The sequence below is a fragment of the Porphyromonas endodontalis ATCC 35406 genome, assembly GCF_000174815.1.
Classification (GTDB): Bacteria; Bacteroidota; Bacteroidia; order Bacteroidales; family Porphyromonadaceae; genus Porphyromonas; species Porphyromonas endodontalis.
Genome location: NZ_ACNN01000012.1, coordinates 115,344 through 160,807, shown reverse-complemented (window position 1 = coordinate 160,807; position 45,464 = coordinate 115,344). Strand labels below are relative to the sequence as shown.

At 47.6% G+C, this 45,464-nt stretch carries 33 protein-coding genes; 14 read left to right on the top strand and 19 right to left on the bottom strand.

The features are described 5' to 3' along the window. Positions 1 to 209: 209 nt before the first annotated feature. The 6 genes from POREN0001_RS08990 to POREN0001_RS03060 form a co-directional block, all read right to left on the bottom strand. Positions 210 to 2,198 (bottom strand): DUF4954 family protein, encoded by a 1,989-nt coding sequence (locus POREN0001_RS08990; RefSeq protein WP_004332837.1) that lies wholly within the window; start codon positions 2,196 to 2,198, stop codon positions 210 to 212. 26 nt (positions 2,199 to 2,224) lie between these two features. Beyond that, complete coding sequence (gene miaA, locus POREN0001_RS03080; protein ID WP_004332798.1) at positions 2,225 to 3,199, bottom strand: tRNA (adenosine(37)-N6)-dimethylallyltransferase MiaA; 975 nt, start codon at positions 3,197 to 3,199, stop codon at positions 2,225 to 2,227. Between the two features lie 45 nt (positions 3,200 to 3,244). Beyond that, a complete protein-coding gene (locus tag POREN0001_RS03075; RefSeq protein WP_004332881.1) occupies positions 3,245 to 4,741 on the bottom strand; it encodes an IMP dehydrogenase in 1,497 nt (498 codons plus the stop codon). A gap of 66 nt (positions 4,742 to 4,807) precedes the next feature. After that, positions 4,808 to 5,281 (bottom strand): DUF4293 domain-containing protein, encoded by a 474-nt coding sequence (locus tag POREN0001_RS03070; protein ID WP_004332932.1) that lies wholly within the window; start codon positions 5,279 to 5,281, stop codon positions 4,808 to 4,810. A gap of 44 nt (positions 5,282 to 5,325) precedes the next feature. Next, positions 5,326 to 5,661: a DNA-directed RNA polymerase subunit omega gene (locus tag POREN0001_RS03065; protein ID WP_004332853.1), complete on the bottom strand. Its 336-nt coding sequence runs from the start codon at positions 5,659 to 5,661 to the stop codon at positions 5,326 to 5,328. Between the two features lie 39 nt (positions 5,662 to 5,700). Next, a complete protein-coding gene (locus tag POREN0001_RS03060) occupies positions 5,701 to 6,531 on the bottom strand; it encodes an outer membrane protein assembly factor BamD (RefSeq protein ID WP_004332857.1) in 831 nt (276 codons plus the stop codon). Between the two features lie 516 nt (positions 6,532 to 7,047). Between POREN0001_RS03060 and POREN0001_RS03050 the strand changes: the two genes are divergently transcribed. The 10 genes from POREN0001_RS03050 to POREN0001_RS03005 all read left to right on the top strand — a co-directional run bounded on the left by POREN0001_RS03050 (position 7,048) and on the right by POREN0001_RS03005 (position 18,083). Continuing rightward, positions 7,048 to 7,485, top strand: coding sequence for a DUF4494 domain-containing protein (locus POREN0001_RS03050; protein ID WP_004332793.1), 438 nt, complete (start codon positions 7,048 to 7,050; stop codon positions 7,483 to 7,485). 25 nt (positions 7,486 to 7,510) lie between these two features. Then, complete coding sequence (locus POREN0001_RS03045; protein ID WP_040580378.1) at positions 7,511 to 8,191, top strand: YggS family pyridoxal phosphate-dependent enzyme; 681 nt, start codon at positions 7,511 to 7,513, stop codon at positions 8,189 to 8,191. A 56-nt stretch (positions 8,192 to 8,247) separates the two neighbouring features. Next, positions 8,248 to 9,225, top strand: a complete 978-nt coding sequence (locus POREN0001_RS03040) for a dihydroorotate dehydrogenase-like protein (protein WP_004332807.1) — start codon at positions 8,248 to 8,250, stop codon at positions 9,223 to 9,225. Between the two features lie 174 nt (positions 9,226 to 9,399). Further along, positions 9,400 to 10,368 carry a DUF5106 domain-containing protein gene (locus tag POREN0001_RS03035; RefSeq protein ID WP_004332901.1) on the top strand — a complete coding sequence of 323 codons (969 nt, stop codon included), beginning with the start codon at positions 9,400 to 9,402 and terminating at the stop codon, positions 10,366 to 10,368. Between the two features lie 228 nt (positions 10,369 to 10,596). Next, positions 10,597 to 11,793, top strand: coding sequence for an OmpA family protein (locus tag POREN0001_RS03030; RefSeq protein ID WP_004332858.1), 1,197 nt, complete (start codon positions 10,597 to 10,599; stop codon positions 11,791 to 11,793). A gap of 33 nt (positions 11,794 to 11,826) precedes the next feature. After that, a complete protein-coding gene (locus POREN0001_RS03025) occupies positions 11,827 to 13,029 on the top strand; it encodes an OmpA family protein (protein ID WP_040580330.1) in 1,203 nt (400 codons plus the stop codon). 472 nt (positions 13,030 to 13,501) lie between these two features. Beyond that, positions 13,502 to 14,566: a hypothetical protein gene (locus tag POREN0001_RS03020; RefSeq protein ID WP_004332749.1), complete on the top strand. Its 1,065-nt coding sequence runs from the start codon at positions 13,502 to 13,504 to the stop codon at positions 14,564 to 14,566. A gap of 15 nt (positions 14,567 to 14,581) precedes the next feature. After that, positions 14,582 to 15,529 (top strand): hypothetical protein, encoded by a 948-nt coding sequence (locus tag POREN0001_RS03015; protein ID WP_004332939.1) that lies wholly within the window; start codon positions 14,582 to 14,584, stop codon positions 15,527 to 15,529. 11 nt (positions 15,530 to 15,540) lie between these two features. Continuing rightward, a complete protein-coding gene (locus POREN0001_RS03010) occupies positions 15,541 to 16,755 on the top strand; it encodes a hypothetical protein (RefSeq protein WP_004332829.1) in 1,215 nt (404 codons plus the stop codon). A 47-nt stretch (positions 16,756 to 16,802) separates the two neighbouring features. Continuing rightward, entirely contained in the window at positions 16,803 to 18,083 is a 1,281-nt protein-coding gene (locus tag POREN0001_RS03005; protein WP_004332915.1) for a hypothetical protein, read from the top strand. 75 nt (positions 18,084 to 18,158) lie between these two features. Here the strand turns inward: POREN0001_RS03005 and POREN0001_RS03000 are convergent, their stop codons facing one another. The 5 genes from POREN0001_RS03000 to POREN0001_RS02980 all read right to left on the bottom strand — a co-directional run bounded on the left by POREN0001_RS03000 (position 18,159) and on the right by POREN0001_RS02980 (position 25,744). Further along, positions 18,159 to 18,359 (bottom strand): hypothetical protein, encoded by a 201-nt coding sequence (locus tag POREN0001_RS03000; protein ID WP_004332821.1) that lies wholly within the window; start codon positions 18,357 to 18,359, stop codon positions 18,159 to 18,161. Between the two features lie 39 nt (positions 18,360 to 18,398). Next, positions 18,399 to 20,924 (bottom strand): ferrous iron transport protein B, encoded by a 2,526-nt coding sequence (gene feoB, locus POREN0001_RS02995; protein ID WP_004332921.1) that lies wholly within the window; start codon positions 20,922 to 20,924, stop codon positions 18,399 to 18,401. Positions 20,925 to 21,136: 212 nt separating this feature from the next. Beyond that, complete coding sequence (locus POREN0001_RS02990) at positions 21,137 to 23,722, bottom strand: TonB-dependent receptor (protein ID WP_004332911.1); 2,586 nt, start codon at positions 23,720 to 23,722, stop codon at positions 21,137 to 21,139. Between the two features lie 265 nt (positions 23,723 to 23,987). Next, positions 23,988 to 25,268 (bottom strand): phosphopyruvate hydratase, encoded by a 1,281-nt coding sequence (eno, locus tag POREN0001_RS02985; protein WP_004332771.1) that lies wholly within the window; start codon positions 25,266 to 25,268, stop codon positions 23,988 to 23,990. A 272-nt stretch (positions 25,269 to 25,540) separates the two neighbouring features. Then, positions 25,541 to 25,744, bottom strand: a complete 204-nt coding sequence (locus POREN0001_RS02980) for a hypothetical protein (RefSeq protein ID WP_004332892.1) — start codon at positions 25,742 to 25,744, stop codon at positions 25,541 to 25,543. A gap of 313 nt (positions 25,745 to 26,057) precedes the next feature. Between POREN0001_RS02980 and POREN0001_RS02975 the strand changes: the two genes are divergently transcribed. The 4 genes from POREN0001_RS02975 (at position 26,058) to POREN0001_RS02960 (ending at position 34,381) form a co-directional block, all read left to right on the top strand. Continuing rightward, entirely contained in the window at positions 26,058 to 28,838 is a 2,781-nt protein-coding gene (locus tag POREN0001_RS02975; protein ID WP_052296672.1) for a carboxypeptidase-like regulatory domain-containing protein, read from the top strand. Between the two features lie 32 nt (positions 28,839 to 28,870). Next, a complete protein-coding gene (locus tag POREN0001_RS02970; protein WP_004332776.1) occupies positions 28,871 to 30,106 on the top strand; it encodes a DUF4876 domain-containing protein in 1,236 nt (411 codons plus the stop codon). 19 nt (positions 30,107 to 30,125) lie between these two features. Continuing rightward, positions 30,126 to 31,727, top strand: a complete 1,602-nt coding sequence (locus tag POREN0001_RS02965) for a DUF6850 family outer membrane beta-barrel protein (RefSeq protein WP_004332876.1) — start codon at positions 30,126 to 30,128, stop codon at positions 31,725 to 31,727. 89 nt (positions 31,728 to 31,816) lie between these two features. Next, complete coding sequence (locus tag POREN0001_RS02960) at positions 31,817 to 34,381, top strand: leucine-rich repeat protein (protein WP_004332790.1); 2,565 nt, start codon at positions 31,817 to 31,819, stop codon at positions 34,379 to 34,381. A 1,083-nt stretch (positions 34,382 to 35,464) separates the two neighbouring features. Here POREN0001_RS02960 and uvrA read toward each other — a convergent pair. From uvrA to POREN0001_RS02915, 8 genes are all read right to left on the bottom strand, one after another. Beyond that, a complete protein-coding gene (gene uvrA / locus POREN0001_RS02950) occupies positions 35,465 to 38,332 on the bottom strand; it encodes an excinuclease ABC subunit UvrA (protein ID WP_004332738.1) in 2,868 nt (955 codons plus the stop codon). A gap of 304 nt (positions 38,333 to 38,636) precedes the next feature. Further along, positions 38,637 to 39,341, bottom strand: a complete 705-nt coding sequence (locus POREN0001_RS02945; RefSeq protein WP_004332832.1) for a phosphatase PAP2 family protein — start codon at positions 39,339 to 39,341, stop codon at positions 38,637 to 38,639. Between the two features lie 16 nt (positions 39,342 to 39,357). Continuing rightward, entirely contained in the window at positions 39,358 to 40,149 is a 792-nt protein-coding gene (locus POREN0001_RS02940) for a tetratricopeptide repeat protein (RefSeq protein ID WP_040580324.1), read from the bottom strand. Next, the gene (locus POREN0001_RS02935) at positions 40,146 to 41,948 is read right to left on the bottom strand and encodes a BatD family protein (RefSeq protein ID WP_004332834.1); all 1,803 of its coding nucleotides are present in this window, start codon (positions 41,946 to 41,948) and stop codon (positions 40,146 to 40,148) included. Before POREN0001_RS02935 ends, POREN0001_RS02940 begins: the two co-directional genes overlap by 4 nt. Then, positions 41,942 to 42,643 (bottom strand): tetratricopeptide repeat protein, encoded by a 702-nt coding sequence (locus POREN0001_RS02930; protein ID WP_004332774.1) that lies wholly within the window; start codon positions 42,641 to 42,643, stop codon positions 41,942 to 41,944. Before POREN0001_RS02930 ends, POREN0001_RS02935 begins: the two co-directional genes overlap by 7 nt. Next, positions 42,640 to 43,656 (bottom strand): vWA domain-containing protein, encoded by a 1,017-nt coding sequence (locus POREN0001_RS02925; protein ID WP_004332882.1) that lies wholly within the window; start codon positions 43,654 to 43,656, stop codon positions 42,640 to 42,642. The genes POREN0001_RS02930 and POREN0001_RS02925 overlap by 4 nt, the downstream gene beginning before the upstream one ends. A gap of 20 nt (positions 43,657 to 43,676) precedes the next feature. After that, entirely contained in the window at positions 43,677 to 44,654 is a 978-nt protein-coding gene (locus tag POREN0001_RS02920; RefSeq protein WP_004332849.1) for a vWA domain-containing protein, read from the bottom strand. Next, positions 44,651 to 45,361: a hypothetical protein gene (locus POREN0001_RS02915; protein ID WP_004332917.1), complete on the bottom strand. Its 711-nt coding sequence runs from the start codon at positions 45,359 to 45,361 to the stop codon at positions 44,651 to 44,653. Before POREN0001_RS02915 ends, POREN0001_RS02920 begins: the two co-directional genes overlap by 4 nt. Positions 45,362 to 45,464: the final 103 nt, after the last annotated feature.

Sequence of the window (45,464 nt, the reverse complement as noted above, 5' to 3'; positions counted from 1 at the left end):
AATCGATTGGTAATTCCCTATCTACAAAACCTCAAAATATTACTGCCTAAATCTTTTTTGATTCCAGGGCTAAAGCAAAAATTTTTCCATCCTAAAACTCCGAGAAAATTGGCTGTGGGGGAATAAAAAAGAGGCTGACTTTGAATCCAAAATCAGCCTCTGATTGGTGTGAAAGATGGTGGTGAGCTCTCTAGGCGAATGCTCTCTTTTTATCCGAGAAGTCGCTCTTTTAGCTTTTCGGCTTGCTCTATATATTGGGAGAAGTCACGTTTGAGTTTCCCGACAAAGTCTTGCTTTATAAGGTCTTGTCGCACGGCTAAGAAATCTTCTTCTGCCGCTTTTTCTGCCTCGGGTAGAGGGAGAAGCCCAAAGCCAACGGAGCTACGCGAGGGAGATAGTTCCTTGCGACCATCCGAGAAGACACGCTTTTGCAGGAGCTGCTCTGCCGTGGGGATGGCTTGGATAAATGCGCGAAGGGAATCCTCCAGATCGTCTGATAGGAGCTGACGAAGTAGCCGTAAAGCCCATTCCTTCTCTTCCTCTTGGCTTAGGGCATGTTGCTCTAGAGATTGCTTTATTTGAGAGGGGGACATGCCTCCCTTAGTAACCTCTTTGCGCCATGCTAAGTAGCCCTTTTCGCTAATGGCAAATCCCATGAGGTCAAGTACCGGAGAGGGGGATTCTGAGGGTTTTATCGCTGATAACTCCTCAAGAAGTTGGGGTAAGGTCAGCGAAGCCTCCGAGTAAAGAAGTCGCCCGATATAGGCGGAGAGCAGGGATTGGTACAGCTGGATGCCGTAGGTAATATCCCCTTCTGCAATAGCGCATCCTCCCATTAGATGGTGGTAAGATTTGCCTTCCTGGGCGAGATCTTGGGCGAGAGAGAGTTGCTTCCACCCCTGCCATACGCGGTACATGATGGCGGGTTGCCAAAGGCGGAAGACCAGACGATCGTCGGGTAGAGTAGAGGTGCGATTATCCCGTAGGGGCCACTTCTCAAAATCTCTCCAAGTACCGATGTGCCCAATCGTTACGGCAGGTTGTATTTGCATTTCCCCGCCATCGCTTGTGAGCACAGCGAAGGGGAATTCGGCAGTGTCTGGGTGGCGGTAGAATCTCCCCACCAGTTTGCTGAAAGCTCCTACGCGAGCCGGCCAAAGCATATAGGAGTCGCTAGAGCATTTTACGCCTCTCTCCATGAGTCCATGATGTATAGGGCCTAGACGGTATTGATGGTTGCTTTGGTTGGTACCGCTACCTGCATTGAAAAAGGAAAATGCCCCTCCAATGAGTAGGGTCGAGCGATGCATGGAGACCGTATAGGGGCCGAGGAAAGCAGCCGATGCCTCTCCGTTGCTTAGGTTGCTATTGGCAAAGATGAGGGAGTCGTGAGCCGAAAATCCGCCATCGAGCCTACATCCCTCCCCTACATAGCAGTGATGTAGCGAGCAATTGCCTAGGTGGGTATCATCCTCTACGATAAAATGCTCAGAGACGATGCTCCCCTGCATTTTTACGTTACAGCCTATGTATCCCTCGGCGAGGTGCTGCACGCCGATAATTGTAGAGGAGTGCTCCGTTGAGATGTCCTCCAAAATCCCGGATTGGGCAATCAAATTATCTTTTCCAATCACGGCATATCCTCTCTCTTCTACCTCCGAAGTGGCAATATCTACAGCCTGTTCCCAGGCTTGCATCAGGGCTTTATCTGCCTTGCCAAAGACCATGCAATAGGCAACAGCTGCCGGTAGATGACGTACAATACGTAGGGCACGCCCCCCCGTCTCGTCGAGTACGGAGACTTTCGTCCCTATGCCACAAGAAGAGCCCTGCCGAGCCGTGAGCGAGAAAATATGGCTTATAATGCTGCCCTCGCCAATGCTGTAATTTGAGATTTTGTTGCCAATATGCCCGATGTAGACCTCGTTGCCTATACTACAATCTTCGATGATGGCATGATATATTCCGGTTGGTCGGGAAGCAAAGTTCGGTCGGGAAGGAGTTGCCCCTAGCGTAGTCCCGAGGTGGCATTCTCCCCTAAACTCCACAAATTGATAAGCCGTGGGGGTGAATTTTTCGGGTACAAAGATGAGATTCCAATCGGTGGCACTACAATGATTGGCCTCTAGTTGTGCAATTTCTTCTGAGGAAAGATGGCGTAGCGTGCACACTGAGGTATGATCCGAGTTGTGAGGCATGGATATGTCTTAGGATAGCGAAGATGTTAGTTGAGTTTGCCCTCTCGCTTTGAGGCGATGTACTCCAAAGCCTCTTGGCATAGGCGATCGGTGGATTGGGTTCCGTCTAAGTAGTGGAGGGTGTATCCCCGGCGTTCCATCCCTCGGAACCATGTCATTTGACGCTTTGCAAACTGACGAATGGCGATCTCTAGCCGAGCAATCATTTCTTCACGGCTTAGCTCCCCAAGGAGGTGTTGCGTGATAAAGCGGTATTCAAGTCCGTATTGGATAAGTCGCTCTGTAGGTACTCCCGAGGCAATCAATTGCTCTACCTCTTCGATAAGTCCCTCCTCAAGACGCTTCTTGAGACGCTCTCCAATGCGACGGACGCGCTCCTCTCGGGGCAGTTGTATACAGAGGATTAGAGGGGAGTTTTGAGCTTCGTTGCCCTGGGTTTTGACCGTGGCGTTCGATTTTTTCCATGGGTCTTGCTCCGGGTAGCGAGCGTAATAGGCGGCTATCTCAATGGCTCTAATGGTACGACGAACAGAGCCAATATCGGTGCGGGGAGTCCCCCCATATCTTCGTAGAATATCTTTGAGATCTTCGTGCGAGAGGTTGTAGAGTTCCTTGCGTAGTCGCTCGTTTTGTGGCGCATTGGAGAGAGAGTCGCCTCGGAGGGCAGTCTCTACATACAAACCCGTCCCCCCCACAAGAAGAGGAGTCTTACCACGATTGAGTATGTCTTGGTATGAAGTGCGAAAGGCCGCCAGCCAATGGAAGAGATCGTACACCTCTCCGGGGTTGGCAATGTCAATCAGATGATAGGGAATGGAAGAGCCATCCGGCAGGGTATATTCGCTCAGGTCTTTTCCCGTACCTATATCCATTCGCCGATATACTTGTCGGCTATCGGCACTGATAATCTCACCAGAGAGAGCTGCTGCTATTACTACCCCTAAAGAGGTTTTCCCCGACGCTGTGGGGCCAACCAAGGTGATAAGGTGATGGGGAACCATGGGCTGCAGCTCTCTCTTGTGATTGAGAAGAATGTCTCTAGCGGACTATTCTTTGAGGATAACATCGTGTGCTCCTCCCTCTACAATAGAGGTGGAAGAGACGAGCGTTATCTTGGCATTCCGACGAAGCTCTGCCAAATTGGGAGTACCGCAGCTACTCATGGTGGCTTTGATCTTCATCAAGGTTTGGTCGAGATTGCCCTTCATCGGGCCGGCATAGGGCACATAACTATCCACACCTTCTTCGAATTTCATCTCTTCTTTTACGTTACCGCCGGTATCGTAGCGTTGCCAGTTTTGAGCACGATTGGAACCTTCGCCCCAATACTCCTTGACTATGTTTGCACCGATCTTTAGTTTGCGAGTGGGGGACTCATCGAAGCGAGCAAAGTAGCGTCCCATCATCAAAAAGTCGGCTCCCATGGCCAATGCGAGTACCATGTGGTAGTCGTGAACGATACCTCCGTCACTACAGATGGGAATGTAAATGCCGGTCTCTTCGTAGTACTTGTCGCGCTCGCGTGCTACCTCTATCACGGCTGTAGCCTGACCGCGGCCAATCCCTTTTTGTTCGCGAGTGATGCAGATAGAGCCTCCTCCAATACCTACTTTTACAAAATCGGCACCTGCCTCTACTAAGTAGCGGAAGCCTTCTCCATCGACCACGTTACCTGCTCCCACTACCACGCTATCTCCATATTGTTGGCGGATCCACTTGAGGGTATCTGCCTGCCATACGGAGTAACCATCGGAGGAGTCAATACAAAGGGCATCGGCACCTGCCTCTATAAGAGCAGGAACACGCTCGCGGTAGTCGCGAGAGTTGATACCGGCTCCCACGAGGAGTGTCTTGTCTTCGGGGTGCGATAGCTCTAGAGGATTCTCTTTGTGACTATCGTAATCTTTGCGGAAAACGAAGTAGAGGAGATTTCCCTTCTCGTCTAGGATGGGTAGGGTGTTGAGTTTGAACTTCCAGATAAGATCGTTGCACTCGCTCAATGTCATGCCCTTAGCTCCCACGTGGAGGCGCTCAATCGGGGTCATAAATTCGCTTATCTTGCGATCGAGACTATCCGTACTCAAACGATAATCTCGCCCGGTAACGATACCCAATAGCTTACCGTGCGAAGAGCCATCATGCGTTATCCCAATCGTAGAGTGCCCTGTTTTGTGTGTGAGGGCTACTACATCTGCTAGCGTTTGGTCAGGGCTGAGGTTGGCATCACTCGTTACAAAACCGGCCTTGAACTTTTTGACACGCCGTACCATATCGGCCTCTTCCTCAATCGTCTGCGAACCGTAGATAAATGATAATCCCCCATTGCGAGCCAACTCGATAGCCAAGGTATCATTGGATACCGACTGCATAATCGCCGATACGAAGGGGATATTCAGACGGATGCGCGGTGCCTCTCCTCGCTTAAAGCGCGAGAGTGGGGTTTGCAGTACAATCTTATCCGGGGTGCTCTCGGGCGTGGTAAGCCCCGGCACCAAAAGGTATTCACCAAAAGTGTGTGATACGTCTTTGAGGAAAATAGCCATACAGTGGAGTGTCGTTTTTTATTGAGGTGTAGGGATAGGTGCGCTTATTGTGATTGGGGGGGAGACTTAGCGGATGCGGCTACTGATGCGTACGAGGATCTCGTCTTTTCGTACCCCTCGGAAGGCTAGGTAGAGCAAAACGAGGGCGATAAAGGGGAGACCCAAAGCAAACTTGATACTAAAGTCCGCATCGAGAACGGCCTTGAATTGCCATGCTCGTACTGCAAAATCAATGATATAACCTATGGCGAGAAGCATGCTGAACACACACAAACGCATCTGGATTTTCCTCTTCTTAAAGAGGAAGATTGTGGCGAATGATATCATTGTGATAAGGGCGCCGAGGACAAAAAGATCCCATGTAATAAGCCCTTTGCCAATGGAGCCATCAGTGGCGTTCTTTACCCACAGGCTGTACATTTCGAAGTTTTCTGCACCCATCACACTCTGCGTGGAGAATAGTGCAAGGGGCAGGAATAGGGTTAGGGTCATGGCCACCCCGGCGAGGAGCAACCAGAGAGTTTGTATTCTTTGCCACATAATATAGAGAAGGATCCCGAAACCGGGATAAGATTTAGTTTGAGTTATTCTTCTTTTCCTTTTTCACTTGCCAGACGGAAGTATAGCTCATCGTTGTCGTACTCGACAGTGGCTATTAAGGTAGGTTTGGGAAGGCGTTCGTAGCAGCGAGATACCTCTATCTGCTCTGCGTTTTCGTATACTTCTTCTAGGGTATCTGTGCCCTTATTGAACTCTTCTAGTTTGCTTTTTAGCTCCTCTTGCTGGTCATGCGCAATTTGATTGGCACGCTTAGCAATGACCATAACGGTCTCGTAGAGGTTCCCCGTTTTTTCTGCCATTTGGGCGGTAGAGCGGGTAATAGCTTCGTTGGGTACAGATAGTTTTTTCTTCGATTCCATTCTAGAGTCTCTATAGTTATATCGTTCTTTTTCTTTCGTTTAGGCTTCTTCTGAGAGTAGGGGCTGGATGCGTTTGTAGATGCGGTCCGCCTCTTTGGTGTACTTCCCTTGGGGAAATTCGTTTACGTATGCGAAGTACCGATCGATCACATTGCGGTAGCGCTCTTGTTGTTTGGAGACTACACTGTTGATAGCCTCTTGGTAGGTAGCACGCAGGATTAGGATGTAAAAGTCTTCGCGCCACTTGCTATAAGGGTAGTCTTTGAGGGCATTATTGGCGGTTACTACTGCACTTTGGTAGTTATTCCCAAGGTACATACCCATATCGTAGTAGAGTGTTGCACTCTTTAGTTCTTTGTAAGCCAACTTGTCTTGTAGGTCGAAAAGCATGCGCTCGGCATCCTTTCTGTAGTCGCTGGTGGGGTAAAGTTCGATGAATGTTTGCAGCTCTTGGATGGCTGTGTAGGTCACATTCTGATCCAATTGAGCTTCCGGGGAGGATATGTAGAAGGCCTCTCCTGCACGGAATCGGCTCTCTTCTGCCTTTGCTCCCTTGGGATAATTCGTATAGTAACGGCGAAAACTCTCTGCGGCGATGTCCCCATGCTCAAGAGCTAGCTCCGAGATCCCGAGCATATAGAGAGCCTGGGCTCCTTCGCTTGTACCCTCATAGGCGGGTACAACGTCCACTAGAAGCTCCGAAGCCTTGCTCCATTTTTTCTGATTAAAGTACTTCTTGGCATAGTCGTACTTAAGGGAGGTATCGTTGCTCTTTTGGATGCGAGCCATCTCTCCGCAGCTGCTGATAAGGAGGGAGAAGAGCATTAGAAAGCCCGTTACAAGGAGCTTTACGATTTTATCTTTTGTCATGCACTCTTATATTATAGGTGTACATTCTCTTATATGCTTTGTGGTGACATGAAGACCACTTTCGAAGACGTTCCCATCTCAAGGAGAGGGATATATCCATTGAGATTACTTGGTGTACAAATATCTCAATGTGCAAAGGTACAATTTATTGTGGTAGCCCGTATCGCTTTGTTGCTGCTTTTGTGCTTAGAGGATTCTAGCCATCTCTTCCTAGGGATTGTGGGGAAGTCTATAAAATTTGCTGCCCTATTTTCCGTCCGTTTTTACCCAATAATGGGGGAGCTTGCTGCCTGTGAAATAAAAAAATATAGACCTAAAAGGAGCCGAGAGTTAGGCAGGCTTTTTTTGAGGTTTCACAAGTGAAGAAAAGAACGGAACTCGGGAGATTTTACCCCCTTCCCCGAAACCGAGAGGAGAATTACCTGATTCTCTTATCTATCCAAAATATCTACCTTTGTAAGAAATAGTGTGGGGAGGCATAGAATATCCCCAACGGATGAATGAATTTTATAGTCTATGAATAATTGGTACGAGTGTTCAGTTCGTTATGAAAAGCTAGCAGATACGGGGCTTTCTAAGCGGTCTGCCGAGAGCTATCTGGTAGATGCCATGTCTGTAACAGAGGCAGAAGCACGCCTCGTTGAGGAAATAACCCCATTCTCCTCCACGGGAGAGATTGTAATTAGCACTATTAAACGTGCCAAAATAGCGGAGCTATTCTTGAACGATAATGACGAGGACGATAAATATTATCGTTGCAAAGTGCTTTTTATCGTGCTTGATGAGAAAAATGGGGTGGAGAAGAAAACGCCTGTAACAATGATTGTGAAAGCAAGTTCACTTGCTAATGCCGTGGCTGTAATAGAGCGAGAGATGTCGCGTACAACTCACGATTACTCCATCGCCGCTGTGGTAGAGACCAATATCATGGATGTGTTTACACTCCGAATTTAAGCACTCCCTTTTATCCCTCCCCTTAATGGCAACAATTCAAGAACGGCTCGATCAGATTCGTCCACAGATCCCTAGCAATGCAACTCTTGTAGTTGTATCTAAGTATCATGCAGTGGATGAGATAAAAGAGGCATACGATGCCGGAGTGCGAGACTTTGGTGAGAATCGCGTGCAGGAGTTGGTGAGCAAGGTGGATAAGTTGCCGGAGGATATTCGTTGGCATCTTATAGGCTCTTTGCAGCGGAATAAGGTTAAGTATATAGCCCCCTTCATTACTTCTATACAGAGTATAGAGTCCCTTGCTCTGTACGATGAGGTGGAACGGCGTGCAGCCCAGCACAATCGCACGATAGATTGTCTTGTAGAAGTCTACGTCGCTCAAGAGGAGACCAAGAGTGGGGTTCCTTATGATGAGGTTGAGGCTTTTTTTGCAGCCCTGTTAGATCGGCAGGCTGAGGGGAATGCACACATTCGCCTGCGAGGCTTGATGGGGATGGCTACCCATACCGATAGCGAAGCCGAGATCCGAGCCGAGTTTGCAAAGTTGCGGGGCTTGTTTTACCGCTTAAAAGAGGGGCTAATGAGTCAATACCCTTGCTTTGATACCCTCTCTATGGGAATGAGCGAAGATTGGTCTATAGCCCTCAGTGAGGGGAGCAATATGGTGCGTATTGGTACTGCTATTATGGGACCACGAGCTTATTAAGAGTCCCTTATTATGCTATAAATACAGAAGAAATAATTTTAGAAAGAGACGAAGATATGTTAGACTTAACTTCAAACTATGCGGGCATCGCTTTGCGTAACCCCATTGTGGTAGGTAGTTCGGGGCTTACCAATAGTGCCCAGAAGATAGAAAAATTAGTAGCTGCCGGTGCTGGTGCCGTTGTGCTCAAGTCCCTCTTTGAGGAGCAAATAGATGCGCTCTCAAAGTCTATGACGAGCGAATCGGATTATCCCGAGGCTGCTGACTATATTTCCGGTTACGTAAAAGCCAATGAAATCAATAAGTATCTTGATTTTGTTCGCGACGTGAAAAAGCGTGTGAATGTACCCGTAATCGCTAGCATTAACTGCTATAAGGCTGGTGATTGGACGAACTATGCAAAGCAAATTGCAGAGACGGGAGTAGACGCTTTGGAGGTAAATATTATGCGCCTCGAGGGTAAGGTTTCGGCAGATGCTACTCACTTGGTTAATGACTATGTAGCTATCATTAAGGGAATTACAGGGGCAGTCAAAATCCCTGTACAAGTGAAATTGGCAAAAACATTCTCTTGCCTCCCTGCCATGGTAGACAAACTTCGCCTTGTGGGAGCAGCCGGTGTTACCCTGTTCAATCGTTCTTACCAAATGGATATTGACATAGAGAACGAACGTATTTCAGGTGGCGAAGTATTCACTACTGCTGTTGATCTCTCCGATACACTCCGCTATACGGGTCTTATTGCTGGTCAGATCGCCAACTTCCCTGTGTCGGCATCTACCGGTATTCACACGAGTGAAGGCGTTATTAAGGCTCTTCTCGCAGGAGCTTCTTCTGTACAGATGTGTTCCGCTCTCTATAAGAATGGAGCTCAATACATCCAAGAGGTACTCGCCGGACTTACTGCATGGATGGAGCGTAAGCAGTACAATGCAGTGCATGAGTTCCGTGGTAAGCTCAAGGCCGATCAGGGTGCTGATGCAACGCAGTACACGCGTATGCAGTTTATGAAGTATTTCACATCGCACGAATAAATACAATATTCTAGAGGAGATAGAGACGAGAGTGGTGCGCCCTAATGAGGCCTCGCTTTCGTCTTTGCCCATCAAAAGAGGGAGAGCTCCTCACTCTCTAGGAGTGTAGATCTTTCTTAATTGAGAGATATGTGGTGTTATTGAAGAAAGATATTTCCTATAAAACTAATAGATATGAATAGACGTCGTCTTACGCAGATCCTATTATTAGGCCTCTTCTCCATGATGGGGCTTTCATCGTTTGCGAGCTGCCAGAGTTGCAAAAATGGGCATACGATGGAAAAAGACTCATTGGAGCATGTAGATACCTCTGATATAACACCGGCTTTCCCCTCGCCTACAATCCCCATGACTATCCAGAATGTGGATGAGCGAGCAGCCTATTTTGTTGCTCATTTTTGGGACGAATGTGATTTTAATGACCCCGAACTCACAAAGCGTCCTGCACGAATAGAACAGTCTATGGCGAACTTTCTTGGTATTGCATCTCGCCTCCCTCTAGAGCAAGTAAAGAAGCCAATGCTTCAGCCTTTGGAGTCCTCCCGAGGGGAGCTCTTTTCCCTATTTATCGATCTATACGAGAAGTATCTTTTTGAGCCTAATTCGCCCTTCTTCAATGAGGAGTATTACTACCCCATTGTAGAGTGGATAACCCATTCGCCCAAGGCTTCTCTCGCTCAGCTGGAGCGCGCAAAGCATCGTCTCCATTTGATGGCACGCAATAGGGTTGGTACCCCTGCCGAGCAATTCTCTTTTATCCAGCCTACAGGCGAGGTGGGACGACTTAGTGATATGCGGGGAAAGCCTACATTGTTGTTCTTTTATTCGCCTGGTTGTCAGAGTTGTAAGCGTGTTCTTGAGGAGCTTCAGCAGGATACTTTTTTCCAAAATAGGGTACAGACAGGTCGCCTTAATATCCTATTTATAGACTCTGAAACGGATTCTGATGAATGGTCGCGAACCATTGACGAATTCCCTTCTTTTGGGGTCAAAGGATTTAACAGTGACGGTAGAATAGCAAATGTTCCCCTCTACGATTTAAAGGCTAGCCCTACACTTCTTTTATTGGATGCGAAGGGAATTGTTCTCCTCAAAGATCGTTCCCTTAGAGAGATTAGGGAGTCTCTTGAGGAACTCCCCTAGGGCTTTCGACTTTTGCAAAGTGCATTATTAAATAAGAAAGTACTACTTTTGTATTTAAGAATGGCGATTCTACTTGCGTTATACGTAAGGATTGAGGACGATAGGGCGGCTTATCAAATAGTTCCATGTTGCCCATTTCGAATTAACTCTTACCTTTGCGCAGGAAAACATAGTATAGAGTTGACAAGAAGAACAAAGAAAAATGCTAACAATTTGAATAGTAAAATTATGAAGGTAAAGTACTTACTGCTCTCATTGATGGGAGCTATGGCACTCTCAGCAAGTGCCCAGACTACGGCGCCGGAAAACCAACTTCCTGCTCGTAAGACAGCTTTTGATCGCTCTGGGGGGCACTGGTTTATCACTTTGCAAGGTGGTGTTAGTGCACAATTTATTGCTGGAAACGAAGCCCAAGACATCGTAAAGCGTCTCCACGTTATGCCTACCCTCTCAATCGGTAAATGGCATAATCCTTATTTTGCAACCCGCTTGCAACTTATGGCTGGCCCTACGCCTACATACTATAAGAACGCTGCTAATGATATTGTGACCAACAATACTGCAATGGCTGGTGCTTTCTTTGATTTTATGTTTGACGTGGTGAATTATTACTCCAAGTACAACGCTAAGCGAGTATTCCATCTTGTTCCTTTTGCAGGGGTAGGGTACAACTTTAAGTACTATAATGAGTTTAAGGATTTCTCTAGCATTTTCTCTATGAGTGCTCCTTATCGTCATTCTGTTGCCGCTAACGTAGGTGCTCAGATGGCTTTCCGTCTTGGCAAGCGTGTGGACTTCGTGCTTGAGGCTCAGGCTATTTACAATAACCTCAATATTGTAAAGAAGGATTTCAATTATGCAGGCGCTAGTGCAACTTACATGCCTAATAATGCTGCTTACAATGGGCTTCTTGGTGTAGTGACTGCGGGGCTTAACTTCAACCTTGGTAAGGTAGAATGGGAAACTATTACTCCTATGGACATGGATCTTATCAACGATCTTAATGGCCAGATCAATAGCCTTCGTGCAGAAAATGCGGAGCTTGCAAAACGTCCTGTTTCTTGCCCCGAATGCCCCGAAGTTGTAGCTCCTGAAACAAAGGTTGTTGCTGGATTGAGCGAAAAGGCTATCACCTTTAAGTTTGACTCTGACAAGCTAACTCCTAACCAGGAAATCGTACTTTACGAAATCGCTAAGTTCGTGAAGGAAAGCAATCAACCTATCACTGTAATCGGTTTTGCTGACGTAACGGGTAATGCAAATTACAACCTTGCTCTCTCTGAACGTCGTGCTAAGGCTGTTGCAAACATCCTTACTACACAGTATGATGTTCCTTCGGACATGATCAATGTAGAATGGCAGGGTGAGACTGAACAGTTCGATACTCGTGCTTGGAACCGCGTAGTTATTGTTCGTTCAAAGTAATAAATCACTAACCAGAAAATTAGAAGAATAGATATGAAAGCTAAAGTATTAATGCTCGCCCTCATGGGTAGCTTCGCACTATCTCTTGGTGCACAAGCTCAGCAGGAAGTAGCAACTCCCAATAAATCTGGTCACAAGACCGTATTTAACCGCGATAGAGGTTGTGATCATTGGTTCCTCGAAATTCAGGGTGGTGTTGGGATGCTTCCTTTTGGTGAAGCCAATAATAAGGCTTCTTTGACGGATCGCATTTATCCCATCGTTCAGCTTGGCTTGGGCCAGTGGCATGAACCTTGGTTCGCTACTCGTGTACAGCTCGGTGGCTGGAATATGAAGGGTTTTGTTATGGATGCTGCTGGTGCAAATCAAGCATACAATAACCTCTTCGCAGTAGCTCACTACGACTTCATGTTTGATGTTGTAAACTACTTTGCAAAGTACAACGCTAAGCGTGTATTCCACCTTGTACCTTACGTAGGTCTTGGTGCTGGTTACAAGCATCATACTACTACTGGTGGTGCTTTTGGCGATGTTTTCGACGCTACTAAGCGTGTTGCTGGTGCTACAACTAACGACTTTGGTGGTGTGGTAGATGCCGGTGTTATCTTCAAGTTCCGTCTTGGTCGTCGTGTAGACCTCAACCTCGAAGCTCAAATGTTGGCAACAAAGACCAACATGATGGGGACTTCTTGGAAGAAGCAAGGTGCTGACCTTATGGCATTCGCTACAGCAGGTCTTGGCTTTAACCTTGGTAAGCCTGAGTGGGATGTTCTTACTCCTATGGATTGGGCTCTCGTAAACGATCTCAATGGTCAGATCAATAACCTCCGTGCAGAAAATGCAGAGCTTGCTAAGCGTCCTGCTTCTTGCCCCGAATGCCCCGAGGTTGAACCTTCTCAAACTACAGAAGTGAAGACTGTTGTAAGCAATGTTGTTTACTTCCGCATTGCTAGCGCTAAGATTGATCAGAACCAGTACATCAATATCTACAACACTGCTAGATATGCTCTTGAAAACAATAGCAAGATCTACATTGTAGGTTATGCTGATGAGGCTACGGGTAATCCTAGCATCAACATGACACTCTCTGAACGTCGTGCTAAGGCTGTAGCTAAGGCTCTTGTAGAAAAGTATGGCGTATCTGAAGATATGATCGAAGTTGATTTCAAGGGTGACACTGTACAACCTTACGAAACTAACGAGTGGAACCGTGTAGTTATCATGACTGCTGAGTAAAACTCCTTGATAGATTATTCTATCATCACCTAATTATAGGGTGCGTCTCAAGTAGGCGCACCCTTTTTTCTTATCTCTTCTACCTTAGTGAATAAAAAATTCTACCTTTGTGTCGAGGTAAATCTTGCGCCTCATATTGGGCGAGAACTCTGGATATAAAAGATCTCTCATTGAGAGGAAATGTTAGATGTCTCGTCTGATGTACACTAAATAAAGGAGGAGAGGCTACTATCAAGACTGCTTGTCACTTTAGGCTGAGCTCTACTGCAAAGAATGAGTAGGTCGCAGGGGATAGCTGTCGAGATCGTTTGCAACTAGAGTGTTGGGAGGCCTATTCCTTAGAAGGATTGTGTCCACTCCTTGATAGGGGGAGCTTACTAGACTCTGGTTGTGACTACAGAGAGATTCATTCGCTCTCGCTTTACTCCCGATAAGAAACGCCTTCGCAGAAAAGAATTAATCAGCAAACAAAATGAATTCAAAAGGACTTCTCAAACTCTTTTCACTTCTTGGCTTTATTGCCTTTGCGGCTGTTAGCTGCTGGGCTACTGCAGAGTCATTACACCTTTTGTTGCCCAATTGGCCCTCCATTTTATGTTGGATTGTAACCATTGGGTTCTACGTAGTGGCATCCTACGGAACCAAGATGATTGTGGATAGTTTGAACCAATCTATATATGTAGAAAAGCGTAGAGCAAAGTTTGTTGGGGGTATTTTGTTGGCTCTCTTCTTCTGGATTGTGTGTAGTTTCCCCACCAATACACATACGTTTTTTTATCGGAGTGCCATCGTGGATGTCGTGATAGATGACATCGCTACTACTCGCACCTATTTGCAAAATCTCGCGAGTGATGCTAAGGGAGAGAGCGAAGTGAAAAGGGTACAAGATAGTGTAAGTGCTATTGTGAATGCCCAGCTCATTGCACTGGAGGGGGAGATTGATAATCTTGCCAACCCTGGTTTTGGAGATCGTGCAAAGTCCCACCTTGCCAAGATTGCCCAGACTTTACAGGTAGCTCAGATCCCAACTCTTTCGTATACGGGTAACACTCCGAGTCAGATTAAGAGTCTCAAAGAGCAATATCGTAAGACCATTGTAGAAATGCTGGAGAGAAGAAAGATGGAGATTGCTCGCCAGATGACCAACGTACAAGCTCTTGAATATAAGCCGGAAGCTGAGGAACGTCTTCGGGAACTGGAGACAATGTCAGCCAAAATTACGGATATGGCTAATGCAAAGAAGATTGACGAAGATCTCATCAATCAGACGGATATGGAGCTTAAGAAGTCCTATGCTACAATTAAGAACTATCAGCACTTTGTAGAGATAAAGCCCGAGGATAAAGAGGTGTATCTCTCGGAGCGTCCTGTGACAAAGACTTCTCGCATGCTTAGCGTCTTTGATGTTTGGAAAGACTTCTTGGGAGGAAAGTATGCAGGCCGTGGTATTATCTTCTGGGTGATACTCTCGTTCCTTGTCGATATAGCCGCCTTTATCTTTTTCGATCTTGCTTTTAAGAAAAGAGAATCCCTTTAATACACCCTTCACACTATGGCAAATATCAATTTTGATAATAATGAGGAATTGCAATCTTCACCCTCTTTGCAGCAAGAGGAGGTAGCTACACAGGCTCCCTCGGTAGTGGAGTATTCGCAGCCATCCTCTTACTCGTCTGAGTCGAATATCGGACTTAGCGAGATTGAGATGAACGATGCGAACAAGATAAATGTAACCATTGCCGATACAGAAGCTCCGCTGCTTATGTTGTTTGGTCCCCCCTCATGCGGAAAAACGATGACGCTTATTCGTCTCACTCGTTACTTGCAGAAGAAGGGGTATACGGTAGCTCCTATCCCAAGTTTTCGCCCAAGTTACGATAAGAATTATCGGGAGTTGTGCGAGAATTTCAATGCCATGATCAATAGTTCTGATGCGGCCAAGGCTACAAGCAACGTGAGCTTTATGCTCGTTGAGGTTCTCAAAGAGGGGCGGCGGATTTGTCAAATTCTAGAGGCTCCCGGGGAGTATTATTTCAATCCGGAGAACCCCATGGCAGACTTCCCGGCCTACTTCAATAAGATCATCAATATGACAAGTCGCAAGATTTGGCTTTTCTTCTTGGAGCCCATTTGGCGAGAAGAGCAGGATCGAAGGAACTATGTCAAGCGTATTGAGATGGTCAAGAATAGAAGTCGTGCACACGATAAAGCGATTTTTGTTCTCAATAAGATTGATAAGACGAACTATGTAATTGCTCCGGGGCGAGTGCATCGTCAGCAGGCTCTTCAGCAGGTTAGTTTCCTTTATCCTAATCTATTTATTCCGTTCCGCAATACCAATCCCATAACCTCTTTCTTCCATCAGTATAATTTTGACTTTGTCACGATGCATACGGGCGACTATGTAGCGGCTGTTGATGGTACGCTCACCTTTCAGGAGGGCCCCGAGGAGTATGTGGCAGAGTTTTGGAAGATCATTCAGCGTCATATTAGAGGATAGCCGAGAGTGTTATGCAGTTTGAGATATTTGTACACGGTACCCCAAATGGCCAGCAGTTGCTGGGTAATTCTTCTGAAGTTTTTGGCCGATTTGTTCAAACTTTTTACGCTGCAAATACTTCAGAAATAGCTGAAAAGCTACGAGTGGATAGGCTGACTATCGGAGAGAATAGTACCCTATTTTATTCCTTGGTGATAGCTCGTGGTGTTTTGGGCGATGATGGACGAGAGGGGGGCTATGTGGCGCTTACGTTACAGCTCGATTCTCTAGTTCGTAATACAGCTCAGGTCTACGATCTACTTAAGGCTCTCTATCTTACCAAGGTGCTCGGGCGCATAGTGCGCACGAAAGAGGGTGCTAAAGTGCAGTTTGTTAGCTCTAAACTCTCTTCTGTGGGAGGAAGTTACATCCCCGAATTGGAGCAGTTTGTTGCTAATTACATCAAAGAAAATATCGGTCTTTCGGGCTTTGCTCCCATCCCTTCTGGCGAAAATAAGGGGACTCCTAGGGGAGGAGTCGCTCGGATCAATCGCTTAGATCTTGCGGAAAATCGTGTTGTAAGCCTTCTTTTACAGGGGAGTTCTATTGAGATTTCAGACGAATTTCCTTCGCAAGCACTAGCGAGTCAAGTGGAAGAATTGCACCATAAACTAGAGGCGTCTGAGTCCGGAGCGAGTAGGAAGCTAGCCGAAATGCAAAAGGCCCATGAGCAGGCTACAGCTTCTGTAGAGCAGCAATGGCAGAGTAAAATGGATCAGTTTGTTCAAGAAAACGCTGCCGATAAGAAAAAAACTCAAGAGCAGATACGTACTCTTACGGAGGAAAAGAATAGCCTCGCAAAGCAGGTAGAGCAGATAAAAACAAATCTCCAGACCCAAGAGGTGCATGAGTATCTAGTTCATAACGAGTCTGACCTAAAGAGACTCGCTCAGGCTATCCTCTCTTTGTTTGGCCTCGGGCACTCTCAGCCATCTTCCGCAGCTGGTAGACAAGAGAAATCAACTTCTAAGGCTGCCTCTTTGGCCCGTTGGATGCCTATTGCCAACTTAGTATTAACCCTTATATGCGCCCTGTTGCTCACAGTGGTTTTGGTCTTTTTTCGTCCTAGTAAAGGCGATAATATGCCTGCCCCTCTACCTATTCAACATGATACAATCTATTTGGAAAAACCGGCCATAGACTCTGCCGATCTCTCGGCTCGCGATTCTGCTACACTCGTGCGCTAGGGCGCTAGCTTCGTTTTTTCCTATCCATGATCTAGACTTATACCCCAATGAATTGTTCTGTCTACCTCTTCTCCGGAGCCTCTGCACAGCACAATCAATACCCCAACGACTCGCTAGCACCGCTTTTTAAGCGTTTGGTTTCGCTCTGTACAGAGCCAAGACAACTCGTAATACATCGGGAGGGCGAACTTGTGTTCTACGCCTATATATGCCTTTTAGAGCCGACATCTGGGGAGTATTTTGGTTTTGCTTTACTTGTAAATGGGGAACAAATCACGGGGCATTTTGAGCAGCTTCTTGAGTTTTCGGAGGCTCAGATACAGCGTTTAGCCCTTGAGAAGACATTGCTAACTCTCGATGATTATGGCCGTCTTAGGCGTACGGAGTACTCCTTCGCTTCCCAAGTTGCTTTGCTGGATCGGGTAGTGCACCACTTGAGAGGGGAGGCGCTTGCCTTGCAGATCCCTCTAGAGTTACTCCCTCCTACCGACTATAGTATAGAGGGAAGTAACTATTGTTCCCTACCTCTTGCGGAGGGGGATAATGCGATTCTCTCTGCCACGGCAAGATATGGAGTGGTAGCAGTGGTACGTAATGAGGTCTATCAAGATTCTTCTCTTAAGCAGTATAGTGAGCAACTTAACCGCCTATCAACGGAGCGAGACGCTGCTCGGGGAGAACTTTTGGCCCTACAAAGTGAGTATGAAAAGTTGTTGCGCCAAAAGAAACAGTATAAGAAGGTTTCTATTCTAACCCTATGTGTTGTGCTTTTGGTACTCATTGGCTTGGGAGGATTCTTCTTTTTAGGATACAATTTGCGCTTAGTACAGCAAGATGCCAAAGAGCAAACTTCTCAAAAAGAAATGCTTGCAAAGAGGAACGAAAAGCTGGAGCAGGATAATCAGGAGCTTGCCTATTCGTATCAGAGGGAGCAGCAGGAGCATCGCGAAGCTCGCTCTCTACTCGAAGGGTTGGCGCAAGATATGCCGATTATTATCAAGGGGGCTGGTGTTGCAACTACAAGTCAAACCACTGATAGACCCAACGATTTTTCTTCAAAAGCTCGGGTAGATCATTGTCTTTGGATTGCTATTGAGTATAAAGAATTGGAGGAAGCTACGATAGATCTAAGGTGTGATGTGTATCGTGCGGAAGATCATTACTTAATGGCATCTGTAGAGATTCCATTGCAAACATTGCTCCTCGGAGAGGGGGTTCGTACTGTACTAAGTCCCGGTCTTGTAGCTGATTGGAAAGAGGGATCCTATCGTATTGAAGTTCTCAAAGGGGACCAACTCGTTTACTCAAAACCCTTCCGCCTTATCTAGTTCTACCCTTTTCAGGTACCCCCTTTTCGCGTCTCTTTGTTGATTGGGAGGCTTTTGGAAGCGGAGGTTGTAGGGCTAGGCGTCTTTGTCTTTGGCTTTCGTCTCTCTTTTGGGAGGGGTGGGGGTGTGACAGCAGCCCGAGCATCCCGGGCAGGATGAAGAGCCCTTTGTGCCGTCTTGTTTGTGCCGCGCTGAGAAAATGCGCCATAGGAAGCGAAAAGCTGCAGCTACGGCAATGGCTACAATAACGTATACGAGTATCAGCTGTATTGTCATTCTCTTTAGAGGGGCTTTACCTTCTTACCACAAATCCCTTTAGAACCCTAACCAAGAGCCAATCTGGTAGACCAAAAACGAGGTTACCCATGCGAGGAGGCACGTATACACCATCACAAAAAGACTCCATTTATAGCTCCCTGCCTCACGCCCTACCGCTGTTACTGTAGCGATACAGGGGAAGTAGAGTAAAACAAATACCATGAACGAAAGGGCGATAAGTGGGGTAAACGCATGTGTACCATCAGGGCGCACTTCCTGTTTGATGCGCTCAGATAACTGTACGGAAGCCTCGTCACTATCATCGCTATTGCCCGTATAGATAACTCCCATTGCACCTACCACTACCTCTTTGGCCGGTAGCCCCGATAGAAGGGCAATACTCATCTTCCAATCGAAGCCCAGGGGTGCTAGTGCAGGCTCTATGGCCTTACCCATCTGTCCCAAAATAGAGCCTTCTTGTTGCTCGGTGTGGCCTACAAGACGGATTGAATCAATGATTTCTTCTCTCTCCTTAGCGGAGTGAACTTCAGCATTGTTTAGCACTTCGGTAATGCGAGCTTCTGTGCGCTTTTCGACCTCAGCACGTGGGAAGTATCCCAAAAACCATATAATAACGGAGGCTACCAAGATGATGGTTCCCATCTTTTGTAGGTACTCTTTTGCCTTGTCCCAGACGTGGATAAGTACGGATTTGTAGGTGGGGATACGGTAGGGAGGTAGCTCCATTACAAATGGAATATCCTCTTGTTTGAAAAAGAGTTTGCGGAAGAGACGAGCCAACAATACGGCAAGGATAATCCCCAATAGATACAATCCGAAAAAGACAATGCCTGCATGGCGAGGGAAAAAGGCTCCTGCTAGAAGTACATATACCGGTAGGCGTGCATTGCAACTCATCAGAGGAGTTACCAAGATGGTGATGAGTCGGCTTTGGCGACTCTCTATGGTACGAGACGACATGATAGCCGGCACGTTACATCCGAAGCCCATAATTAGGGGGATAAACGACTTGCCATGCAGCCCCATCTTATGCATAAGTTTATCCATCATAAAGGCGGCGCGCGCCATATATCCTGTATCTTCCATTACCGAGATGAATAGATAGAGGATAAGGATTTGCGGTAAGAATACAATAACTCCGCCTACACCGCTGATAATCCCCCCTACAATGAGGTCTTTTAGGGGACCATCGCTGAGCAGACTTGATACTCCATCACTGATATACTGAACGAGTGCCTCTATCCAACTTTGAGGGTAAGCCCCGAGTATAAAGGTGCACTCAAACATCAAGAAGATGAAGACGAGGAAGATGGGAAATCCTGCAATAGGATTGATGAGCAAGCGGTCTATACGGTCGGTTTTGGTACGTACGATGCTTTTGTGGGGACGTAAGGTCTCTCGCAGTGCTCCGGCTATGTAACCGTAGCGTCTGTCAGTTATAAGAGTTTCCGTATCCTGCTCTCCCAAACTGGCTTTCATCTTATCCAGCTCGTAGCGCACCGCCGAGAGTATGAAGCCTCCCTTCTCCCCAAAATGGGCTGTAGTTTGCTCCATCTCCGGGTCTTTCTCAAGGAGTTTGACTGCAATATAGCGAGCCGGGAGTTGTTTGGCAAGGGGGAGATGCTCCTCGATTTTTTGCGTAAGGCTTTCGATGGAAGGCTCTAGGATGGATCCGTAAGGGATCTTGATGTCTCGATCGGATGTAGAGGGGTTTTCTGCAAGATGTACCACGGCATCAAACAGCTCAGATACCCCACGGGCTACACGACCAACGGTAGGCACCATCGGAATATCAAGCAGTTGAGAGAGGAGTTTGATGTTGAGTTCGCTTTTGCTTTGCTCGAACTCATCAAACATATTGAGGGCTACAACCATGGGGAGCTTCATCTCCTTAATCTGCATGGTTAGGTAGAGATTTCGCTCTAGGTTGCAGGTGTCTACTACGTCTATGACGATGTCCGGACGCGTTTCCGGGTTGGAGAGGAACTGACGAATGTAGAGTTCTTCGGGGCTATAGGGCGATAGCGAATAGCTCCCGGGGAGGTCTACGATCTCGATGCGGTATTCGCCGTGGTCGAAGTGTGCCTCTTTGGCATCCACCGTTACTCCGCTGTAGTTGCCTACATGCTCATGGGCTCCACTGGCAAGGTTGAAAAGCGAGGTTTTGCCGCAGTTGGGATTTCCCACGAGAGCCACTCGCAGTTTTTTGCGTCGAGAGCTGGAGGGGGCGGAAGAATGAGTCTGGGAGTCGTTATTAGTAGGTATTGGGTTGTCTTGACTTTCGTTGACAGAGGCATCAAGAAGAGGTTCTCCCTCTGTTGCTTGCTCGTCTATTGCTTCTACTACTTCCACATCAATGAGAGCAGCATCCTGCCTTCTGAGGGAAACATTGTAGTCCATAATGCGGTAATACACAGGGTCTTTGAGGGGGGCGTTCTGTACAACCGTCACGCGTTTCCCTGCAATAAATCCCATTTCGAGTATCCTTTTACGGAATGCTCCACGCCCTCCAACCCTCTGGATAAGGACTGTTTTCCCTGTTTTTACATCAGACAACTTCATAGAGCAAAGTTACCGCACAAATCGCAAAATACTATGCCTCTTGACTACCTACTAATGGGGATTTGTCAGGGTTTTCTAGGTTAATATACTTTTATAAAGGGGACGAAAAAGAACCCTTGCAGCACTACAAAGGGAGTGTACTGCAAGGGCTCTTAGGATAGTTGTGGAGAGGCTTTTCTAGGAGTCTCTCTTTAGAGGATTTCTCTACCCACTTAGAAACTTAGTTTCATACCAAGGAAAGCGGAGCGAGGCATTGTGGGGCCATATATATAGCCCGAGTCGCGATCGGCTCCCTTATCGTAGTCGGATTGCATGGCATTGAGTAGGTTGTTCATACCCGCATAGATCTGGAGACAGGTGCTGGAGAAGAAGTCGAAGTCGTAAGAGAGCTTGAAGCCCATGTCGAAGAATGTGGGGGTCTTCTTGAGTTCGTCTATGCGGATTTCGGTATCTTTTTCTAGTCCACCGGCAACGAGATAGTTCTGAAGGGCTTCTTCGTCAAAGCCCTGGGGATAGCCGGAGTTAGGCTGCTGTGTGCTACCATATTTGATAGCGTGGGGTACGTACATGGGGCCTGTAATAGTACCCGTGAGAGCTATATCGAAGTTTTTGACAGGGGTAATACCCAGCGTGAAGTAGCCATAAGCTGAGGGAGTTCTAGTGATAATGTTGCTCTCTTGCTTCTTATTCACGGCTTTAATGGGGTTACCGAGCTCATCTGTTGTGTCGAAGATAAGAGGGAATCCCTTATCGTTGAAGTCTGCGCGTTGCCCCCATTCTTCGGGTTTGTCGTAGCGATTCTTTGTAAGTGTGAGCCCGCCTTGTAGCTGCAGTATGCTCCATGTTAGTTTCCCTTCTAGGTTAGCACCATACACAGTAGCTCCCTCTCCATTCTTACGATCGTACATCATGATACCATGCTCAATCTTCTTGAGCTTTGTTACAAATACGTCTTGTAGCTTATTGTAGAATCCCTCTACAAGGAGGTTGGCTTTTACGGGGCCCCATTGTGCATAGAGGTCAGCACTTGCATTGATAGAGTGGCTGGTCTCGGGGCGTAGGTCGGGGGTATTGTACACCTTTTGCACTTCTCCATTAACAACTCCCACGTGCAGGTCTTCGTCAAACACCTGAGGAGCACGGAATCCCTTGGCATAGGAGAGGCGGAAGTTTACGTTCTTAGTCGGGTTGTAACGCAGCGTAGCACGAGGGCTAAAGATAGGCTTACCTACAGCCGAGTTCTCGTCGAGGCGAGCTCCCAAAAGGATGCTGAGCATATCATTTTTCCATTCAATCTGAGCAAGTTGGCTCCAGTTATTGATTTTCTGATCAATCTTTGGGAATAGCTCAATTAGGTTGCCCTTGCTGTCTTTTTCTGCGAGCCAGTTGCGGAGGGGCATTACATCGCTTAGGTGGTCGTAGACGTACTCTGCACCGATAAGTACCTGAGCCGGCATGAAGAGAAGGCGATCGAAGTCGTAGCTATACTGCAAGCCTCCCATATAGGTATTGCCTTTGGATACACCATAGTTAATGCCATACATCTCGGGAGGAATGGGGAATCCTAAACGGCCGAGGCGATTCCCTTTATCGTCTTCTAGCTCACCAATACCCCCATAATAGCTTTTGCGGTTTACAATTTGACCGGAAATATAGGTGAGAAGGTGGTGTTTGTAGTCGCTAGAGAAAGCATCAAACTTGGCGTTGGAGCTGAAAATGCTGTGGTCTACGTGCTCCGAGATAGAAGCAACGTGGTCCGGCCAATCGATATGATCACCCCCGCGACGGAACTCTTGTATCGTATGGAACTCTGCCGTTAGCTTGGTATAGTCTGTGGTACGGAGGAAAGCGCGAGTACCCAGAGAGCGGCTGTTGAGGCGTCCGAGCTCACTATACCCATCATTGTTGGCATCCCATTCTTGGCGGTAGCGGGTTTGACCAAAAATCATGGCACCTGCTCGGTTGTCATCGCTTACGAGGGAGGCATTCATGCTGATGTTGTTATCGGGGTTTTTCATGCCCGTAAAGGTGAGGCTCTCTCCAAAAGAAAAACTATTACCCACAGGCTCTTTGGTAATGATATTAACGACACCACCGATAGCCGATGAGCCAAAGAGGGCGGATCCCCCACCGCGTACCACTTCTACGCGATCGATCATGTTGGTAGGGATTTGCTCGATACCATACACGCCGGCTAGGGCACTAAAGATAGGACGGCTGTCGATAAGAATTTGGGTATAACGCCCATCAAGCCCATTGATACGTACTTGATTAAAGCCGCAGTTTTGGCAGTTGTTTTCTACACGTACCCCGGGTTGGAAAATAATCCCTTGTGCGAGGTTGTTGGCATTGACGCGGCTAAATACCTCTTCGCCCACTACATTTACAATAGTAGGAGCTAGGCGGCGTAGTGTGGCTTGGCGGTTAGCTGTTACCACTACCTCGTCTATGTTTACGGCATCTTCGTAGGCTTCAAAGTTTACCTCCGTCACCTTATTCTTTTCTACTACCACGGTTTTCTCTTGGCTTAGGTAGCCAACACCACGCATGATAAGAGTGAGTTTACCCGGCTTTACATTGCGCAGGAAATAGTGCCCCGTAGCATCGGTACTCGTCCCAAAGTTCGTGCCTTTGATTTGGATGGTAATACCTGGTATATGCTCTTGGGTTACAGCATCTACCACATGTCCTATGATATTGGCATCGGTAGGTACAGGACGTTTTTTTTCTGGGGGTGCTGCATTGACCCCGGCTACTGTGATCAATAGACACAGTAGCGAAATTGCGAATCTTTTCATTCTTCTATTTTCTGTAGTTTATTCCAATTCTGGAGATGAATTTGGCCTATACCAAATAATCGGCTGCAAAGTTACAATGTTAAATGCGCCGATAAAATACCTCTAAATAGGTATTTTGAGGGTTCTTTTTACCCCCTATACCCAAAAAGCACTAGCCCTTTGCATTACAGCAAGACTAGTGCTTTAAGTTGCAGAGGCTTCTGCCTCTAGTGTGTGGCCTCTTCGGTAAGAAGGGGATGACCCCTCACTTTCCTAGGAGGGAAGTTTAGCGAATGCGCTTGTAGCCATATACAGCACGCTCACCGAGTTCTTCCTCAATACGGAGGAGCTGATTGTACTTGGCAATGCGGTCGGTACGGCTGAGCGAACCGGTTTTGATTTGCCCGGAGTTGGTGGCAACGGCAATGTCCGCAATAGTAGTATCTTCCGTTTCTCCCGAGCGGTGAGACGTTACCGAGGTATAGCCGTGGCGGTGAGCCATGTCGATAGCATCGAGAGTTTCGGTGAGAGTACCAATCTGATTTACCTTGATTAGGATCGAATTGGCGCAGCCTTCTGCGATACCCTTGCGTAGGAAGTCCACGTTTGTAACAAAGAGGTCGTCGCCTACAAGTTGGCACTTAGAGCCAATAGCCTCTGTAAGTTTGCGCCAGCCTTCCCAGTCGTTTTCTGCCATACCATCTTCAATTGAGTCAATGGGGAACTGTTCGGTAAGTCCCTTGAGGTAGGCTACTTGCTCCTCCGGAGTACGTTTAGCTCCATTGGCTCCTTCGAATTTGGTGTAGTCATATACACCCTCTTTGAAGAACTCACTCGAAGCGCAGTCTAGGGCAATGGTAACATCCTTTCCTGGTTCATAACCTGCAGCGCGGATAGCCTCGAGAATGCTATTAAGAGCGTCTTCTGTACCATTGAGTGCAGGAGCAAAGCCACCCTCGTCTCCTACGGCTGTACTAAGACCACGAGCCTTGAGCACTTTTTTGAGGGCATGGAACACTTCGGCTCCCATGCGAAGCCCTTCTCGGAAGCAGCACGCTCCCACGGGGCGAATCATGAACTCTTGGAAAGCGATAGGGGCATCGCTATGCGACCCTCCATTGATGATATTCATCATAGGAATGGGCAATACATAAGTATTGGTGCCACCGATATAGCGATAGAGAGGGATGTCAAGTTCGGCAGCAGCAGCCTTAGCTACAGCGAGAGATACTCCGAGCATGGCATTAGCTCCGAGGTTCGACTTGGTGGGCGTACCATCCAATTCGATGAGCTTTTGGTCAGTGGCGCGTTGCTCAAGAGCCGACATACCAAAGAGGGCAGGAGCAATGATTTCGTTTACATTCTGTACTGCCTTTAGTACTCCTTTGCCACCGTAGCGATTCTTGTCGCCGTCGCGCAATTCAATCGCTTCGTGTTCACCCGTAGAGGCACCGCTAGGAACGGCTGCACGACCGGTGAATCCACTATCGAGTACTACTTCTACTTCTACTGTAGGGTTGCCGCGAGAATCCAATATCTCACGCCCCGTAATCTTTACAATCTCCATTTTGATTTACGATACTTCTTGTATTTCTTATCTTCTTGCTACAAAGGTAGCTAAAATAGTACTATCTAAGTGATTTTGTTTTGCGGAGGGAGCTAGAGAGGTTCCCATGTGTGTGAAGCGACAAAAAACTCCTGCCCTATAGCTTTTTTATTCTAGGACTACAACAAAGTATTTAATAGAGGAGGGTGCCCTCAATATCGGACGGAATTTTTCGCGTTTCCCCTAGGTGGAGAAAAGGTCTAGATCTCCTTTGAGGTGGATGTATAGCCGTCTTATTTTCGGAAGTTGCGGCGTGTAAAGTAGAGCACGAACAGCAAATTGAGGATGAGTAGCCCTGCTCCCATAAAAACGTATTGGGTCATATCGCCCGACACTTTGGTTAGCAATATGATGGCTGCTACCACAATGAGTACCGCTAGAGCCAGTACAACCCAAGTGACTAGGTTACGTGCTTTCTTTCTTTGAGTTCCTCCCATTTCTAACTAGAGTTTACTTGTTTATCTGTGAACAAAGATACAAGAGAGCAACCACTCTGCCAACAAACCTCGCAAGAATTGTGAGCCAAAGTTCGAATAAACCCTGTTTGATTGTTTAGGATTAAAAAGGGGATATACCCTTTCCTTTTAGCTTTTTAGGAAAGATGTACTAAGGGTAAGATACCAAGAAGTGGGAAGATAAGTCAGGGGATAAATACCTATAACTGGGGGCCTAAAAATATCTTTTTATTTTCTTGTTGAAAGTAATTTTGCAGCGAATATTCTAGCATATTATCCGTTAGTACAGATAGATTTGTTTATATCCTTGCGTATCAGTCGTATCATATATTTCTTTCTTCTCTCTCTCGGTTCTATTTTGCTTCTTAGGGCGCAAGAGGGAGGGACGTTTGTTTTGCACGTAAAAGTAATTGATGCAAGCAGTAGAGAAAGTATTCCGGAGGCTTCTGTCGGATTTCGGTATGATCAGCGTCTATTGGGAGCTACTGCCAACAAAGAAGGCGTAGCGCACCTTAAAGGCATACCTCGGGGGAGTACTGGTCTCCTGCAAGTACGTTATGTTGGTTATAAGGAGTATAGGCAAAAAATTGAGGTAGAGCGTGAGATGCAAATTACTGTGGCACTACAGCCTGCAACCGAGTTAGGAGAAGTCGTCGTTACGGCACGCGAGTCCTTTAAGCCTACCACAGCCGGAATTATCGGTCGTCAATCGATTAATTTGTTACAACCTTCTACCTTTTCAGATCTTCTGGCTTTGCTTCCCGGAGGGATGACGTCTTCTCCTCACCTTGCAGAGAGGAATACGATTCGATTGCGAGAGGCAGAGGCTCCAATATCAGGGAACTATCGTACTTCCTCAATAGGCACTGCCTTTGAGATTGATGGAGTTCCTCTTAATACCGATGCTAATATGCAGAGTTATTCCAATAGTGTATGGCGTGCTGATAACCAACGTCGTTCGGGAGGAGTGTTCAATATTGGCTCGGGTGTGGATATGCGCGGAATCTCTACTGATGATATAGAGGAGGTAGAAGTTCTGAGGGGTATTCCCTCTGTAGAGCATGGCAATCTAGTTTCGGGGCTTGTTCGTATTAGACGTAAAATGAAAGCAACTCCGCCTAAGGTGCGTATCAAATCAGACCCGAAGAGCAAACTCATATACCTGGGGTCGGGTTTTCAATGGCGAGAACAAAGAAGTGTACTTAATCTATCGGCGGATTATCTTGATAGCAAGATTTCTCCAATCAATAGTTTTGAGAACTTTCGTCGTCTTACCTTTTCGGCTCGTTATGTCCATGAGTTAGAGTCTCCCAATTACCAGGGGTCTTGGATGCAAACCCTAGACTATGGAGGTACTTTTGACAATGAAAAGGTAGACCCCGAGCAGCAAAAAAATGAGCAAGACAAGTTCTTTAGCAGTAATAACCGCTTTGCTCTCTCCGGAGCCCTTAGTCTTAGAACTCGGCACTCTACCCGCCTAGTCAATCAGATTGATGTGCACTATAGTCTCGCCGCCCAAAGAGACGAGGTCCGAGAGCAGCGCTATGTCTCTACGGTGCGCATTAACCCGCTGACTAAGGTGCTAGAGGGAGAGAGTGATGCTTTTTTTGCCCCCAATAGTTACTTAGCTAGTGTCGAAGTCGAGGGGCGTCCTGTAACGGCTTTTCTAAAGTCGGTACTTCGCTTTGCTTCCTGGAGGGGTAATCAAGTGTCCGTGGGGACTGAATACTCATTCTCAAAAAACTATGGGAGAGGTTCTGTTTACGATGTAACTCGGCCAATTGATCTAGGGCTCCCTACACGTTTGCGTCCTTTTTCCTTAGTCCCTTCTGAGCATAAGATGGCTCTTTTTGTAGAGGATAAGGGGCGATGGCGCTTGGGAGAACGTTCCTCGTTGGAGGCTGTGGTAGGGGGGCGTTTGCAGGTGATGTCTGCACCGAGGGCTTATGCCGTAGCATGGAAGCCTTACCTCGATCCGCGGATCAATGTACGTTATGAACAAAAATTTTTCTCTTCGGAGAGCCCTCTCATTATGGGACTGAATGTAGGCTTAGGTCAGCTATCTATGCTCCCTTCCTCTGCTTACCTTTATCCTGCTCCTGACTACTACGATATTGTCGAACTCAACTATTATGCCGCAGAAGAGAAGTTTCGGAGGATACATTTCCGCACTTATCCCCTAGATCTTGCGAACTATGCTTTAGAGGCCCCTCGTAATCTGAAAATGGAAATTCGTTTGGATGCCTCTTATGCCGGTTATCTTCTCTCTGTTACTGCTTTTAGAGAGGATATGCGCAATGGATATCGCCAAATGGCCCGTATTGCCTCCTTTGCATACAATAAGTACGATGCCACGGGGATAGATCCGAATACCCTAACTGCACCTCCCGACCTAGGGGCTCTCCCGGTTACTCGCGATACCACCCTTTCCCTCTACGGGGTTACTACCAATGGTAGCCGCACCCTCAAGAGAGGGATAGAATGGCAGATTTCAACTCCTCGTATTCCCTTACTATCCACTCGCTTTACCTGTAATGGGGCTTGGTTTGTTACCCGTTATGAAAATAGTATCCCCTATCTGGATAGACCTGATGTTGTATTTAATGGGGAGGAGTTGCCTGTGATTGGAGTGTATAAAAACGATACTGGTTATACTAGTTCCAGTCTTGCCTCAAGCATTATGATGGATACCTACATTCCAAACCTTGACCTCCTCTTTGCAACTACCTTTGAGGCCATCTTCTTTAGTAAGAGGTTAATTCAGCCACAGGCACGTATTCCTATTAAATACATTGATAAGGAGGGCGTGGAACACCCGTTTACCGAGACGTCTTTGAGCGATCCCATACTAAAGCAACTTGTACGGTCAGGGAGCAAAGAGCCTACACTCATGCATACTCCGTTTGCAGGCTTTGTTAACTTCAAAGCTACGAAGCAATTTTTTTCTCGTAGGCTCGGGATTGCCCTTTTTGTTCATCGTCTTATTTCAATAGAACCGCTTTACGAGAGATCGGGTCGTACGATACGACGCTCTTCCACTCCCTATTTTGGCATGGAACTTAACATACAACTATAGTTGAAAATAACAGCTTAAACAGATAAATCAAAATGAAAAAAACAATTCTTTTTTCCTTACTAGCTCTCTGCTTATTTGCCGTCAGTGCTTGTCAGCAAGAGAGCCCAAAAAATCAATCGAAGGTAACCTTATCCCCTTCTCTCAAAGACTTTAATACCCCTTACCGGCTCGTAGAGCTTACTGTCACCTTCAAAGAAGTAAATACCGGTAAGAGCTATGAAGCAAAACAACAAAATGGGAAAGTGATGATTGACCTCCCTTTTGGCCTCTATAATATCAATGCCATAGGGACTATTACCTATGCCGTAGATGGCAAAGAAAAGCGCGCTTCTGTGGTCGCTACTCGGCCTAATGAAACTATTAATTCTCCCGAGAGTAACATTACTCTAGATCTGTTGTTTTCGGAGCAACCGGATCCCGGAGAGGGTGATATACGCTCTCTTGTCATCGCTGAGATCTTCCCCTCAGGGACTCTTACTCCAAATGGAGATAAATATATTGGCGATCAATACTTCCGTATCTACAACAATTCTGATAAAGTCGTCTATGCCGATAGTCTCCTTATCCTAGAGTCTTCATTTAATACGATACTCGTGCAAGATATAGAGCCTAAACTCACAGAGACTTGCTTCCCCGTGCAAGCTGTGTACATGATTCCCGGGAATGGAAAGGATGTCCCCGTTCAGCCGGGAGGTTATCTTACTATTTGTGACCAAGCTGCCAACCATAAGAGTATCAATAAGAACTCAATAGACCTCAGTAACGCGGATTTTGAGTGGTATGATGAGACTCCTGCAAACTCAAGGGTTAAGGACGTGGATAACCCTGCCAAGAACCTAGAGAAAATTTATTGCTATACGCGTACTATTTGGAGTCTGCACGATCGTGGTGGGTCTTCTTACGCTATTGCAAAGATGAACACTTCTAAGGAGGACTATCTTGCCAAATACAAGGCAAAGTATATTTGGAAGGTCCAAATGCCTGATGGTACTATCAAGAATGTAGATAAAGAGACCTATTTTGTACCCACTGATTGGGTGATTGATGGGGTAAATTTGAGTATTCTCTCCCTTGATAAATGGCTTGTGATGCCTACGGCTTTAGATCGAGGATTTACCTATATCTCTACAATAGATCGTGACCCACAGCGCTACGGGAAGAGTGTGTTGCGCAAAACCGGAGCCATGAAAAATGGTATTCAACAGCTAGTCGATACCAATAATTCAACAGAGGACTTTGCCCCGCAAAGTAAGGCAACTCTTCTCTAAGGGATTCTGAGTAATGACTATGATAGAGAAGTTGCGTACGGCGCTTATTTTACTGCTTTTGCCTCCTATTGTGGGGGTTGAATGGTCTGCGGTAGGGGCGGAGATAAGTCTCTTTCGCTCCCCTCAAGACTCCCTGCAGAGGGCTATTGAGGAGCACCATTGGGCATACCAAAATCTGATAGCTCCCCACTATGAGGTGCCATCTCTTTTGGCTTTGCAGTACGCAACTTCTCTTTCTAGTGTCGAGACCCTTTTTTCTTCTCGCCGTGGTGCCGGTATCTCTCCCCTTGCGGAAGGAACGTCTCGCTCCCAATTTCAGATCAACTGTACCTCGTTGTTTCATCTCGATTCCCTCTCTTCCGTATGGGGGCGTGCTGCATATACGTCTTCTCTTGCCCAAAATGTACAAGGACGTGAGACAGCGCACTATCCTCTTACGGCTCCTTATGCCTCTATCGATACGATCGGTGGTTTCTTCGATGGTGAGTGTTACACCTTCAGCGGAGGCTATAGTCATGCCTTTCCCTCTCGCTGGAGGTGGGGTATTGAGGGCGGCTATGAAGCCTATCAAGAGAGCAGGGATCGGGATCCTCGGGTCCTGAACACCTCAGGGGATCTTACCATCAAAACGGGAGTCTCGTATAAGTTCCCTTCATACTACTTGGGACTTTCGTTATCGGGACGCATCTATAAGCAGGTGCATCAGATGAGCTTTATGAATCCTTTAGGAGCTCAATTTGTTTTTAATCTTCTGGGGTTTGATGAATATTCTCTTCGCTTTTTGGGTAATGCAGAGGCTAAGGCCTTTAATGCTTATGGCTATGGGGTTGAGGGGGATCTGCTGCCGGTTGAGAAAAAACGGGGTCAGCAATTTTTTGCTACCGCTAAGTACCATTACTTGGGGATCGAGTTTACGCTCAAAAATCGCAATGAATTGCGTTTGGCATACCTCCGCCAGCATCAACTGAATTTGATAGTAAGTTATCTATCAACTACTCCTTTTGGGGTGTGGGCATTGAGTAATAGAGTTGGTTTGGAGAGGAGGTTCGGCGATGAATCTATATACGGAATGCAGGAGGGCATTTCTTATCCTTTACTCTCTGTGGAGAGCAAAAACTATCGTAGTCTCTACCTGAGAGACGACTTAGAGGGCGTTTTTTCCTTCCAGTCTAGGAGGATTCTTTGGGAGTTGCTTCCCTCAGTTCGTTTCGAACTCTTTCGGCAAGAACGAAAGTCTTCCGGAGCTTTAGAGCAATATTCACACCTTACCCCCGGGGTTTCTCTTCGCTGTCGGCATGCAATAGACCGGCAGCTCCGTTTTGCTCTTCGTGCCCAGGTTGGTTTAGAGCATCGCTTTAGTATTCGGGATGTTCTTCTTTTCTGGCCTCTTCCCGTAGACGAGTTTTACCATCCTTTTACGAAGAAATTGCGTTCATTGGCTGAGTTGAACCACAAAATACAAGTAATGAATCGGACACACATCAAGGCCTCTCTAGGGGGGGAATATCTGCTGCCTTCTCGGCAGGCATCCCTCTATGCTCAAACAAGTGCTGCTCTATGCTACTTTAGCAGCAGGGTAACACTTTACAAACTACAGGTCTCTTTGGGTCTTCTATTTTAGCTGAGAAATAAAAACGTATGAGGTAGAGATTCGGTCTATTTTAGTACGTAAGTTAAGTACGTTAAACATAATTCAATCAACAAACAAGTATGCGCAAAAATTTATTTACGTTACTGTTGAGTTTTATCGCCCTTGCCACATCATTTTCTGTGGCAAAAGCTCAGACTCAACAATCAATCAGTTTAGGAGATTTTTCCTCGACGACAGTACACTTCCAGGGGAGTATAGGGCAGAAAGCTCCTTTCGATTTCGATTATCAGTATAGTCGCTCACAACAGCTCTATACAGCAGAAGATCTCGTAGGGCTTGAAGGGAAGGAGATTACAGAAATCCACTTCCGGGTTTATAATCAAGAAGGGACTTCTTTTGAGCCTGATTACTCTATTAAGGTGCGTCTCTACCTCTCTAACATAGAGGATACTGAGTTTAAAAAGAAGAGTGGTGAGAAGAACTATCCTTGGAAATCTATTGATACCGATGCCGATTTGTGTGCAACAGCAACCTTCAATATTGATTTCGATGAAAAACAAGAACAGGATTTTGAACTTCATGTGAAGCTTGACAAACCTTTCCTCTACACCGGGAAAAGCATTCTGATGACTGTTGAGGGGGAGGCAAATATGCCCCTAGCAGCAATGGGACAGACTTATACCGATTTTTATTGCTATCCCAAGAATGTGACGGGGATGCCTATTCGTACTCTCTATAAAGCAACTGATAACAAAGATCATGATCCGGAAGGAGGTTGGGGAGAGTATTCTGACGGTTCGGGATTAAAGCAAAGAGCTGTACTCAAGATATTCTATAGGGCGAAAGAAAACGAGCCTATTGTAGACCCTCTGGATCCCATTAATCCTGTTGTAACCCTCACAGCCCCAGGCAACCTTAGTGAGCAACTTAAGGGAATCGCTGAACCCCATAAGTGCCAGACTTTGACGATCAAGGGGGAAATGAATGCGGCTGATGTCGAATTCGTCTCTCTACGCATGGGTGGCTTGACCAAGCTGGATATGAAGGAGGCTTCTATCGAAGGGAATGCCCTGCCTAGGACCGCACTCTCGAAACATCCTAATCTAGAAGAGGTAATCCTCCCTCAGAGTCTAACCCTTATCGGGGAGTCTTCATTGAGTGATATGCCTAAGTTGACCCGTGTGGTAATGGGAGATAATGTAACTGAAATTGGGATGAATGCTTTTGCTTTGAGCAGGGCTTTGTCCGATGTTGTATGGAGCACTAAACTAGAGACTATCCGCTCTGATGCCTTCCTTGAGTGTAAGGGGCTCCAGAGAGCAGATCTCCCCGGTAGCGTCACGACGATAGAACAAAATGCATTTTCTAAGAGTGGCTTGGTGTACTTCAAGACACCAGTGCTTCTTGAGAAAATCGAACGTATGTGTTTCTACTCCTGCAGCGAACTCAAAGAGGTATACCTCACAGAAAAAGTCAATAGCATTAACTTTAAATCTTTTGGAGAGTGCACGGCTCTTACCAAAGTGACTTCAATGAATACGACTCCTCCCACGGTCTATCGTAACGCTTTTGACAGGGTAGCACTGGCAACAGTCATCCTGTATGTTCCTACACAAGATCTTGTGGCTACGTATCAGGAAGCGGCTGTATGGAAGACGTTTGGGAGCATCGTTCCGTTAGTCTCTGCCGACGTATTCCATAAACTTTCGTACAAGAATGAATACGAGGGCGGTACCCTTAAGGTCTACAATGGCGAGGAACTTCTACCGACTGAAGCTAGTGTGAAGGAGAATGCCTCAGTGCGCCTCGTGGCAGAAGCGAAAGAGGCTTACCTCCTCAAGGGATGGCTTATTAATGGGCGAGAAATCGAAGCTACGGGATCGGAGTATACCTACGAAGTAAAGGCTCCTACCACCGTAGAGGCTATTTTTGCAGAAGCCTACAAGCGTTATAAGGTTGCTTTTCAGGCAAATAACCCCGAGTACGGCAAAGTAACGGCTACTATCGGCGGAGTGGAAATCGAATCAGAAAGCATGCAAAAGGCCGATCAGGCAGTTGTTTTTACAGCTCATCCCGAAAAGAACTACCACCTCAAGCACTGGATTGTAAATGGGACAATGACTCCCAAGCAGGGCGAGGCTACCCTGGAAATTGTGCTTAATAGACAGACTCTTGTGGAAGCAGTTTTTGAGCGTGACGAGATATACTATCAGTTGAGCATCTCTATTGCTGATAATAATGGAGGTGTATCAGCCACTATAAATCATGGGACTATCCCTTTGAATTCCAAAGTGAAGGAAGGGTCTGTTGTGGAGATTTTGGCAGAACCCAACGATGGTTACGAGTTCGCTTTCTGGACCATCAATGGTAAAGTGGTAGAGGATACAAGCAATCCGATCTCAATTACCATTGACAAAGACTATCGCGTCCAAGCTTCTTTCAAGGAGGAGACTGCCCTCAATCAAGTCGCATCTATCGGCAACCTGAAGTGTCAGGTCGTGAACGGAATGCTCCGTGTAGTCTATCCCGCAGAAGGAGCTACTGCTATTGTCTACAATCCCAGAGGCTCTGTACTCGCTAAACGTGTAGTGCGAGATGGCGAAGTATGCTTCTCTCTTGCAGAGGGCGTTTACTTTGTACAGATAGAAGGTACTCAAGAGGTTGTCAAGGTGCTCGTTCGCTGAGCTTAGAGTATCATCCCTCCCTCTTGGGGGAAGGAATGGATATGCAAGGGTGTTCCCAATTTGTTTTGGGGCACCCTCTTTCTTTTTCTCAAGGCGAAGATGGGGAATTCCTTGTCTGTTGGAGCCGGATGGATGGGGGTAAATTGCATCCCTGATGGCGGACTTATTAATTCGTTGTCCTTGAGTTGGTTATAAGTTTTCCTCTCTTGCTGAGATTTCCTTCCGCACAAAAATAAATTTTCTTCCGAACGAAAATATTTTTTCTTCCTTATGAAAAATAATTTGTGTCCGCACGAAAAATAATTTTCTTCCGCACGAAAGATTCCGAGTGGCTGCGAGATGGCTCGGTATCTTTTGCTTGCTGTGTCGTGTGGGCATTCACCCCGTATCAGAGCCACAAGCACGCACTTAGACAAATGCGGGAGGAATGGTAGGTTTGTGTTTGTACATTTACCAGTAGAGGAATAGGGTGAGCATAATTTATCACTCTTCAGAATAAAGAACCACCCGAAACAGCTTGGCTTGTTTTGGGTGGTTCAATAGTTTGTTGCTTACTATTTAGCTCGATTAGAAGCTCATCTCTTTTTTAAAAATGTCCCTATAACAAGCAGGGCATAAACAACCATTCCACCTACGGTGATCCCAAAGAGGAGAGTATCCTTATTAAAGGAAAGATAGAGCGAAATTAAAAAGTACATCAAAAACAATACAGCCCTTACACTTTCCAAGAGAAGCGGTTCTCTCTTCTTCCTATTGGATAGAAATAGTTGAAATAGATTCATGGCAAAGTCGTCTCTCAATATTTGAAACTATAAGCGGCAACAGAAAGACTCGAGTAAATTAACTCTTTCTGTACCAATTCGCTACTTTCGATTTTTTCTTCTGGCAGTTTAAGCGAGTTGTCTTTAGAGCAAGAAGAACTCATAACAAACAACATTGTACAAAGGGTGACAACACATGAAAAACAGATTCTTTTCATAATACCATACTACTAATTTGGTACTAAATCATATCGGGAAATACACTATTAAATTCCCTTGTGCCAAAGGTATAAAATCATATTGAAATACAAGGGGCGCATCTCTACTGCAGGAGAGGGGCAAGGAAGGGTGAGGTCTTACCCTCGGGGTAACGGGTCACCATCTCTTCGGGAGTGCCGGCAAAGAGCAGCCTACCGCCCCCACGACCGCCCTCGGGCCCCATCTCGATCAGATGGTCCGCACTCTTGATTACATCCAAATCATGCTCAATAATCAGCACGGTATTCCCTTTGTCCACAAGTTGATTCACGAGAGATAGCAGTACCCTAATATCCTCAAAGTGTAGCCCCGTAGTCGGTTCGTCTAGGATATACAACGTATTGCCGGTATCCTTTTTGGTGAGTTCCTCGGATAGCTTTACACGCTGACTTTCGCCCCCCGAAAGGGTTGTGGAGGGCTGCCCTAGCTTGATGTACCCTAGCCCCACCTTGCGCATAACCTCCAGACGGCGGTGCAATTGGGGAATATTCTCAAAGAATTCGGCGGCTTGGTTTATGGTCATCTCCAGCACATCGGCAATGGTTTTGCCTCTATAGCGTACCTCCAGCGTTTCTCGAGTATAACGCTTGCCATGGCACACTTCGCAGGGGATAGTCACGTTGGGTAAGAAGTTCATTTCGAGGGTCCGATAGCCGTTCCCTTTGCAGGCTTCGCACCTCCCGCCGGCTACGTTGAAGGAGAATCTCCCCGGTTTGTAGCCGCGCGCTTTGCTCTCCGGTAGGGCCACAAATATCTTGCGAATCTCGGTAAATAGCCCTGTATAGGTGGCAGGGTTGCTACGAGGGGTACGCCCAAGAGGCGATTGGTCTACTACTACCAGTTTGTCGATATTCTTCACCCCTTCGATAGATTGATAGGGGAGGGGCTCGCGTTTGGAGTGGTAGAGTTGCCTCGAAAGTAGGGGCACGAGGGTACTATTGATGAGCGAACTCTTGCCGCTACCCGATACTCCCGTGACACAAATAAAGGTACCAAGGGGGATTTGCACCGTTACATTCTTTAGGTTATTGCCCGTTGCCCCTTGTAGGGTGATGCTCTTCCCATTCCCTTTCCGCCGTGTGGAGGGCACCTCAATTCGTTTTATTCCATTCAGATAGTCAGCCGTGAAGGAGTGGGCGTGGGGTAGTTGTTGGGGTACTCCCGAGAATACGACGTTGCCCCCTAGGCGTCCTGCTCCGGGGCCCATATCGATTAAGTAATCGGCAGCTAGCATCATCTCACGATCGTGCTCCACTACCACTACGGTATTCTCTCCGTCCCGCAGTTTCTTTAGGGAGGTGATGAGCCGCTGATTGTCGCTGGGGTGCAGCCCGATGCCCGGCTCGTCTAGGAGGTAGAGTACCTCTACCAGTCCGGTACCAATTTGGGTGGCTAGTCGGATGCGCTGGCTCTCTCCGCCCGAGAGGGAGGAGGCAGAACGGCCTAAGCTCAAGTAGTATAATCCCACATCGAGGAGGAAGCGAATGCGTACCTCTATCTCCTTTAGTATCTCATGCCCTACGGGCTGTAATTTTTCGGGAATGGCTTCGTGGATTTGGGGCAAGAGGTCGAGCAACTCGTTGAGGTCGAGGTTGGATAGCTCGTGTATGGCCCACTTGCCAATGCGGTAATGCTGAGCAATGGTGTTGAGTCTCTTGCCGTGGCACAGGGGGCAGGGGGCTGTTACGAGGAATTGCTCCGCCCATCGGCGAGTCAGTTCGGTAGCTTCGTCACGGTTGGCTTCCATGATGATAGCATCGATTACGCCCTCAAATCGGTCGCTCTTGCCGCCTCTCTCTTCGTGCGACTCGCCGTAGAGTAGCGTATCCATTACCTCCTCGGGGATCTCTCCTACGGGGCTGTTGAGGTCGAGTTCGTATGGTTCCAGGATGCGTTTGAGTGCTTCGCTATAGTATTTAACGGCTGCCGGTGTGAGGGGTTTTATCCCCCCTTTGAGGATGCTCAACTTGGGATCCGGTACGATCTTGTTGTGATCTACGCTACTTACATGCCCCAGCCCTCGGCAGGTGGGGCAGCAGCCTTGGGGGGAGTTGAAAGAGAACGTGGCAGGGCTTACCTCGGGATAGGCGATACCACTCTCCGTATCCATCAGTTTGGTGGAGAGGTGTCGCAGTTGCTCTTCCCCTCTTTGGCGAATGTCGAGCATGCCATCACCCTGCCTTAGGGCAAGTGAAACGGCTTGGGTTAGTCGCTCTCGGGCCTCCTCTTTTACCACGAATTTATCAATGAGTACGGCAATATAGTGCTTGCTGTAGCGGTCTAGTTTTAGCCCGGGGTAAAGCTCAATCAGTTCGCCATCGGCATAGACATGTACGAAGCCTTTTTTGCGAAGATCTTCGAACAACTCCCGATAATGACCCTTGCGATCTTTTACAACGGGAGCGAGAATCTCCACCGCTTTGCCGGCAAAATCTTGCATCACAAAGTCGATGAGCTCGGCTTCGCTGTACTTCTGCATGGGCTTCTCTGTGATGTAGCTATAGGGGGTGGCTACTCGGGCGTAGAGAAGACGGAGAAAATCGTAGATCTCGGTAACAGTCCCCACCGTGGAGCGAGGGTTATTGGATGCCGTCTTTTGCTCAATGGAGACTACGGGACTGAGTCCATCAATGCTCTCTACTTCGGGGCGGCTGGAGGAGCCAATAAAGCTACGTGCATAGGCCGAAAAGGTATCGATATATCGGCGTTGCCCCTCGGCAAGAAGTACGTCAAATACAAGAGAACTTTTACCACTACCACTCAGCCCCGTAACAACAGAAAGCTTGTGACGGGGGATGTCTACGTCTATGTCTTTTAGGTTGTGTACACGTGCTCCTCGTATGCGGATAGCTCCGGCTTCAAACACATTGTCTTGCGGTTGAGCGGTCTCTGATGGGGAGGCCGAGGGGCTTGGGAGGGTCTGATTCTTCATCTCTTGCGTTTAGCTTTCCCACAAAGATACTCAAAAAAGCCTGCTTGATTTCCAATCCGAAACCAGCTGAAAAGAGGAGGCATTTTCAGCTGATTTTGGGTGAAACTTTTGGGTGGAAAATATTTTGATTTTGGGCAGGAAGTTTTTTATTTTAGCCCTAGGATTTTCGAGGGGTAGGTCTCCTCGGCAAAATCCACCTCCTCTAGTAAGGGAATTTGCCCTAGTGAGGGGCTTCTCTAGAAGTGATCAGAAGTACTACTGCTCCAACAAAGGGGGAGCTCCAAAGTTGGCTTTGGGGAGAAGATTAGTAGTAGTGGATTTGTTGCAGGATCTTGACTACCTCTTGGGCGAAGAAGAGCAGGAAAAAGAGGTATCCTACCAGTACCCCTCGCCAAATAGGCAGGGTTGCCCGAAAGGCTTCGTGGGGAGCGCGTGGGTGAGGCCGTGGCATCCATTTAGCACGTACCCAGCGGTACAACAAAAAGAAAATCCATCCGTTGAGCAACCCGATAAGGCTACCCGGCACTACATCGGTGATAAAGTGCATCCCCAAGTAAATGCGACTATAGACTACAATTACCGCGAGGGAAAAGACGATAATAGAGTACCAACGATCGCGAAAGGCGAGAGCAGTGAATAGCGCAATAGCCATAAAATTGGCAGCATGACCCGAGACGAATCCAAATCCACCGCCTAGGCTCCCATACGCATTCAGTACGAGATCCTTTGTGTAAGGGTGATGGGTGGGGCGTAATCGGGCGCAGAGAGGTTTGATGAAACTAGAGGTTTCTTGATCTGTAAAGGCGATCATCAGTGCTACAATGCCGATGAAAAAGAGAGCCTCTTTGGCAGGGCGTTTGTAGAATAGCCAAGCAATGAGGGCAACGATTACTGCCGTCCATGTCCACCGAGCCGAGATGAGGTGAAAGAACGCATCTAGGTAGGGGGTATGTGGACTGTTGAGGGCAAGAAAAAGCCCACGCTCCCAGAGGACCAATTGATCAAGCATAGTAGGCAGTGGAGTTTTAGGGATTTAGAGAGAAGGGATAGATGGCAAGTATAGCCTTAGAAGAGACCCATCCGAGCGTCCCATCAGGTAGTGTAATGGCTACTTGTCCGTTCTCTTCGGGGAGGTCTTCGAGCTTTATTTTACTTCCCTCGTGCAGCACAAATAGGGTAGTCGCAGCCCCCGAAGGAGCACTTTTGGCAGCAACTTGTCCCTCTATGACGATGGCTTCGCTTCCATCCCGATAGTTGTGTATAAGGCTTCGGGTCACGAATCCACAAAAAATAAATAGTACCAAACTTGCCAAACTTGTATAGAATGCTACCTGTCGTATCACCTTCTTTCGCATGAAAATGAAAGCGAGGGTGGCAACAGCCAAGAGGATAAAAAGGAAAAGTGAGATCACCATCCATGCCGTGGGCGGTAGGGCATAGCAGATAGAGTGCCACACTCCTTGTGAATAGGAGGTATAGTACTCCAAGCGGTCGGTTGTTTGGCTCGCGGCAATTTGTAAATTGTGCCGTACATATTTGTCTCTAGGGGCAAGTCGGAGCGCGCGTTCGTAAGAGAGGATAGCCCAGCCCAGCTCCCCATTGCGGTAATAGGCGTTGCCCAAATTGTAGTATAGGGCAGCGGATGGAATAGCTTTGGAGGCTAAGAGCAGCTCTCGGTAGCCCTCTATCGCTTGGGTGTATTGCTCTTTGTCGTATTGCGCCTTTATGTCCGCTTCGTTGGGGACTACGCCGGCGGTGTTTTGTGCATGGGCAAGCGCGGAGACAAATAGGCAGATGAGGAGGAGAAATCTTTTCATCGGATGGTACATTTAACGCTTTCTATTGCTTCTATTGCCTCGTGAGCTTTGTGTAGTATTTCTTGCCGTTGTAGAGAGGAGGCGTTGGGTGCAAAGCGAGCAAACTCGGCCTGCGAGAGCGTTTCCAATAGCGAGTTGATGGTCGCTTGTGGGTATTGTGCCGCCTCTAGCTTAGCGGCAATCTGTTGCCGGCTGAGTTGACTTTGATCCAAGAGTAACTTATCTGCAATGTAACCTTGGAGTGCTGCTAGGATCGCTTGATAGAAGTCCGCGTCCGACCCCCCAGTCAGCAATGTTTGGGCTTTGGCAAGATGTTTCTGTGCCACTTTGGCAGCTCCGCGAAGTCTCTTGCCCACGACATCTTTTTGTTTTACTAAGTAACGGCGGTACCCCCAAGCAAAGAGTATCGAGAGCAGGGCGATAAGCAAATAGAACGCAAGGTACCACACACTACCGATAAAGCGTAGGATGCTCCCCGAGTCACCCTCCTTTAGGTTTTTGAGCCGAGCAATGTCGTTGCTGAGAAGCTCCACATCGGTATGGCTATTTTGGTCGTACAGCCCCGTGCTTTCTCCCTTTGCTACTTTGAGTGTGATAGGGGAGGTGGCTATGGTTTCGTACTTGCTGGTTTGAGGGTCGAAGTAGACAAGTCGGATGGCAGGCAGGGTGAAATCCCCAACATTGCGAGGCACGGCATAGTAATCTATCGTGCGAGTACCTACCACTCCGTCGGTTGTAGCTTGTAGGTTTGCTTCGCTCTTGGGGTCGAAGGCTTCGAAGCTATCGGGCCATTGTATCGTGGGCGACGTGATTAGTTTTAGGTTCCCGCGCCCCGATATGGTGAGCCTCACGGTCATCTGTTCGTTGGTCTTGATTTCGTTGCGATTGGGTACTTCCACTTTGATGGAGAAGTTGCCCACAGCTCCGTCGAAGCCCTCGGGGGCAGGCTGAGGTAGCTCTCGTATGTTGAGGGGAATGGCAGGACTGAGTATTTTCTTGCGTACCTGACTGATGGAGGAGATGCCAAAGTAGTCGTCCTCATTGTCTATTTTTTGCTCCACCGCAGCTATGAGATCGAACTCCCCTTGGGGGATATTGAGCGAACCACTGCGCTGTGGGAAGATGAGGGTTTGGTGCAAGACGGCACTATAATAGTTCTTGCCGTTGACCTGCTCTAGGGAGAGTTGTACGTTGCGACTGCGCTCGATAGGTTGTTCTATGAAGCCGTCGTATTCGGGGAATTTGACATTCTCGAAGTCGATATTCGCGTTGCGTGTATAGAGTTTGTAGGTAATAAGTATCGCCTCTTGCTCGTAAGCCGAGGTCTTAGAGGGAGTGGCACGGATGAACATATCCGTAGCTTTCGATACTTGGCTTTGGCTTTTCCCTCCGTTTTTCTCATCGGATAAGATGCGGATATTGAGGGGCTGTGTGTAGTAGGTTTTGCCTTTCACCTTGATGGAGGCTTTCCCTATACGGACGGTGCCGGTGCGCTCTGCAAGATAGGTACCGGTGTAGGTAACGCTTATCTTTCCGTTGATGTTGGCTCTAGATACGGCGTTGTTGGGGGGGAATAGTACCGAAGCTCCCTCTACTTCGGGAGCTGTAAAGTCGGTTCCATCTCCATTGCGGAGAACGAATTGCACACGGATTTTTTCCGACAGAGAGACGGCACTGGGAGCTTCTGCTCGAAAGGTCGTTTGAGCTAAAGCACTCTGTGGCACCCAACTCAAAAGCGCAATGAGCGAGAGCCAAAAGCACAATAGCTTGGTACGTATGGGGCGAAGTGGGGTTACCATCTTTTCTTATTCTTGTCTTGGCGTTGCTGTTGCCCCTGTTGGCGTCTTGCCTCATAGCGTTTCCTGCTCTCGTCTTCGTCTTGCTGGTATGCATCGAGAATCTTTTCTGCCGTTTTGGGGTCTATTTTTTCATTCTTTTGTGGTTGCTCAGGCTTTCCTTCCTCCTTTTTCTGGTCTTTTGGGGGCTGGGGATTTTGCTCTTGAGGCTGGGGTTGAGGTTGATTTTGCGCGCCTCCTCCCTTGTTTTTGTCCTCGGGGGGAATCTGCTTGAGAGCTAGAGCTAGGTTGTAACGCGTCTCATCATCCGTAGGATTGAGGCGCAGAGATTGCTTGAAACTCTCGGCTGCCTCGGCAAATTTCTTCTGCTGGAGCTGGGCGTTGCCGATGTTGTGGAAAAGCTGTGCCGCTTGATTCACATCCTCTAGATGCTCCGGCTGGATACGACCATACTCCTCAAGAGCCTCTTTGTACTTGCCCTGTTTGTAGAGGGCATTGCCGAGAGAATAGTGACCAATGGCAAGGGTGGAGTCTTGGGCTAATGCCTTGCGATAGGCAGTCTCGGCAGCGGCATACTCCTCTTTTTTGAGAGCACTATGCCCCTTGCGGACGGCCGAACGAACCTTCTGCTGCCCCTCAGCCGGGAGGGCAAGCACTAGTAGGGCAGCTATATAGATAATACGGAACAACTTTTTCATGTTCGATCAAAGAGTCTAAGTCTAGCAAGGAATCTGTTTTTGCGCAGCTGGATGCATTCCATAGCCACAAGGAGCAGCAATGCCGCAAAAACAAACCATCCGAATAGCTCGTGTTTGGTCTCTGTAGCAGTATTTACTACGGCTTGTGGGAGCTTTTTTAGCTCATCGTATATCTTGGAGGAGAGCGAGGAGACACTTTTCCCTACGAGCATCCCTCCATCGCCGGCTTGTGCTATCTCTTTGCACATTTGGGGATTACTCTTCGAGAGTACCATCTTTCCTTCTTCGTCCATTAGGTAGCCATTGTCTTGAGGAATGGGGGCACCCTCTTCGCTACCAACGGCAATGGTATATACCTTTACGCCTTGGCTCTTGGCTTTTTTTGCCGCCTCTAGAGCATCGCCCTCGTGGTTTTCGCCATCGGTAAATAGGATGATGGCTTTGCCCACATCGTGGCGGTCTGAGAAGGAGCCTAGCGAGAGATCTATGGCAGAAGCAATGGCGGTTCCTTGGTTTGATAACATGTCGGGATTGGCATCGTCGACCATCTTTTTTGCCATAGCTAGGTCAGTAGTGATGGGGAGCTGCATATAAGCATTGCCGGCAAATACCACGACTCCCACTTTGCTCTCGGCCAGGTAGTCGAGGAGTCGATGGATGGTTAGTTTGGCAAATTGTAGTCGATTGGGCGAAAGATCCTCCGCTAGCATGGAGTTGGAGATGTCCAGAGCAATCATGGCTTCTATGCCTTTGGCTTCTCCCGGATTTTCCTTGCGTTCTTGCAATTGAGGGCGTGCCAGTGCAGCTACGAGGCAGGCTATGGATAGAAGCATAAGCCCGTTGCGAACAATACGGCGCAGGGTAGATGCCTCGGGCTTGAGGGCTTTGAGTAGGGATACTTGGGCAAATTGACGCTGAGACCTTCGTCGCGAGCGGTAGCCCCATTGTGCCAGCAAGACAAGGGGTATCAGTACAAAGAGTAAATAGAAGTACTCGGGTTGGACAAAGTACATAGCGATAATACTTGGGGCGACTAGGGATTAGTACGGAGATAAGTACAGCGAAGTACAAAGGACAAGAGGAGAAAGAGGAGGGCAGCTACAACCCAGCCAAAGTAACGCTCCTCGTAGGCTTTGAAGTTTTGGGTCATCAGTTTGCTTTTCTCCAGAGAGTCAATTTCGTCGTAGATCTGATTGAGACTTTCGTTGTCGGTAGCGCGGAAGTAGGAGCCGCCCGTAGTCTGGGCAATCTCTTTGAGGGAGGCTTCGTCAATCTCCACTTTTACGTTGTCAATAACGGTACCAAAGGCGGTTGCGTGGGGGTAGGGAGCCTCGCCACGAGTGCCGACAGCCACTGTGTAGATGCGTATCCCTAGGCTTTCTGCCAAAGAGGCTGCCATAGATGGGGCAATGCTACCTGCATTGTTGGTACCATCGGTGAGGAGTACAATTATTTTGCTCTTGGCATGGCTCTCTTTGAGTCTGTTGCATGCCGTGGCAATCCCCAGCCCTATGGCGGTACCATCTTCGAGGTAACCGATCTCTACCTCGGATAGGCGATTGAGAAGGGTTGCATGGTCGGTAGTTAGAGGGCATTGAGTGAAACTCTCTCCGGCAAACATCACAAGTCCGATATTGTCGTTGGGACGATTGCCAATGAACTTCTGAGCCACCTCCACAGCCGCAACAAAGCGGTTGGGCTGCAAATCCATGGCCATCATACTGCCGGAAGCGTCTATGGCGAGCATGATATCAATCCCCTCCACATTGTCTTTTTGCCAACTATTGGTGTTTTGTGGGCGTGCCAGAGCAATAACCAAAGCCGCTAGAGCAAGCATTTCTAAGACGAAGGGTAGATGCCTGATGTGGGTGCGGATCCCCCCCGCTTTGAGTCTGTAAAAAGCCGATAGTACGAGGGTCGCGTGACGCCTCTGCAACAATAGGATGTAAGCGGCGGTGAGTAAAGGGATGAGCAGTAGTGCCCAAAGGAAAGACGGATAGACAAAAGTCATGCGTTGCCTCCCTTCTTTTCTGTCTCCGTTGCGCCTACCTTCTCTTGCGTTGCTTGGTAGAGGGCTTGTGCCACACAGAGCCAGTGTTTACTATCGCTTTCGGCTTCGTTGGGGGGATAGACTACCTTAGCAAACTTTGCGAGATCCACTCTTTCTGTAAGCTCATCAAGCTTTTGTTCGTCCACGAGAGAGCGGAATCCGGCTTGGGAGAGCGCTCGGAGCAATTGTCGTGAGGTCATCTCCAGGGTATCTATCCCGGTGGTTGTTCGCACGAATGTACGGGAGAGTATATCAAGCTCTGTATAGTACTCTCGTTGCAATCCCTGCTCCGGTAGGTGCCGAGCATTGAGGGCCTCGAGAGCCATTTCGTAGCGTTGTAATTCCGAAAGGGAGGGAGTGGGCGACGGTGGAGCAGGGCGTAGCGCAAGTTTTTCTTTGCGGCGGCGGTAGTATTTGTAACCCAAAAAGCCTCCGATCAAGACGAGCAGGCCTAGCAACCAAGGTAGAGCCATGAGGAATATTTCGCCCCAAGTGTAGGGGAGTGCCCATACCCCTTTGATGTCGTTGAACTGATCGGGATGCTCCATATCCACCTTGGGCAGATTGACTTTGAGGGTGAGAGGATTCGCAAAAGACTCCTGATCTCCTACCCGTACCCCAAAGGCCGGGATTACCACAAGGGTTGAGTCAAACGAAGTAACAGCCATACGAGCATGGAGCTCCTTTGTGGTATTGTCTACGTCGATGGTGTCTGTGATCTCAAACGAGAGCGCTTCGGCACGGAGTTGAGCCGTGTCTATGGGGTTTATA

Coding starts and splice junctions, on each gene's coding strand:
- POREN0001_RS08990 (WP_004332837.1), bottom strand. CDS start 2,198: ATGCCTCACAACTCGGATCATACCTCAGTGTGCACGCTACGCCATCTT.
- miaA (WP_004332798.1), bottom strand. CDS start 3,199: ATGGTTCCCCATCACCTTATCACCTTGGTTGGCCCCACAGCGTCGGGG.
- POREN0001_RS03075 (WP_004332881.1), bottom strand. CDS start 4,741: ATGGCTATTTTCCTCAAAGACGTATCACACACTTTTGGTGAATACCTT.
- POREN0001_RS03070 (WP_004332932.1), bottom strand. CDS start 5,281: ATGTGGCAAAGAATACAAACTCTCTGGTTGCTCCTCGCCGGGGTGGCC.
- POREN0001_RS03065 (WP_004332853.1), bottom strand. CDS start 5,661: ATGGAATCGAAGAAAAAACTATCTGTACCCAACGAAGCTATTACCCGC.
- POREN0001_RS03060 (WP_004332857.1), bottom strand. CDS start 6,531: ATGACAAAAGATAAAATCGTAAAGCTCCTTGTAACGGGCTTTCTAATG.
- POREN0001_RS03050 (WP_004332793.1), top strand. CDS start 7,048: ATGAATAATTGGTACGAGTGTTCAGTTCGTTATGAAAAGCTAGCAGAT.
- POREN0001_RS03045 (WP_040580378.1), top strand. CDS start 7,511: ATGGCAACAATTCAAGAACGGCTCGATCAGATTCGTCCACAGATCCCT.
- POREN0001_RS03040 (WP_004332807.1), top strand. CDS start 8,248: ATGTTAGACTTAACTTCAAACTATGCGGGCATCGCTTTGCGTAACCCC.
- POREN0001_RS03035 (WP_004332901.1), top strand. CDS start 9,400: ATGAATAGACGTCGTCTTACGCAGATCCTATTATTAGGCCTCTTCTCC.
- POREN0001_RS03030 (WP_004332858.1), top strand. CDS start 10,597: ATGAAGGTAAAGTACTTACTGCTCTCATTGATGGGAGCTATGGCACTC.
- POREN0001_RS03025 (WP_040580330.1), top strand. CDS start 11,827: ATGAAAGCTAAAGTATTAATGCTCGCCCTCATGGGTAGCTTCGCACTA.
- POREN0001_RS03020 (WP_004332749.1), top strand. CDS start 13,502: ATGAATTCAAAAGGACTTCTCAAACTCTTTTCACTTCTTGGCTTTATT.
- POREN0001_RS03015 (WP_004332939.1), top strand. CDS start 14,582: ATGGCAAATATCAATTTTGATAATAATGAGGAATTGCAATCTTCACCC.
- POREN0001_RS03010 (WP_004332829.1), top strand. CDS start 15,541: ATGCAGTTTGAGATATTTGTACACGGTACCCCAAATGGCCAGCAGTTG.
- POREN0001_RS03005 (WP_004332915.1), top strand. CDS start 16,803: ATGAATTGTTCTGTCTACCTCTTCTCCGGAGCCTCTGCACAGCACAAT.
- POREN0001_RS03000 (WP_004332821.1), bottom strand. CDS start 18,359: ATGACAATACAGCTGATACTCGTATACGTTATTGTAGCCATTGCCGTA.
- feoB (WP_004332921.1), bottom strand. CDS start 20,924: ATGAAGTTGTCTGATGTAAAAACAGGGAAAACAGTCCTTATCCAGAGG.
- POREN0001_RS02990 (WP_004332911.1), bottom strand. CDS start 23,722: ATGAAAAGATTCGCAATTTCGCTACTGTGTCTATTGATCACAGTAGCC.
- eno (WP_004332771.1), bottom strand. CDS start 25,268: ATGGAGATTGTAAAGATTACGGGGCGTGAGATATTGGATTCTCGCGGC.
- POREN0001_RS02980 (WP_004332892.1), bottom strand. CDS start 25,744: ATGGGAGGAACTCAAAGAAAGAAAGCACGTAACCTAGTCACTTGGGTT.
- POREN0001_RS02970 (WP_004332776.1), top strand. CDS start 28,871: ATGAAAAAAACAATTCTTTTTTCCTTACTAGCTCTCTGCTTATTTGCC.
- POREN0001_RS02965 (WP_004332876.1), top strand. CDS start 30,126: ATGATAGAGAAGTTGCGTACGGCGCTTATTTTACTGCTTTTGCCTCCT.
- POREN0001_RS02960 (WP_004332790.1), top strand. CDS start 31,817: ATGCGCAAAAATTTATTTACGTTACTGTTGAGTTTTATCGCCCTTGCC.
- uvrA (WP_004332738.1), bottom strand. CDS start 38,332: ATGAAGAATCAGACCCTCCCAAGCCCCTCGGCCTCCCCATCAGAGACC.
- POREN0001_RS02945 (WP_004332832.1), bottom strand. CDS start 39,341: ATGCTTGATCAATTGGTCCTCTGGGAGCGTGGGCTTTTTCTTGCCCTC.
- POREN0001_RS02940 (WP_040580324.1), bottom strand. CDS start 40,149: ATGAAAAGATTTCTCCTCCTCATCTGCCTATTTGTCTCCGCGCTTGCC.
- POREN0001_RS02935 (WP_004332834.1), bottom strand. CDS start 41,948: ATGGTAACCCCACTTCGCCCCATACGTACCAAGCTATTGTGCTTTTGG.
- POREN0001_RS02930 (WP_004332774.1), bottom strand. CDS start 42,643: ATGAAAAAGTTGTTCCGTATTATCTATATAGCTGCCCTACTAGTGCTT.
- POREN0001_RS02925 (WP_004332882.1), bottom strand. CDS start 43,656: ATGTACTTTGTCCAACCCGAGTACTTCTATTTACTCTTTGTACTGATA.
- POREN0001_RS02920 (WP_004332849.1), bottom strand. CDS start 44,654: ATGACTTTTGTCTATCCGTCTTTCCTTTGGGCACTACTGCTCATCCCT.
- POREN0001_RS02915 (WP_004332917.1), bottom strand. CDS start 45,361: ATGGCTGTTACTTCGTTTGACTCAACCCTTGTGGTAATCCCGGCCTTT.